This is a genomic window from Saccharopolyspora griseoalba (assembly GCF_042665275.1).
Classification (GTDB): domain Bacteria; phylum Actinomycetota; class Actinomycetes; order Mycobacteriales; family Pseudonocardiaceae; genus Saccharopolyspora; species Saccharopolyspora griseoalba.
The window spans coordinates 1-57,259 of the sequence record NZ_JBHTCJ010000011.1 but is presented as its reverse complement, the minus strand read 5'-3'; the positions used below and the strand labels follow the sequence as shown (position 1 = coordinate 57,259).

51 protein-coding genes (1 of these 51 cut by a window edge) are annotated in these 57,259 nt (G+C 72.4%); 30 read left to right on the top strand and 21 right to left on the bottom strand.

Annotated elements, in window-relative coordinates; translation table 11 throughout:
* Positions 1–560 carry the 5' portion of a putative RNA methyltransferase gene (locus tag ACFQRI_RS19920; protein WP_380670824.1) on the bottom strand. It extends 253 nt beyond the left edge of the window, so 560 of the gene's 813 nt are visible here — the first part of the coding sequence; it begins with the start codon at positions 558–560; its stop codon lies off the left edge, out of view.
* A 200-nt stretch (positions 561–760) separates the two neighbouring features.
* On the opposite strand from ACFQRI_RS19920, the gene ACFQRI_RS19915 reads away from it, so the two are divergent.
* Positions 761–2,173: a lipase maturation factor family protein gene (locus tag ACFQRI_RS19915; RefSeq protein ID WP_380670822.1), complete on the top strand. Its 1,413-nt coding sequence runs from the start codon at positions 761–763 to the stop codon at positions 2,171–2,173.
* Positions 2,174–2,296: 123 nt separating this feature from the next.
* On the opposite strand, the gene ACFQRI_RS19910 is transcribed toward ACFQRI_RS19915, so the two are convergent.
* Positions 2,297–3,517: a PucR family transcriptional regulator gene (locus ACFQRI_RS19910; RefSeq protein WP_380670820.1), complete on the bottom strand. Its 1,221-nt coding sequence runs from the start codon at positions 3,515–3,517 to the stop codon at positions 2,297–2,299.
* Positions 3,518–3,621: 104 nt separating this feature from the next.
* On the opposite strand from ACFQRI_RS19910, the gene ACFQRI_RS19905 reads away from it, so the two are divergent.
* From ACFQRI_RS19905 to ACFQRI_RS19895, 3 genes are read left to right on the top strand one after another with little or no spacing between them, the layout of a single operon-like run.
* Positions 3,622–5,127 carry a flavin-containing monooxygenase gene (locus tag ACFQRI_RS19905; RefSeq protein WP_380670818.1) on the top strand — a complete coding sequence of 502 codons (1,506 nt, stop codon included), beginning with the start codon at positions 3,622–3,624 and terminating at the stop codon, positions 5,125–5,127.
* On the top strand, positions 5,124–6,029 hold the full coding sequence (locus ACFQRI_RS19900) for an alpha/beta fold hydrolase (protein ID WP_380670816.1): 906 nt from the start codon (positions 5,124–5,126) through the stop codon (positions 6,027–6,029). The genes ACFQRI_RS19905 and ACFQRI_RS19900 overlap by 4 nt, the downstream gene beginning before the upstream one ends.
* The gene (locus ACFQRI_RS19895; RefSeq protein ID WP_380670814.1) at positions 6,026–6,871 is read left to right on the top strand and encodes an SDR family NAD(P)-dependent oxidoreductase; all 846 of its coding nucleotides are present in this window, start codon (positions 6,026–6,028) and stop codon (positions 6,869–6,871) included. Before ACFQRI_RS19900 ends, ACFQRI_RS19895 begins: the two co-directional genes overlap by 4 nt.
* Positions 6,872–6,875: 4 nt before the next feature.
* Here ACFQRI_RS19895 and ACFQRI_RS19890 read toward each other — a convergent pair whose 3' ends face one another.
* The 5 genes from ACFQRI_RS19890 to ACFQRI_RS19870 all read right to left on the bottom strand — a co-directional run bounded on the left by ACFQRI_RS19890 (position 6,876) and on the right by ACFQRI_RS19870 (position 11,784).
* Positions 6,876–7,358, bottom strand: coding sequence for a VOC family protein (locus ACFQRI_RS19890; protein ID WP_380670813.1), 483 nt, complete (start codon positions 7,356–7,358; stop codon positions 6,876–6,878).
* Positions 7,359–7,428: 70 nt separating this feature from the next.
* Complete coding sequence (locus ACFQRI_RS19885; RefSeq protein ID WP_380670811.1) at positions 7,429–8,664, bottom strand: class I SAM-dependent methyltransferase; 1,236 nt, start codon at positions 8,662–8,664, stop codon at positions 7,429–7,431.
* A gap of 129 nt (positions 8,665–8,793) precedes the next feature.
* On the bottom strand, positions 8,794–10,173 hold the full coding sequence (locus ACFQRI_RS19880) for an FAD-binding oxidoreductase (RefSeq protein WP_380670809.1): 1,380 nt from the start codon (positions 10,171–10,173) through the stop codon (positions 8,794–8,796).
* A gap of 215 nt (positions 10,174–10,388) precedes the next feature.
* Positions 10,389–11,348 carry an adenylate/guanylate cyclase domain-containing protein gene (locus ACFQRI_RS19875; RefSeq protein WP_380670807.1) on the bottom strand — a complete coding sequence of 320 codons (960 nt, stop codon included), beginning with the start codon at positions 11,346–11,348 and terminating at the stop codon, positions 10,389–10,391.
* Positions 11,329–11,784 (bottom strand): universal stress protein, encoded by a 456-nt coding sequence (locus tag ACFQRI_RS19870; protein WP_380670805.1) that lies wholly within the window; start codon positions 11,782–11,784, stop codon positions 11,329–11,331. The genes ACFQRI_RS19875 and ACFQRI_RS19870 overlap by 20 nt, the downstream gene beginning before the upstream one ends.
* A 417-nt stretch (positions 11,785–12,201) precedes the next feature.
* On the opposite strand from ACFQRI_RS19870, the gene coaA reads away from it, so the two are divergent.
* Complete coding sequence (gene coaA, locus ACFQRI_RS19865; protein ID WP_380670804.1) at positions 12,202–13,131, top strand: type I pantothenate kinase; 930 nt, start codon at positions 12,202–12,204, stop codon at positions 13,129–13,131.
* A 75-nt stretch (positions 13,132–13,206) separates the two neighbouring features.
* The gene (locus ACFQRI_RS19860) at positions 13,207–14,262 is read left to right on the top strand and encodes a MerR family transcriptional regulator (protein ID WP_380670802.1); all 1,056 of its coding nucleotides are present in this window, start codon (positions 13,207–13,209) and stop codon (positions 14,260–14,262) included.
* Positions 14,263–14,321: 59 nt separating this feature from the next.
* Here ACFQRI_RS19860 and ACFQRI_RS19855 read toward each other — a convergent pair whose 3' ends face one another.
* Positions 14,322–15,968, bottom strand: coding sequence for a PucR family transcriptional regulator (locus tag ACFQRI_RS19855; protein WP_380670800.1), 1,647 nt, complete (start codon positions 15,966–15,968; stop codon positions 14,322–14,324).
* Between the two features lie 115 nt (positions 15,969–16,083).
* On the opposite strand from ACFQRI_RS19855, the gene pruA reads away from it, so the two are divergent.
* Both pruA and ACFQRI_RS19845 read left to right on the top strand, forming a co-directional pair.
* Positions 16,084–17,712 carry an L-glutamate gamma-semialdehyde dehydrogenase gene (gene pruA, locus ACFQRI_RS19850; protein ID WP_380670798.1) on the top strand — a complete coding sequence of 543 codons (1,629 nt, stop codon included), beginning with the start codon at positions 16,084–16,086 and terminating at the stop codon, positions 17,710–17,712.
* Positions 17,713–17,781: 69 nt separating this feature from the next.
* A complete protein-coding gene (locus ACFQRI_RS19845; RefSeq protein WP_380670796.1) occupies positions 17,782–18,711 on the top strand; it encodes a proline dehydrogenase family protein in 930 nt (309 codons plus the stop codon).
* A gap of 280 nt (positions 18,712–18,991) precedes the next feature.
* On the opposite strand, the gene ACFQRI_RS19840 is transcribed toward ACFQRI_RS19845, so the two are convergent.
* Positions 18,992–20,101, bottom strand: a complete 1,110-nt coding sequence (locus ACFQRI_RS19840; protein ID WP_380670794.1) for an NAD(P)-dependent alcohol dehydrogenase — start codon at positions 20,099–20,101, stop codon at positions 18,992–18,994.
* A 210-nt stretch (positions 20,102–20,311) separates the two neighbouring features.
* Positions 20,312–21,202, bottom strand: coding sequence for a helix-turn-helix domain-containing protein (locus ACFQRI_RS19835; RefSeq protein ID WP_380670792.1), 891 nt, complete (start codon positions 21,200–21,202; stop codon positions 20,312–20,314).
* 84 nt (positions 21,203–21,286) lie between these two features.
* On the opposite strand from ACFQRI_RS19835, the gene ACFQRI_RS19830 reads away from it, so the two are divergent.
* From ACFQRI_RS19830 to ACFQRI_RS19820, 3 genes are read left to right on the top strand one after another with little or no spacing between them, the layout of a single operon-like run.
* Entirely contained in the window at positions 21,287–21,877 is a 591-nt protein-coding gene (locus ACFQRI_RS19830; protein ID WP_380670790.1) for a non-oxidative hydroxyarylic acid decarboxylases subunit B, read from the top strand.
* 17 nt (positions 21,878–21,894) lie between these two features.
* Complete coding sequence (locus ACFQRI_RS19825; RefSeq protein WP_380670788.1) at positions 21,895–23,319, top strand: non-oxidative hydroxyarylic acid decarboxylases subunit C; 1,425 nt, start codon at positions 21,895–21,897, stop codon at positions 23,317–23,319.
* A gap of 17 nt (positions 23,320–23,336) precedes the next feature.
* Complete coding sequence (locus ACFQRI_RS19820) at positions 23,337–23,567, top strand: non-oxidative hydroxyarylic acid decarboxylases subunit D (protein WP_380670786.1); 231 nt, start codon at positions 23,337–23,339, stop codon at positions 23,565–23,567.
* 56 nt (positions 23,568–23,623) lie between these two features.
* Here the strand turns inward: ACFQRI_RS19820 and ACFQRI_RS19815 are convergent, their stop codons facing one another.
* The 6 genes from ACFQRI_RS19815 to ACFQRI_RS19790 all read right to left on the bottom strand — a co-directional run bounded on the left by ACFQRI_RS19815 (position 23,624) and on the right by ACFQRI_RS19790 (position 28,978).
* The gene (locus ACFQRI_RS19815; RefSeq protein ID WP_380670784.1) at positions 23,624–23,953 is read right to left on the bottom strand and encodes an STAS domain-containing protein; all 330 of its coding nucleotides are present in this window, start codon (positions 23,951–23,953) and stop codon (positions 23,624–23,626) included.
* 255 nt (positions 23,954–24,208) lie between these two features.
* Positions 24,209–24,412: a cold-shock protein gene (locus tag ACFQRI_RS19810; RefSeq protein ID WP_380670782.1), complete on the bottom strand. Its 204-nt coding sequence runs from the start codon at positions 24,410–24,412 to the stop codon at positions 24,209–24,211.
* Between the two features lie 229 nt (positions 24,413–24,641).
* The gene (locus ACFQRI_RS19805; protein WP_380670780.1) at positions 24,642–24,848 is read right to left on the bottom strand and encodes a hypothetical protein; all 207 of its coding nucleotides are present in this window, start codon (positions 24,846–24,848) and stop codon (positions 24,642–24,644) included.
* A gap of 500 nt (positions 24,849–25,348) precedes the next feature.
* Positions 25,349–27,175 (bottom strand): glutamine--fructose-6-phosphate transaminase (isomerizing), encoded by a 1,827-nt coding sequence (glmS, locus tag ACFQRI_RS19800; RefSeq protein WP_380670778.1) that lies wholly within the window; start codon positions 27,173–27,175, stop codon positions 25,349–25,351.
* Positions 27,176–27,201: 26 nt separating this feature from the next.
* Entirely contained in the window at positions 27,202–27,471 is a 270-nt protein-coding gene (locus tag ACFQRI_RS19795; RefSeq protein ID WP_380670776.1) for a hypothetical protein, read from the bottom strand.
* Between the two features lie 73 nt (positions 27,472–27,544).
* The gene (locus ACFQRI_RS19790) at positions 27,545–28,978 is read right to left on the bottom strand and encodes an alpha/beta hydrolase (RefSeq protein WP_380670774.1); all 1,434 of its coding nucleotides are present in this window, start codon (positions 28,976–28,978) and stop codon (positions 27,545–27,547) included.
* A 120-nt stretch (positions 28,979–29,098) separates the two neighbouring features.
* Here ACFQRI_RS19790 and ACFQRI_RS19785 point away from each other — a divergent pair, with 120 nt between their 5' ends.
* The 12 genes from ACFQRI_RS19785 (at position 29,099) to ACFQRI_RS19730 (ending at position 41,852) form a co-directional block, all read left to right on the top strand.
* Entirely contained in the window at positions 29,099–30,340 is a 1,242-nt protein-coding gene (locus tag ACFQRI_RS19785; RefSeq protein ID WP_380670772.1) for an ATP-grasp domain-containing protein, read from the top strand.
* Entirely contained in the window at positions 30,337–31,143 is an 807-nt protein-coding gene (locus tag ACFQRI_RS19780) for a Rossmann-like domain-containing protein (RefSeq protein ID WP_380670770.1), read from the top strand. The genes ACFQRI_RS19785 and ACFQRI_RS19780 overlap by 4 nt, the downstream gene beginning before the upstream one ends.
* A complete protein-coding gene (locus tag ACFQRI_RS19775; protein ID WP_380670768.1) occupies positions 31,140–32,189 on the top strand; it encodes a PLP-dependent cysteine synthase family protein in 1,050 nt (349 codons plus the stop codon). The genes ACFQRI_RS19780 and ACFQRI_RS19775 overlap by 4 nt, the downstream gene beginning before the upstream one ends.
* Positions 32,186–33,196 (top strand): enolase C-terminal domain-like protein, encoded by a 1,011-nt coding sequence (locus ACFQRI_RS19770; RefSeq protein ID WP_380670766.1) that lies wholly within the window; start codon positions 32,186–32,188, stop codon positions 33,194–33,196. The genes ACFQRI_RS19775 and ACFQRI_RS19770 overlap by 4 nt, the downstream gene beginning before the upstream one ends.
* Positions 33,193–34,473: an MFS transporter gene (locus tag ACFQRI_RS19765; RefSeq protein WP_380670764.1), complete on the top strand. Its 1,281-nt coding sequence runs from the start codon at positions 33,193–33,195 to the stop codon at positions 34,471–34,473. The genes ACFQRI_RS19770 and ACFQRI_RS19765 overlap by 4 nt, the downstream gene beginning before the upstream one ends.
* On the top strand, positions 34,452–35,231 hold the full coding sequence (locus tag ACFQRI_RS19760; RefSeq protein ID WP_380670762.1) for a class I SAM-dependent methyltransferase: 780 nt from the start codon (positions 34,452–34,454) through the stop codon (positions 35,229–35,231). Before ACFQRI_RS19765 ends, ACFQRI_RS19760 begins: the two co-directional genes overlap by 22 nt.
* 36 nt (positions 35,232–35,267) lie before the next feature.
* Entirely contained in the window at positions 35,268–36,818 is a 1,551-nt protein-coding gene (locus tag ACFQRI_RS19755) for an ABC transporter substrate-binding protein (protein ID WP_380670760.1), read from the top strand.
* Complete coding sequence (locus tag ACFQRI_RS19750; RefSeq protein ID WP_380670758.1) at positions 36,815–37,753, top strand: ABC transporter permease; 939 nt, start codon at positions 36,815–36,817, stop codon at positions 37,751–37,753. Before ACFQRI_RS19755 ends, ACFQRI_RS19750 begins: the two co-directional genes overlap by 4 nt.
* Entirely contained in the window at positions 37,750–38,544 is a 795-nt protein-coding gene (locus ACFQRI_RS19745) for an ABC transporter permease (protein WP_380670756.1), read from the top strand. Before ACFQRI_RS19750 ends, ACFQRI_RS19745 begins: the two co-directional genes overlap by 4 nt.
* Positions 38,541–40,031, top strand: a complete 1,491-nt coding sequence (locus tag ACFQRI_RS19740; protein ID WP_380670754.1) for an ABC transporter ATP-binding protein — start codon at positions 38,541–38,543, stop codon at positions 40,029–40,031. The genes ACFQRI_RS19745 and ACFQRI_RS19740 overlap by 4 nt, the downstream gene beginning before the upstream one ends.
* A 55-nt stretch (positions 40,032–40,086) precedes the next feature.
* Positions 40,087–40,641 (top strand): GNAT family N-acetyltransferase, encoded by a 555-nt coding sequence (locus tag ACFQRI_RS19735; RefSeq protein WP_380670752.1) that lies wholly within the window; start codon positions 40,087–40,089, stop codon positions 40,639–40,641.
* A gap of 278 nt (positions 40,642–40,919) precedes the next feature.
* Positions 40,920–41,852, top strand: a complete 933-nt coding sequence (locus ACFQRI_RS19730) for an alpha/beta fold hydrolase (RefSeq protein WP_380670750.1) — start codon at positions 40,920–40,922, stop codon at positions 41,850–41,852.
* Between the two features lie 30 nt (positions 41,853–41,882).
* Here ACFQRI_RS19730 and ACFQRI_RS19725 read toward each other — a convergent pair whose 3' ends face one another.
* A complete protein-coding gene (locus ACFQRI_RS19725) occupies positions 41,883–42,755 on the bottom strand; it encodes a macrolide 2'-phosphotransferase (protein WP_380670748.1) in 873 nt (290 codons plus the stop codon).
* Between the two features lie 141 nt (positions 42,756–42,896).
* On the opposite strand from ACFQRI_RS19725, the gene ACFQRI_RS19720 reads away from it, so the two are divergent.
* The gene (locus ACFQRI_RS19720; protein WP_380670746.1) at positions 42,897–45,602 is read left to right on the top strand and encodes a helix-turn-helix transcriptional regulator; all 2,706 of its coding nucleotides are present in this window, start codon (positions 42,897–42,899) and stop codon (positions 45,600–45,602) included.
* 230 nt (positions 45,603–45,832) lie between these two features.
* Positions 45,833–46,390, top strand: a complete 558-nt coding sequence (locus ACFQRI_RS19715; RefSeq protein WP_380670744.1) for a sigma-70 family RNA polymerase sigma factor — start codon at positions 45,833–45,835, stop codon at positions 46,388–46,390.
* 141 nt (positions 46,391–46,531) lie between these two features.
* Here the strand turns inward: ACFQRI_RS19715 and ACFQRI_RS19710 are convergent, their stop codons facing one another.
* A complete protein-coding gene (locus ACFQRI_RS19710; RefSeq protein WP_380670742.1) occupies positions 46,532–47,566 on the bottom strand; it encodes a LacI family DNA-binding transcriptional regulator in 1,035 nt (344 codons plus the stop codon).
* Between the two features lie 120 nt (positions 47,567–47,686).
* Here ACFQRI_RS19710 and ACFQRI_RS19705 point away from each other — a divergent pair, with 120 nt between their 5' ends.
* Both ACFQRI_RS19705 and ACFQRI_RS19700 read left to right on the top strand, forming a co-directional pair.
* Positions 47,687–49,060 (top strand): sugar porter family MFS transporter, encoded by a 1,374-nt coding sequence (locus ACFQRI_RS19705; RefSeq protein ID WP_380670740.1) that lies wholly within the window; start codon positions 47,687–47,689, stop codon positions 49,058–49,060.
* Positions 49,057–49,689, top strand: a complete 633-nt coding sequence (locus ACFQRI_RS19700; protein WP_380670738.1) for a nucleoside/nucleotide kinase family protein — start codon at positions 49,057–49,059, stop codon at positions 49,687–49,689. The genes ACFQRI_RS19705 and ACFQRI_RS19700 overlap by 4 nt, the downstream gene beginning before the upstream one ends.
* Positions 49,690–49,723: 34 nt before the next feature.
* Here the strand turns inward: ACFQRI_RS19700 and ACFQRI_RS19695 are convergent, their stop codons facing one another.
* Entirely contained in the window at positions 49,724–50,671 is a 948-nt protein-coding gene (locus tag ACFQRI_RS19695) for a LysR family transcriptional regulator (protein ID WP_380670736.1), read from the bottom strand.
* Positions 50,672–50,814: 143 nt separating this feature from the next.
* On the opposite strand from ACFQRI_RS19695, the gene ACFQRI_RS19690 reads away from it, so the two are divergent.
* Positions 50,815–51,501: a type 1 glutamine amidotransferase domain-containing protein gene (locus ACFQRI_RS19690; protein ID WP_380670734.1), complete on the top strand. Its 687-nt coding sequence runs from the start codon at positions 50,815–50,817 to the stop codon at positions 51,499–51,501.
* 45 nt (positions 51,502–51,546) lie between these two features.
* On the opposite strand, the gene erm is transcribed toward ACFQRI_RS19690, so the two are convergent.
* Together erm and ACFQRI_RS19680 are read right to left on the bottom strand one after the other, a co-directional pair.
* A complete protein-coding gene (gene erm, locus ACFQRI_RS19685; protein ID WP_380670732.1) occupies positions 51,547–52,395 on the bottom strand; it encodes a 23S ribosomal RNA methyltransferase Erm in 849 nt (282 codons plus the stop codon).
* Positions 52,396–52,619: 224 nt separating this feature from the next.
* Positions 52,620–52,778, bottom strand: a complete 159-nt coding sequence (locus tag ACFQRI_RS19680) for a hypothetical protein (protein WP_380670730.1) — start codon at positions 52,776–52,778, stop codon at positions 52,620–52,622.
* A 244-nt stretch (positions 52,779–53,022) separates the two neighbouring features.
* On the opposite strand from ACFQRI_RS19680, the gene ACFQRI_RS19675 reads away from it, so the two are divergent.
* Together ACFQRI_RS19675 and ACFQRI_RS19670 are read left to right on the top strand one after the other, a co-directional pair.
* Positions 53,023–54,816: a rhamnogalacturonan lyase gene (locus ACFQRI_RS19675; RefSeq protein WP_380670728.1), complete on the top strand. Its 1,794-nt coding sequence runs from the start codon at positions 53,023–53,025 to the stop codon at positions 54,814–54,816.
* A 362-nt stretch (positions 54,817–55,178) separates the two neighbouring features.
* On the top strand, positions 55,179–57,002 hold the full coding sequence (locus ACFQRI_RS19670; RefSeq protein WP_380670725.1) for a hypothetical protein: 1,824 nt from the start codon (positions 55,179–55,181) through the stop codon (positions 57,000–57,002).
* Positions 57,003–57,259 lie beyond the last annotated feature (257 nt).

Sequence of the window (57,259 nt, the reverse complement as noted above, 5' to 3'; positions counted from 1 at the left end):
AGCTCGTCGACCAGGCCGCCGAGATGACCCGCGTTGGGCACCACCACGACGAGCTCGCCGCCGGGCCGCAGCACGCGGTGCATCTCGACGGCGTTGCGGGGGGCGAACACGTTGAGCACCGTCGACACCGCCCCGGTGCGCACCGGGATCCCGTGCCAGGCGTCGGCGACCGCCGCCCCGATCCGCGGGTGCGCCTTGGCCGCCCGCCTGCAGGCGTACTTCGACAGGTCCAGCGCCAGCCCGGTGCGCTGCCCCAGCGCCTCGGCGAGGTAGTAGCCGGTTCCGGCGCCCACGTCGAGCACCGGGCCGTCCCCGGTGGCCGCGGCCGCCACCGCCCCGGCGATCGGCGCGTAGTGCCCGGCCCGCTGGAAGGACACCCGCGCGGCGACCATCTCGGCGGTGTCCCCGACGGTCCTGGTCCGCCCGGTCAGCAGGCTGACGTAGCCCTGCCGGGCGATGTCGAACACGTGGTTCGAGGGGCAGCGCAGCGCGCCGTCGGCGCGCGCCAGGTTCGAACCGCAGTGCGGGCAGGCCAGCAACTCCACCACGTCGTCCAGCAAGCCAAGCCTCCACACCGGGTCGCGACCGGTGCGATTCTAGGAGCTGTTCGAGAATGCGGCGGAGCCGCTGCAGTGCGGGCCGCCGGCGGCTTCGCCGCAGGGACGCCCCGTGGCTGCAGCAGGAGGGCGACCCGCGGTCCGCGAAGCCGCTGAGGTTCCGCCATCCGCACCGCTGAGCAACGCACTTCCGGGGAGTCGGCATGTGGCAGTGGTTGAGCGCACCGGACTACTGGTCCGCCCGGTTCGTGGTCTCGCACCTGCTCGCGCTGATCTACCTGATCGGCTTCACCTGCTTCCTGCGGCAGTTCCGCGGCCTGCTCGGGTCGCGAGGGCTTACCCCGATCGCCGACCACGTCGCCCGCGTCCCGTTCCGCCGCTCGCCCAGCCTGTTCCACCTGCGCAGTTCCGATCGGTGGCTGTCCGCGGTGGGCTGGGCGGGAGTCGTGGCCAGCCTGCTGGCCCAGCTCGCCGACCTCGCGCCGCTGTGGGCGTGGGTGGCGCTGTGGTCGCTGCTGTGGGTGCTGTACCTGTCGATCGTCAACGTCGGCCAGATCTGGTACTCGTTCGGCTGGGAGTCGCTGCTGCTCGAAGCCGGTTTCCTGGCGATCTTCCTGGGCCCGCAGCACGTCGCGCCGCCCGCGCCGGCGCTGTGGCTGCTGTGCTGGCTGCTGTTCCGCGTGGAGTTCGGCGCCGGGCTGATCAAGATGCGCGGCGACGCCTGCTGGCGCGACCTGACCGCGCTGCACTACCACCACGAGACCCAGCCGATGCCCGGCCCGCTGAGCCGCTGGTTCCACTGGCTGCCGCGCCCGCTGCACGAGGTCGAGGTCCTGGCCAACCACGTCACCCAGCTCGTGGTGCCGTTCGCGCTGTTCGCCCCGCAACCGGTGGCGGGCGTCGCGGCGGTGCTCATCGTGGTCACCCAGCTGTGGCTGATGCTCAGCGGCAACTTCGCCTGGCTGAACCTGACCACCATCGCGCTGGCCTTCGCCGGCATGGGTTCCTGGCTGCTGGGCCCGGTCACGCCCGCTCCCCCGCCGCTGCAGGAGCTGCCCGGGTGGTTCGCGGTCCCGCTGCTGGCGGTCACCGCGCTGTTCGTCGTGCTCGCCTGGTGGCCGATCCGGAACATGCTGGGCAGCGCCCAGGTGATGAACCGCAGCTTCAACAAGCTGCACCTGAGCAACACCTACGGGGCGTTCGGCAGCATCACCCGGACCCGCTACGAGGTCATCGTCGAGGGCGCTCCGGACCGCGACGGACCGTGGCTGGAGTACGAGTTCGAGGGCAAGCCCGGTGACCCGCACCGCAGGCCCCCGCAGGTCGCCCCCTACCACCTGCGCCTGGACTGGCTCATGTGGTTCCTGGCGATCTCGCCCACCTACGGCCGCTCCTGGCTGCCGCGCTTCCTCGAAGCCCTGCTGCGCAACGAGCGCGACGTGCTGAACCTGCTGCGCGACAACCCCTTCCCGGACGAACCGCCCGCTCTGGTGCGGGCGGGCCTGTACCGCTACCGCTTCAACACCCGCCGCGAGCGCAAGGCCACCGGCCGCCACTGGACCAGGACCGAGGCCTCGGAGTTCATCCGCCCGCTGACCCTCGACGACCTCCGCTGACCCCTGCGCACCGCGGGACCTCGCACTTTCTCATCAGATGTCCTCCCCCTCGGGACGCCCTGCGGAGGAGGACGTTTGATGAAAAAGTGCCCGCGTCGGCGCTCCGGGTGCGGTGCGCGGTGGTCAGCCGGCGCGCCAGGAGCGGAGTTCGAGGGCGGCGGCGACGTGGACGGCGTTCTCGGCCAGCGGGCGCGGCAGGAGCTCGTCGATGCGCCGCAGCCTGCGGATCACCGTGTTGCGGTGGGTGTAGAGGCGTTCGGCGGTGCGGGTGACGTTGCCCAGCTCGCGCAGGTAGGTGAGGGCGACGCGGCGCAGCTCCGGGTCCGCCTCGGCGAGCTCGCCGAGCGTGCGCTCCAGGAACGCGTCGGCGTCCTTGCGGTCCCGCTCCAGCATGCCGACCAGCTGCACCTCGTCGTAGGAGGCGATCCCCGCGCGCATCCCGGCGCGGTCGATGACCTGCTGGGCGGTGAGCGCCTCCAGGTGGCTGGAGCGGAACCCGGCCAGGTCCCGACCGGGACGACCGACGGCGATGCGGACCTCGTCGGGCATCTCGATCGGCGGGAGGTCCTCCGGCGAGACCGCTGCGGGCAGCCAGACCCACAGCGTGGCCGCGTTGGCGACCAGGGTGAGCCTGCGCTCGGCCCCGGCGGCCTGCAGCAGGCCTTCGGCCGCGTCCTCCAGCCGCGCGCTGTCCACGTCCGGCGGGCCCCACACGATCGCCGCGGTGTGCGGGCCGGTGAGGCGGTGGCCGAGGCGCGCTTCGGCCTGGCGGACCGTGATCGGAGCCCCTTCCACCAGCAGCGTCACGGTCGCCAGCCGCTCGGCGTGGCTGCCGCGGGCGAGGTCGTCGCGCTCGGCGTTCATCTGCTCGCGGAGCGCCTCGACCGTGTCGTCGAGGTAGGTGCTGATCGACAGCGCCGTGATCTCCAGGACCCGGTGCAGCTCGGCCGGGTCGTCGGTGAGCCCGAAGCAGACGTCCATCCAGCGCTGCCACGCCGCCGACTGCCCCTTGCGGAAGGCGTCCAGCGCGTCGGCGTCCAGGCCGCGCCGCACGAGGTCGCGCGCGTTGGCGATCGAATCCGGCGACAACGACGGCGGCACCCGGGTACCGGGCTTGTCGATGTTGTGCGCGACCCAGGCCAGCAGGTTGGCCACGTTGGCCCGGCGCGTCGACTCGGCCAGCACCGGGTCGGCGGCGACCGCGCGCATGCCGGGCCCGCTCAGCGCGGCCTCGTGCAGCTCCTGCAGCCACTCCTCGCCCGGATCGGCGACCTCCTGCGCGCCGCGGCGGATCAGCTCGGCGATTCGCGGCGGCACCACCGGCCAGGGTTCGGACGAGCGCATGCGCACATTGTGCACCACCTACCGCCGAAACCGGGTGCGATCTGAAGCTCCCGTCCCGGACTCGGCTCGGCCAGGCTGGTGGCACCCGCGACCGGAGGAGATCGATGACCAGCGCGCCCCACGTCGAGCACGTCGACGTCCTGATCGTCGGTGCCGGCATTTCCGGCATCGGCGCTGCCCGCTACCTGGGCGTGGAGCACCCGCAGCGATCCGTGGCGGTCCTCGAGGGACGCGAGCGTCCCGGGGGCACCTGGGACCTGTTCCGGTACCCCGGGATCAGATCGGACTCCGATCTGCACACCTTCGGCTACGAGTTCAAGCCGTGGCGGGACCAGGAGTCGATCGCGGGCGCCGACCAGATCCTGCGGTACCTGCGCGAGACCATCGAGGAGAACGGGCTCGCGGACAAGATCCGCTACCAGCACCGGGTGGTGGCCGCGGACTGGTCCAGCGAACGGGCCCGCTGGATCGTCACCGTGCAGGGCCCGGAGGGCGATCGGTTCCGGATGAGCGCGGGCTGGATCTTCGGCGGCACCGGCTACTACCGCTACGACCAGGGCTACACCCCCGCCTTCCCGGGCCGGGAGCGGTTCACCGGCGAGATCGTGCACCCGCAGCACTGGCCCGAGGACCTGGACTACGCGGGCAAGCGAATCGTGGTCGTCGGCAGCGGCGCGACCGCGGTGACCCTCGTGCCCGCCATGGCCGAGCAGGCCGCGCACGTCACGATGCTGCAGCGCACGCCCACCTACATCCTGCCGGTGCCCAAGGTCGACCCGTTCGCCCGCGCGGCCCAGCGGATCTTCGGCGCCGAGCGCGGCTACGCGATCGCCCGCCGCAAGAACATCCTGCAGCAGAGCGCGATCTGGCGGTTCTGCCAGCGCTTCCCGAAGGCGGCGCGGGCCATCATCCGCTACGTCAACGAGAAGCAGCTGCCCGAGGGCTTCGACGTCGACCGGCACTTCAACCCGCCGTACGACCCGTGGGACCAGCGCCTGTGCGCGGTGCCCGACGGCGACCTGTTCAAGACCATCCGGCGGGGCGAGGCGGACGTGGTCACCGACCGGATCGAGACCTTCACCGAGACCGGGATCCGGTTGGCGAGCGGGCAGCACCTCGACGCCGACGTGATCGTCACCGCGACCGGGCTGAACCTGCAGCTGTTCGGCGGGATGGAGCTCTCCGTGGACGGCGAGCCGGTGGTGCCGCCGGAGACGGTGATCCACCGCGGCACGATGCTCTCCGGCGTGCCGAACTTCTCGCTGGCCGTCGGCTACACGAACTCCTCGTGGACGCTCAAGATCGGGATCCTCTGCCAGTACCTCTGCGACCTGCTCGCGCGGATGGACGAGCGCGGCCACGACACCGCCTGGGTGGTGGCCGACCCGAACCTGCCCACCCGGCCGCTGCTGGACTTCGACGCCGGTTACGTCCAGCGCTCGCTCGACGACCTGCCCCGGCAGGGCCCGCGCGCGCCGTGGCTGATGTCGATGAGCTACCTGGAGGACAAGCGGCTGCTCGACGGCCCGCTGGTCTCCGAAGGGCTCCGCTTCTCCGGCCCCACCGATCGCCCGGCCCGCCTGGCGGCCTCGGCCGAGGCCGCCTCGTGACCGCGGCCCTCGACGAGCGGTTCGCCGAGCTGCCCACCGGGATCACGATCTGCTACGCCGTCGACGGACCCGACGAGGGGACGCCGCTGCTGCTCGTGGCGGGTCTCGGGCAGCAGCTGCACGCCTGGCCCGCCGAGCTGGTGGACGACCTGGTGGCGCGCGGGTTCCGGGTGATCCGCCTGGACAACCGCGACGCCGGGCGCTCCAGCCGGATCGACGCGCCACCTCCGGCGACGTGGCGGAAGCTGCTGGCACGCGCGCGGCCGGACGCCTACTCCCTCGGCGACATGGCCGAGGACGTCGCCGGGCTGCTCGACCACCTCGGCGTGCGGCGGGCGCACGTGGTGGGCATGTCGATGGGCGGGATGATCGCCCAGACGCTCGCCGCCGAGCATCCGGAGCGCGTGCTCGGCCTCGTCTCGATCATCTCCACCACCGGCAGGGCGGGCGTCGGGCAACCCGCCTGGTCGACCAAGCTCCGGCTGGCGCGGCGCCCGGCGCGCACCCGCGGCGAGTCGATCGCCCGGCACCTGGGCATGACCGCGCACCTGGCGGGCACCGCGCACCCGCTGGACCCGGCCGCGGAGACCGCCTACGCCGAGCTCGCCTGGGAGCGCGTCGCGGACCCGCGCGCGACCGGCGCGGGCACGGCGCGGCAGATCCAGGCCATCCAGGCCTCCGGGGACCGCACCGCGCAGGTGCGCGGGATCAGCGCGCCGACCCTGGTCGTGCACGGCGACCGGGACCTGATCGTGCACCCCTCCGGCGGGCGGACCACCGCGCAGACCGTCCCGGGCGCTCGACTGGTGGTCATCCCCGGCATGGGGCACCACCTCGCCCCCGGCGTCCTCCCCCGGCTCGTCGACCTCATCTCCCAGCACGCACGAGGAGTCGCAGCATGAGCAGGCACCCGGTTCGCGGCAAGGTCGCGGCCATCACCGGCGCCGGTTCGGGCATCGGCCGCGCCCTGGCGAACGAGCTCGGCCGCCGCGGCGCCGCGCTGGCGCTCAGCGATGTCGACGAGGCCGGGCTGCGGGAGACCACCGCGCAGCTCAGCGGCCCGGCGCACACCGCCGTCGTCGACACCGGCGACCGCGAGGCGGTGCTGAGCTGGGCCGCGGAGGTCGCCGAGGAGTTCGGGACGGTCCACCAGATCTACAACAACGCCGGGATCGCGACGAACCGGCCGGTGCTCGACAGCGAGTGGCAGGACTACGAACGGGTCTTCGCGGTGAACCTGGCAGGCGTGATCCACGGGACGCAGGCGTTCCTGCCGCTGCTGATCGACTCCGGCGACGGGGCCGTGGTCAACGTCTCCAGCCTCAACGGCTACCTGGCCCAGCCGGGGATGTCGCAGTACTGCGCGGCCAAGTTCGGGGTTCGCGGGTTCACCGAGGCGCTGCGCGCGGAGATGCTGCACTCCCGGCACCCGGTGCGGGTGAGCGTGGTGCACCCGGGAGGCGTCCGGACCGCGATCGCCGACAACGCCACCCGCATCGCCGAGGAGGAGGGGGTCGAGCTCGCGCCCGCGCAGCGCGCCCGCCAGCGCGTCTACGGCGAGAAGCTGCTCACGCTGCCCGCGCCGGACGCCGCGCGCATCATCGCCGACGGCGTCGAGCGGGGCCGCCCGCGCATCCGCGTCGGGCGCGACGCGGTCGCCGTCGACCTGCTCACCCGGGCCGCCCCGGCCCTGGCGACCCGCCTGGCGGTCTCCCTGGAGCGCAAGCTGTTCCCGGAGCGGTGAGCGCTCAGCCGCGCGCGGCGGCCTCCAGCTCGGCGACGTCCAGCTTGACCATGTCGAGCATGGCCTTCATGACCTGGTTGGTGGTGGCCTCGTCACCGGTGGCCAGCAGCTCGTTGAGGCGCTGCGGCACGACCTGCCAGGACAGCCCGTAGCGGTCCTTGAGCCAGCCGCACTGGACGTAGGAGCCGCCTTCGCCGAGGCGCGTCCAGTAGTGGTCGACCTCCTGCTGGTCGGCGCACACGATCTCCAGCGAGATCGCCTCGTTGAAGGTGAACATCGGGCCGCCGTTGATGCCGACGAAGCTCTGACCGGCGAGTTCGAACTCGACGGTCACCACCGTGCCCGGCTCGCCCGGACCGACCTCGGTGTAGTGCTGCTTGGTCACCACCCGGGAGTCCGGGAAGATGCCGCAGTAGAACTCAGCGGCCTGCTCGGCCTCGGTGTCGAACCACAGGTTGGTCCTGATCTTCTGCTCGATCGCGCTCATGGCCGGTCCATCCCTTCGAGTTCGCGTGCTCTCTACGGGGTGGACCGGCCGGCGCGGTGAAACTCATCGGTCACCAGCTCGGGCGCAGCGGCATCTTCGCGTCGGTGCCGTCGAGCTTGGTGCCCAGGACCTGGTGCAGCTGGACGACGTTGCGCTCGAAGCCCAGCCGGCAAGCGGCCATGTACAGGCGCCAGACCCTCGCGCGGTCCAGGCCGCCCTCGGCGACCGCGACGTCCCAGTTGCGGTCCAGGTTGGCGCACCAGCCCGCCAGGGTCAGCGCGTAGTGCTCGCGCAGGTTCTCCTCGTGGCGCACCTCGAAACCGTTGTCGTTCATCGCCGAGACCAGCGTGCCCACCGGTTCGAGCTCGCCGTCCGGGAACACGTAGCGGCCGATGAACTTGCCCGGCCGCGAGCCGTGGGTGCCGTCCGGCCGGGTGATGCAGTGGTTGAGCAGCCTGCCGCCGGGCACCAGCTTGTCGGCCAGCGAGGAGAAGTACGAGGGCAGCTGCTTGAGCCCGATGTGCTCGGTCAGGCCGATCGAGCTGACCGCGTCGAACCCGGTCTCGGCCACGTCCCGGTAGTCCATGTGGCGGACCTCGGCCAGGTCGGCCAGGCCGCGCTCGGCGATGGCCTTCTGCGCCCACTGGGCCTGCTGCCGGGAGAGCGTCACGCCCAGCGCGCGCACCCCGTAGTGCTCCGCGGCGTGCATGACCATGCCGCCCCAGCCGCAGCCCACGTCGAGCAGGCGCTGGCCCTCGCGGAGGTCGAGCTTGCGGGCGACCAGGTCGTGCTTCTCGAACTGCGCCTGCTCCAGGGTGGCGTCCGCGCTCGGGAACACGGCGCAGGTGTAGGCCATCGAGTCGCCCAGGACGTACTCGTAGAACCGGTTGGACACGTCGTAGTGGTACGAGATCACCTCGCTGTCCCGGCTCTTGGAGTGCCTGCGCCAGACGCGCTTCGGCTTGTGCTCCACCGCCGGGGTCTTGACCGGCCACCACAGGCGGTAACCGGCGAGCTTGATCGCGAGCTCGCGCCGCAGCTCCGGCGGGATGTCGCCCAGCGCGACGGCCGGGAAGGAGGCCAGCGCGGTGTACATGTCGCCGTGCACCTCGATCGCGCCGCTGGCGTAGGCGCGGGCCAGGCCGAGCTCGCCCGGCGCGGCCGCCAGGTGCGACAGCGCGAGCGGTGAGCGGATCTCCAGGCGCACGTCCGCGTCGCGCGCGCCCGAGCGGCTGCCGTCGAAGGCGCGGATCTCCACCGACAGATCGCTGCCGAGGATCCGCGTGAACACATCTGCCCACCCCATCAGCGGATCTCCTTTCGATTCGTTCTCAAGTTGTTCCGGTGGCCGGTCAGCCGCGCGGTCGGCGGCCCCGGGCGGTCCGAGGTTCCGCCACCAGAACCGCCCAGCAGGACGAGCACCTCCCCCTGCACCTCACTTCTCCCGGACGCACTTCTCGTAGAGGCCCGGCAGCCGGCCCTTCGGGTCGTAGCGGGACTTGAGCTCCTCGTAGGCGGGCAGGTTGTACAGCCGCCAGAACTCGTCCTCGGTGTAGTAGGCGTTGGAGTACAGCGACTTGTGCCCGTCGAGCTCGGCGACCGCCCGCTCGATCGCGCGGTTGTGCCTGCCCGGCAGCTCGCCGAGCTCCAGCGGCACGGTCGCCCAGAAACCCAAGTTGACGTAGAGGGTTTCGGGATCCATCGGGTACAGCGGCCAGCCCTGCTCGTCGCGCAGCCGCACCGGGCACAGCCAGATCGGCGAGATGCCGATCTCGCGGTGGAAGAACTCCAGGAACTCCGGCAACCGGTCGACCGGGATCTCCACGTCCTGGATCACCGGCTCGTTGACCCCGCCGCCCCGCAGCACCGCCAACCGGTCGGTGAGCGAGTGCTTGCGGTCCCAGGCCACCACGCGGCGGTAGACGTCCGAGCGCTTGTACCGCCGCGGCCAGAACCGCCGGACCAGCGGGTGCTGCGCGCCGAGCGCGCGCGAGCACCAGAACCAGTCGGTGTCCCAGCGCCACAGGTAGTCGTGGATCGTCAGGTAGTCGCGGCCGATCTCCTGCATGGAGCGGTAGTAGACGCGCTGCCCGGTGTAGTCGCTGACGAACGGCGCCTCGTCCACGTAGGACCCGAGCGTGAGGTAGTGCTCGCCCGCCGAGAACACCGTGCCGTCGACGAAATCGACCCGTCGGCCGTCGAAAGCGCCCTCGGCGCACACCGCCGCGATGGCGTCGGCGCACTCGCGGGCGGTGCGGAGCGGGACGTGCCGCAGCTCGACGTAGGGCTTGACCCGTTCGAGCTCGATCTCCAGCCGCAGCGAGTAGCCCAGCGTTCCGTAGGAGTTGGGGAAGCCGCGGAACAGCTCCGCGTGCTCGTTGTCCGGTCGCGCGCGCACGACCTCACCCGATCCGGTGAGGATCTCCATCTCGCGCACCGACTCGTGCGGCAGGCCGTTGCGGTAGGAGGTCGACTCGATGCCGAGGCCGGCGACCGCGCCGCCGAGGGTGATGGTCTTGAGCTGCGGGACCACCTTCGGGATGTGCCCGGTGGGCAGCAGCGCGTCCACGATCCGCTCGTAGGTGGCCATGCCCTGCACCTGCGCCGTCCCGCCGGCGGAGTCGACCTCCAGGACCCGGTCGAACCGGCCCACGTCGAGGCCGGGGGCCCGGCTGTCCTCGCGGAACCGGAACAGGTTGGAAGTGGGCTTGGCCAGCCGCACCGGTGCGCCGTCCGGGATGCGCTCGTACTGCGCGACCAGCGCGGCCACGTCGTCGGAATGTTCGCCCCGCACCGATGATCCGGAATCCGCCATACCTCGACTGTATTGCCGGAGGCCACGGCAAGCACCCCTGATGGAGCAGAATGGTTGCGCCGAACAACCGGATCACCCGGACGAATCGCCGCGACGCACCGCGCTCGGCCGACCACGGGGGAACCCGAAATCCCAGCTCAGTCGATCACCGACGACCCCTAGCACAGGAACTTGCTTGCTGCATGCACGGGCACCGGGAGTTCGATCACATTTGGCTAAGCGCGCCGCAGCGCCCACGCGCGCAGCCCGCGGAAGCTCTGCACCTTGGTCGGCCCGACCGAGATCAGCCGGTAGCCCGGGCGCTCGCGCAGCGCCCCGGCGAACTCGCGGTCCACCAGCACCGAGGCCGGGCGGGCCACCGAGGTCAGGCGGCTGGCGATGTTGACCGTCGAGCCGTAGACGTCGCCGAAGCGGGCCAGCACCGGCCCCCTGGCCAGGCCGATCCGCAGCGGCGGCAGCAGGTCGGTCTTGGCGATCTCCTCGTTGAGCGCGAGCGCGATCTCGGCGGCCTCGGCGGCCCCCTCGGTCACGAACAGCACCTCGTCGCCGACCGTCTTGATCACCCGGCCGCGGTTCTCCGCGACCACCCCGCTGGCCAGCGACTCGAACCCGTCGATCAGCCTGGCCAGCTCCAGCTCGGTGAAGTCGCGGATCAGCCGGGTGTAGCCGACCAGGTCGGCGAAGCCGATGACCTGGACCCGCTCGTCGCCGGGATCGCGCTGGTCGAGCTCGCGGGAGACGGTGGCGGCCAGGTGGCGCCGCCACACGTAGTTCTGCAGCCGCTCCATCACCGGCAGGATCGCCGCGGCCACCTCCGACGTGGCTTCGAGATCGGTGAACTGCTCGCCGAGCAGCGACTTGAAGATGCCCGTCTGCCACTCGGCCAACCGGGACATCGTCTGCGCCAGCGAGCGCGCCACCGCGGATTCCAGGTCGGTCGGGATCACCTCGGCCGACACCAGGGAGACCAGCGCGCGCAACGCGGCGATGTCGGCCTCGGTGAAAACGGCGTCGTCCGGGCCGACGTGGGCGAAGCCCATGGCCTGCCAGAGCTCCTCGGCGCGCTCCAGGGGAACTCCGGCGGCATCGGTCACCTCGCCCTTGGTGTAGTGCGGCGGGCTGCCCAGGAGGGTCTCCTCCACCCGCCGCATCCGGTCATCGCGAGGTTCGGACAACGAGCACATCGCAATCAGCTCGGCGGGACACTTCGGAAGGCACCGACCCGAGGATGCGCCCCTTCAGGGTGTTCAGCCCGCGGCTGCCCACCACCAGCAGGTCCGCGTCGTGCTTCTCGGCGGCCGACAGCAGCGCGGCGGTCGGCTCGCCCACCGAGGCGAAGGTCTCGATCTCCCCGCTCGCACCTGCCCCGCGGGCGGTGTCGGAGGCGGTGCGCAGCGTGTCCTCCGCGGGCGCGGAGCCCATGACCTGGAAGGCCTCGTCGCCGAGCTCGTCCTGAGCGCGTTCGAGCTCCTTCGGGTCGGTCGGGTAGTAGGCGCAGACGATCACCAGTCGCGTGGTGGGGGCGGCGGCGACTTCGGCGGCGCGGGCGACCGCGCGCAGCGACGGGTCCGAGCCGTCGGTTCCGACGACGACGGTGCGGTAGTTGGACATCGCACTCTCACTTCCACGAGCAGGCCGACATTCGACACACCAGGCGAGAACACTAACGAGCGCGGGCGCGCGCGGAAACGTTCCGGCTCGTTCGGTCGTGCCCCCGTACCGCGGCCGCACCAGCGCGGGTCGCTCGGCGCAACACTCGATCTTGCACTCTACCGGCGTCGCCACGGCCGGCTCCCGGCCCCGCCGCCTGCGCGCTCCCGCCCTTGATCGATCGAGCCGCGAGCCCCGATCCGCGCAGGTGAGCGGCTGATCGTTCGCCGGATCGGATGTCTCGTGCGTCTCAGCGTGCAGTGAATCACAGCGCCGCACCGCCGGGGAGTCCTAGGGTTCTGCGCGTCCTAGGGTTCTGCGGGCGCCGCCGCTCGGCGGCGCGCGTTTGTTCCCGGCCTCGATGCTGAGGGGTGCTTTGTGACGCGCGTACGCGAACTGAGCCCGTACGTGGAGCTGAATCGCGCGCAGTGGCGCGAGCTGCGCGATTCCCTGCCCCTCCCGCTGAGCGAGGACGAGCTCGTCGCGCTCCGCGGCCTGGGCGAGCCGGTCGACCTGGACGAGGTCGCCGACGTCTACCTCCCGCTGTCCCGGCTGATCAACCTCCAGGTCGCCGCGCGCCAGCGCGCGCACGCCACCACCACCGGGTTCCTCGGCGAGGAAGCCGGGACCAAGGTGCCGTTCGTGATCGGCGTGGCGGGCAGCGTGGCGGTCGGCAAGTCCACCACCGCCCGAATCCTGCGCACCCTGCTGGCCCGCTGGCCCGACCACCCGCGCGTGGACCTGGTGACCACCGACGGCTTCCTCCACCCGAAGGCGGAGCTGGTGCGGCGCGGCCTGATGCACCGCAAGGGATTCCCGGAGAGCTACGACCGGCGCTCGCTGCTGCGCTTCGTCACCGAGGTCAAGTCCGGCGCCCCGGAGGTCTCCGCGCCGGTGTACTCGCACGTGGCCTACGACATCCTGCCCGACGAGCGCCACGTGGTGCGCCAGCCGGACATCCTGATCATCGAGGGGCTCAACGTGCTGCAACCGGGCCCGAGCCTGACGGTCTCGGACCTGTTCGACTTCTCCCTCTACGTCGACGCGCGCACCGAGCACATCGCCAGCTGGTACGTCGACCGGTTCCTCGCGCTGCGCAGCACCGCCTTCGCCGACCCGAACTCGCACTTCCACCACTTCGCGCAGCTCTCCGACGACGAGGCGCGCGCCGAGGCCCAGCACCTCTGGAGCACCATCAACGAGCCCAACCTGGTCGACAACATCCTGCCCACCCGGCCGCGGGCAACCCTGGTGCTGCGCAAGGACATCGACCACTCCATCAACCGCGTCCGCCTCCGCAAGCTCTGAGCGCTTGACCTTCCCGCCGGGGCAACCGGCAACGTCGCTCCCGCCGGGCGAGGTGCCCGGGGTGAGGAGGACGCGATGAGCAGGATCAGCATCGGCGAGTTCGCCCGGGAGAGCGGGCTGACTCCGAAAGCGCTGCGGCTCTACGACGAACTCGGCCTGCTGCCACCGGCCGAGGTGGACCCGCGCTCGGGCTACCGCTACTACGACCGCGGGCAGCTGGAGCGGGCGCGGTTGGTGGTGGCGCTGCGCGGGATCGGCATGCCGCTCGCGCGGATCCGCTCGGTCTGCGGCCTCGCCCCGGGCGCGGCCGCCGCCGAGATCGCCTCCTACTGGCGGCAGGTCGAGTCCGACACCGCCGCCCGCGGGGAACTCGCGGCCCTCCTCATCAGCCGACTGTCCAGGGAGGACGTTGACGTGATGAGCCGGTCCGAGACGTGGGAGCTGCGCGCCGCCTCGCGCAGCGAGACCGGCCTGGTGCGGCGGATCAACCAGGACGCCGTCAGCGGCGGAACGCGGTTGTTCGCCATCGCCGACGGGTTCGGCCCGTCCGAAACCCCGAGCCGGGCCGCGCTCGACGCGCTGGCCCCGCTGGACGCCGAGATCCCCACCGGCAAGCTGCTGGCCGCGCTCGGCGCCGCCGTGGGCGGCGTGCGCGAGGCCGTAGCGGGCTTCGGGACCCGGCCGGACCGCGGCACGACGCTGACCGCGATGCTGTGGTCGGGCAGCAGCTTCGCGCTCGCCCACATCGGCGACACCCGCTGCTACCGGCTGCGCGGCGGCGAGCTCTCCCAGCTCACCCAGGATCACACCTTCGTGCAGTCCTTGGTCGACGAGGGCAAGCTGACCGCCGAGGAGGCGGCCGTGCACCCGCAGCGCGCCACGCTCACCCGAGCGCTGCAGGGCGATGCCGACGCCGAGCCGGACCTGCTGCTGCGCGAAGCGCACCCCGGCGACCGGTACCTGCTGTGCACCGACGGGATCAGCAGCGTGCTCGACGAGCCGCGGATCCAGGACGTCCTGGCCGACGCCGACGGCCCGCGCGCCGCGGTCGACCGCCTCGCCGACCTCGTCGACCGGGCCGGCGCCCCGGACAACCACACCTCGCTGGTGCTCGACACTCCGGCGCCCTGAGCAGTTCGGCCGGGAGTTGCGCGCCACGTGGCGCGCAACTCCCGGCCGAACTGCGAGGACTACCGCCGGGATCGCCTGGTCAGCAGGAGCTGGAGGTGGGTGTTGAGGCGTTCGGCGGGGTCGTGGAGGTCCACGCCGGTGAGCTCGCCGGCTCGGCGGACGCGGTAGCGCAGCGTGTTGGGGTGCACGTGCAGGGCCGCGCTGGCCGAGCGGACCTCGCCGAAGTGCTCCAGGTAGGTCAGCAGGCTGCGGGCCAGCTCCGCGCCGTGCTCGGCGTCGTGCTCGTGCAGCACCTCCAGCCGCGCGTCGCGGTAGCGGTCGTTGCCCTGCAGCATCGTGAGGATCTCGCTGACCACCACCTGCGCCCGGACGTCCGAGATCGTGGCCACCTCGGTCTCGGCGTCGTGCAGCAGCGCGTCGAGCACCCGGTCTGCCTCGGCCCGCGACTCCACGACCTCGTCCAGGGCCGGCACCGCCGAGCCCACGCCCACCTGGACCCGGGAGCGGAGGTGCTGCTTGGCCGCGGCGACGATCTCCTTGGTCAGCTGCAGCGCCGAGGACGCCGCCGAGCGCTCGGGCAGCTCCGGCAGCAGCACGTAGACCCGCGACCCGATCGTGGTCACCAGCGCGCTCCGCCGGTAGGCCGAGGCGTGCACCGAGATCAGCCCGGTCATCTCGGAGCGCTGCAGCTCCAGCTCGGAGCGGTCCGCGCTGCCCACCGGGCGCAGCGTGAACACCGCGACCACCGCCGGGCGTTGCGCGTCAGCACCGATGTTGTCGGCCACCGAGCGGGCGTCCACCCGCCCCTCCAGCAGACCCGCCAGCAGGTTCTCCCGCAGCCTCGGCTCGCCGCCGACCTCGGAGCGCTGCCGGATGAGCTGCAGCGCCGCCAGCCGCGCCGCGCCCAGCAGGGCGCGCTCGGAGCGCTCCGACAGCGGACGCGCGCCCTCCTGCACCCAGATCGAACCCAGCGGTTGGCTGCCCGCGTGGATGCCGACCGCCATCCGCCGCCGGATGCCCAGGTCGGGCCGCTCCTCCAGGCGCACCACGTCCTCACCGGCGCGCAGCCGCTGGTAGACGCCCCACTCGCGCAGCATCGCCAGGTACGGCTCCGGCCCCTGGCGTCCCAGGATGGACAGCCTGCGCAGCTCGTCGACCTCGTCGTCGGAGCGCGAGTAGGCCAGCACCCTGCTGGCGGTGTCCTCGATGCTCACGATTCCGTCGGTCATCGCGGCCACGGTCTGGGCCAGCGAGAACAGGTCGCCCAACGCCTCGCCGAGATCGGCGTCGGTGGTCAGCCGCGCGTTGTCGATCGCGGTGTGGGCGTAGGACTCGAGGCGCTCCCAGCGCACCTCCGGACGCACGCCCAGCAGCGCCACTCCCCCGTCGATGGCGGTGTCGCGCAGGGCTCGGGCGTCGGCGTCGGCGCCCACCTTGACCGCCACCGCCGCGGCACCGCTGCGCGCGGCGTCGCGCACCAGCCGCATCGCCGCCCGGCCGCGGGCACCGATGACCAGCACGAAGTCACCGCTGCGAGAGCTGCCGGACTCCTCCTCGGGGTCGACAATGACCACATCGCGCACTTCGACGTCCAGCCCGGCGGGTGCGGCGAGGACGTCCACCAGGGGCTCGCCGATGGCGGTCAGCAGCTGCCGCAGCGGCACGCCCACCTCGGTCACGCCGACCGAATCAACCTCGCTCGTCATTTGTCCAACCCCACAAGTCGACCACCCCAAAGATAGCCGATCCGACAAGCTCGGCCGCCCGGCAAGTCCTTAATCTCCAAGCAACGAACACTTCGACGACTCAAGGAGGCGGGTCATGGACGCGATCACCTCGGTGCCGGTGCCCTACAACGAGCCGGTCAAGGGCTATGCGCCCGGATCCCCGGAGCGCGAGTCGTTGCAGAAGCGGATCGCCGAGCTCGAATCCGAGCGCATCGAGCTGACCCAGACCATCGGCGGCGTGCAGCGGATGGCCGGCGGCGAGCGCTTCGACGTCGTGCAGCCGCACGACCACCAGCACGTGCTGGGCACCGCAGCGCAGGCCACCGCCACCGACGTCGCCGACGCGGTCCAGGCCGCCAAGGACGCCGCCGAGAGCTGGGCGGCCACCCCGTTCGACGAGCGGGCCGCGGTGCTGCTGCGCGCCGCCGACCTGCTGGCCGGCCCGTGGCGGGACACCATCAACGCCGCCACCATCCTGGGCCAGTCCAAGTCGGTGCAGCAGGCCGAGATCGACGCGGCCTGCGAGTTCATCGACTTCCTGCGCTTCAACGTGCACTACGCGCGGCAGATCATGGCCGAGCAGCCCCGCTCGGTGCCCGGCGAGTGGAACCGGATGGACTACCGGCCGCTGGACGGGTTCGTCACCGCCATCACCCCGTTCAACTTCACCGCCATCGCCGGCAACCTGCCCACCGCCCCGGCGCTGATGGGCAACACGGTGGTGTGGAAGCCGACCCCCTCGCAGCAGTTCGCCGCGCACTTCACCATGCGCATGTTCGAGGCCGCGGGCCTGCCGCCCGGCGTGATCAACATGGTCACCGGCGACGGCGCGGCCGTCAGCGACGTCGCGCTGACCGACCCGGGCTTCGCCGGGCTGCACTTCACCGGCTCGACGGCCACCTTCAAGAAGCTGTGGCGCACCATCGGCGAGAACCTGGACAACTACGGCAGCTACCCGCGGATCGTGGGCGAGACCGGTGGCAAGGACTTCATCGTCGTGCACCCGTCGGCCGACCCGGCCCCGCTGGCCACCTCGTTCGCCAGGGGCGCCTTCGAGTTCCAGGGCCAGAAGTGCTCGGCGGCCTCGCGGGCCTACGTGCCGCGCTCGATCTGGGAGGGCGGCCTGCGCGAGGAGCTGGCCGACCTGACCCGCTCGATCACCTTCGGCGACGTCACCGACTTCTCGAACTTCGGCGGCGCGGTCATCGACTCCCGCGCGTTCGCCAAGCACAAGCGCGCCCTGGACCGGGCCAAGGAGACGCCCTCCATCGAGGTGCTGGCCGGTGGCGGCTACGACGACTCGGTCGGCTACTTCGTCGAGCCCACCGTGCTGGTCGGCAGCGACCCGCACGACGAGGTGTTCACCACCGAGTACTTCGGACCGATCATCGCGGTGCACGTCTACGACGACGCCGAGTACTCCTCGATCCTGGAGACCGTGGACGCCTCCAGCCCGTACGCGCTGACCGGCGCGGTGTTCGCCACCGACCGCAGCGCCATCGAGGAGGCGCACCGCAAGCTGCGCGGCGCCGCGGGCAACTTCTACGTCAACGACAAGCCGACCGGCTCGATCGTGTCCCGCCAGCCCTTCGGCGGCAGCCGGTCCTCGGGCACCAACGACAAGGCGGGCTCGCTGATGAACGTGCAGCGCTGGACCAGCCCGCGCGCCATCAAGGAGACCTGGAACGCGGCCACCAGCCACGAATACCCCCACATGGGGTGATCCCGGGCGGGGCGCTCTCGGAGAGCGCCCCGCTCCCGCTTCGGTCCTGGTTCTCAGTGGGAGGTTTCGGTGTTGCGTTCTGCGTTGTTGGCCGCCGGGCGGTCGGAAGGTGTGCGTCGGCTGGTGGAGGCCAATCCGCTGACCCGGCCGGTGGTGGAGCGATTCGTGGCCGGTGCCACGGCGCGGGAGGCCGTCGCGGTCACGCGGCGGCTCGGTGAGCGGGGACTGCACGTCACGCTCGACCGGCTCGGCGAGGACACCCTCGAAGCCGCGCAGGCGACCGAGACGGTGCGCGGCTACCAGGAGGTGCTGCGGCTGCTGTCCGACGCGGGGCTCGCCGATCGCGCCGAGGTCTCGGTGAAGCTCTCGGCGGTGGGGCAGTTCCTGCCCGCCGACGGGGAGAAGATCGCGCTGGAGAACGCGCAGCTGATCTGCGAGGCGGCGCAGGACGCCGGGACCACGGTCACCCTGGACATGGAGGACCACACCACCACCGATTCCACCCTGGGGATCCTGCGCGACCTGCGCGTGGACTTCCCGTGGGTGGGCGCGGTGCTGCAGGCCTACCTGCGGCGCACCGAGCAGGACTGCCGCGACCTGGCGGGCGCGGGATCGCGGGTGCGGCTGTGCAAGGGCGCCTACGCCGAGCCGGAGTCGGTGGCCTTCCAGGACAAGTCCGAAGTGGACCGCTCCTACGTGCGGTGCCTGAAGGTCCTCATGCAGGGCGAGGGCTACCCGATGGTGGCCAGCCACGACCCCCGGCTCATCTCGATCGCCGGGGAGCTCGCCGCGCAGGCCGGGCGCCGGCCGGACGAGTTCGAGTACCAGATGCTCTACGGCATCCGCCCGGACGAGCAGCGGCGGATCGCCGCCGAGGGCGGCAAGCTCCGCGTCTACGTCGCCTACGGCGACGAGTGGTACGGCTACTTCATGCGCCGCCTGGCGGAACGCCCGGCGAACCTCGCTTTCTTCCTGCGCTCCCTCGCCACCCGAGGCTGACCACCCGATTCCCCTCCCATTCCGCACACGGATTCCCCTCCCAATCCGCACCCCGAATCGGCTCCCAATCCGGGTGCGGAATGGGAGGCAATTCGGGGTCCCGCTTTCGAGGATTTTGTGGGGTCCACTCGAAGGGGGACGTGGGAGGGGTCGCGGGAGGGGCGAGGTGGTGTCTTGCCCCTCCCCTCCACTCCCGGCTTCCCTTCCACTCCCGGTTCCCCTGCGCGAGCGGTTCGCGCGCGGGGCAGCGGCCGAGCGCGAGATGTCGGGAACCCGCCCGCTAGTGCGGCATGTGCAGCACGGGCTTGACGGTCTCCCCTCGACGGCTGTCGGCGATCGCGCTGTCCAGGTCGGACAGGGCGTAGTGCCTGATCAGACGATCGAACGGGAACCGCCCCTGGGCGTGCAGTTCGACCAGGCCACCGATGAGCACCTCGCTGCGCCCGCTGCCGCCGAGGGTGCCCACGATGCGCTTGCCCCACAGGGTCGAGAGGTGGTCGAGGCTGAACTCGGCCCCAGCGGGCGCGCCGCCGATGAGCACGCAGGTCCCGCGCAGGCCGACCGTGTCGGCGGCCTGCCGGACCACGTCGATCACCCCGGTGCACTCCAGCGCGTGGTCCGCGGTGCCGCCGCAGATCCGGTGCACCTCGGCGACCGCGTCGCGCTCGGTCGCGTCGACGGTGTGCGTGGCGCCCAGCTCCTCGGCCAGCCGCAACCGGTCGGGGTACCGGTCCACGGCGATGATCGTGGTGGCCGGGGTCAACCTGGCGGCCATCACCGCTGACAGCCCGACCGCGCCGACGCCGAAGATGACCAGCTTGTCGCCGATCCCGGGCCGCGCGGTGTGCAGCACCGCCCCCGCTCCGGTGGAGATCCCGCAGGCCAGCGGGCCGAGCAGTTCCAGCGGAGCGGCCTCGGGAACCACCACCAGCCAGTCCGCCCAGGTCAGCGCGTGGGTGGCCAGGGAGGACTGGCCGAAGAAGTGGCTGTGCACCGCCGAACCGTCGGGGCGGCGCAGCGCGGGCTGCCCGGCGCGCGGGCCGAGCAGCCGGGCGCCCCCGGCCACGGCTTCGCCGATGCGCGCGCAGTAGCGGGGTTCCCCGTCCCGGCAGTTGCGGCAACCGCCGCAGGACGGCCAGCCGAGCACCACGCGGTCGCCCGGCACGACGGCGTCGACCCCGTCGCCGACCGCCACGACTTCCCCGGCGCCCTCGTGCCCGAGCACGCCGGGGAACGGCATCGGCAGGTCGCCGTCGCGGGTGATCACGTCGGTGTGGCACAGCCCGGTCGCGATGACCTTCACCAGGGCCTCGCCCGGGCCCGGATCGTCGATCTCCAGCTCCTCGATCCCGAACGGTCCGCTGAGCTCGGGCACTACCGCGGCGCGCACTCGCATCCCCGCACCTTGCCGCACCGGAGAGGTGCGGGGGAAGCCCGCTTCCGCGGGGTGGATCGCGGTCGCCGCGCAGCTGCGCCGAGAACCACTCGGACGGGTAACGGGCCCGAGCTGTCCAGGAACTGTTCGACGACGCGGCGGAGCCGCTGCTCCGGTGCGGGGCTCGTCCCGGACCACCGCGCAGGGGCAGTTCCTGCACGGGGTCTAGGCCCGGCTGCGCGGGTCTTGGAACCGGCCGCGGGCCTCGGCGCGGAAGGCCAGCGGGGTGCGGCCGTCGCGCTTGCGGAAGAACTTGGTGAACTCGCCCGGGCCGGGAAATCCCAGGTGCCGGGCGATCTCGGCGGCCGGGGCGTCGGTGTGCACCAGCAACCGCTTGGCCTCCAGGACGACGCGCGAATCCAGGTAGGCCTTGGCGGTGAGCCCGGTGGCCGCCAGCGCCGCCCGGGTCAGGGTGCGGGTGCTGTAGCCGAGCGCCGCGGCGTAGTCGGCGACGCGGTGGCTGGTGGTGAAGTCGCGCTCCACCGCGGCGCGGAACCGGTCGAAGGGTCCGTCCGGGGGGACCTCCGGGGAGTCCTGCGCCCCGGCGTTGGCCAGCCGCACCAGCAGCACCGAGAGCAGCATCCGCAGCGTGGCGTTGTGCGCTTCCAGGCTCAACGTGCCCAGGTGGCGGTACTCGGCGAGCAGGTGGCGCAGCGCCAGGTCCACCAGCTCGCGATCGGGACCCGTCGGGCGCAGCGGGAGCTCGTCGGGCATGTCGGCGGTGACGAACCCCGGTCGCCAGATCACGATCGTGCCGCGGGTGCGCTCGAGGACCTCGTCGGCGGCGAACTGGTGGACCCGTCCCGGCCGCACCCACAGCCAGCCGCCCGGCGGGATGACGTGGGTGGTGAAGTCCACGGTGTGCCGCAGCGGGCCGCCGCCCGCGTCGAGGTGGATCAGGTGGTGGAAGTCCGGGCGCTGCGGGTCGGCGAGGTCGATCTCCCGGCGGCGGCCGCGCTCGCGCAGCTCGGCGAAGTCGACCACGTCCATGCCGATCGGCGCGCTCAGCCACGGCCGGTAGGCGACCTCGGTGATCTGCTGACCGATTTTCCCCATAGCTTGTCGCAATCGTACCCGCTCACCAGCGCTGCGCGGACCTAGCGTGGATGTGTCGGAACGAAATGACCGAAAAGGACAAGCGTGCGACTCATCGTGGGGATGACCGGCGCCACCGGAGCGCCGATCGCGGTACGGCTACTGGAACAGCTGCGCGAGCTGCCCGAGGTGGAGACCCACCTGGTCCTGAGCCGCTGGGCGCGGGCGACGCTCGAACTGGAGACGGGGCGCTCGGTCGAGCAGGTCGGCGCGCTGGCCGACGTCACCCACAACCCCGAGGACCAGGGCGCGAGCATCTCGTCCGGTTCGTTCCGCACCGACGGCATGGTGATCGTGCCCTGCTCGATGAAGACCCTCGCGGGCATCCGCACCGGCTACGCCGAGGGCCTGGTGGCCCGCGCTGCGGACGTGACGATCAAGGAGCGCCGGCCGCTGGTGCTGGTGCCCCGCGAGACGCCGCTGAGCGAGATCCACCTGGAGAACATGCTCGCGCTGTCGCGGATGGGAGCGCGCATCGTGCCGCCGATGCCCGCCTTCTACAACCACCCGCTGACCATCGACGACTTCGTCGACCACATCACCGCCCGAGTCCTGGACCAGCTGGACCTCCCCGCCCCGGCGGCCCGCCGGTGGGAGGGCATGCGCGAGGCGCGGTTGCGGGGCCGGGCTTCCTGAACGACGAGGAGAGGCACATGGCACACGACGACCTGAGGTCGTTCCTGAGCGCCCTGGAGGAGCAGGGCCAGCTGCTGCGGGTGAGCGAGGAGGTCTCGCCCGAGCCGGACCTGGCGGCCGCGGCGAACGCCGCCGGCCGCATCGGCGAGGGCGCGCCCGCGCTGTGGTTCGACAACGTCACCGGCTTCACCGACGCGCGCATCGCGATGAACGTGCACGGTTCCTGGCGCAACCACGCGCTGGCGCTGGGGCTGCCCAAGGAGACCGCCACCCGCGAGCAGGTCGAGGAGTTCGCCCGGCGCTGGGACGACTTCCCGGTGACCCCGGAGCGCCGGGAGGACGCCCCGTGGCGGGAGAACACCGCCGAGGGCGAGGACGTCGACCTGTTCGACGTGCTGCCGCTGTTCCGGCTCAACGACGGCGACGGCGGGTTCTACTTGGACAAGGCCGCCGTGGTCTCGCGCGACCCGGACGAGCCGGAGAACTTCGACGAGCAGAACCTGGGCATCTACCGCATCCAGGTGATCGGCAAGGACCGCCTCGCGCTGCAACCGGTCCCGATGCACGACATCGCCCAGCACCTGCGCAAGGCCGAGGAGCTCGACGAGGACCTGCCGATCGCGGTCACCTTGGGCAACGACCCGGTGGTGCCGATCGTGGCGGGCATGCCGATGGGCTACGACCAGTCCGAGTACGAGATGGCGGGCGCGCTGCGGCAGGCCCCGATGCCCATCGCGACCGCTCCGCTGACCGGCTTCGACGTCCCGTGGGGCTCGGAGGTCGTGATCGAGGGCTACATCGAGTCGCGCAAGCGCCAGATCGAGGGCCCGTTCGGCGAGTTCACCGGGCACTACTCGGGTGGGCGCCGGATGCCGGTGGTGCGCATCGAGAAGATCTCCTACCGCACCGAGCCGATCTTCGAGTCGCTGTACCTGGGCATGCCCTGGACCGAGTGCGACTACCTGGTCGGGCCGAACACCTGCGTCCCGCTGCTCAAGCAGCTCCGCGCGGAGTTCCCCGAGGTCAAGGCCGTCAACGCGATGTACACCCACGGCCTGCTGGTGATCATCTCGACCGCCAAGCGCTACGGCGGCTTCGCCAAGGCGGTGGGCATGCGCGCGATGACCACGCCGCACGGGCTGGGCTACGTCGGGCAGGTGATCCTGGTCGACGAGGACGTGGACCCCTTCGACCTGCCGCAAGTGATGTGGGCGCAGTCGTCGAAGGTCAACCCGTCCGAGGACGTCGTGGTCATCCCGAACCTGTCGGTGCTGGAGCTGGCTCCTGCCGCCCAACCGGCGGGCGTGACCAGCAAGATGATCGTCGACGCGACCACCCCGGTGAAGCCCGACGTGCGCGGCAACTTCGGCACGCCGACCAAGGACCTGCCCGAAACCGCCGAGTGGACCGAACGCCTGCGCTCGATGCTGGCGAACCGCTGATCCCCCTAGGAGCACCCGTGAGCGAAACCCTCTGCCCGCGCTGCGCGGACCCCGGCGTCCAGCGCATCACCACTTCCCCGGTCCCGGGCGCGTGGGAGGTGCTGCAGTGCCAGCAGTGCCTCTACATGTGGCGCACCACCGAACCCGCCCGCCGCACCACCCGGGAGCACTACCCCGAGCAGTACCGGATGACCCGGGAGGACATCGACGACGCCTCCGAAGTCCCGACGATCCCGCCGCTGCGGTGACCTGCGCGGAGCGCGGTCGGCATCCGGCCGGCGCGTGGCGTGCGGGAGCGCGCAGCTCAGGCCGGCACCGCGGAGGTGAGCTTCCGGAGCTCCGGCCGCACCCCCGCGGCCAGCAGCGTCCGCTGCACGCCCGGTGCGGCGTTGACGACGCGCAACGCGGATCCGCGGTGCGCGGCGTAGGCGTGCGCGGCGGCCAGCAGGTCGGCGCCGGTGGCATCGAGCGCACCGGCGGCGGCGAGGTCCACCACCGTTTCCGGCGGTGCGGCCAGCAGTTGCGGCCAGAGCCGCTGCGCCAGCTCCTCGACGGCGCGTCCGGTGAGGTCACCGTCGACTGCGAGCGCGGACGACGGGGCGATCAGATCGGGGAAGATGGCGTTCCAATGCATGTGGGGTCTTTCGGCCGGGCGCGGCCGTGAGACGCGGCTGCGCCGGTGCGGGGAGGCGTTCCGGGAGCCTTCGGTCGTCGGGACCGGTTGGCTCGACCGGGCGGAGGTTGAGCGGAGCGGGCGCCGTTCGGCGGCCTCGGTGACGGTCCACCTCCGCGCCTCTCGACCGCCCGGTGGGGGGGGGGGAGCTGCGCCGAAGGCGGGCGGAAGTGCCTCCGGGGTCCAGCGGACCTCGGAGGCACCGATCGCGCGGCATCAGGCAGCGCGGACGACCTCGGCCTGCGGGCCCTTGGGGCCCTGGGTGACGTCGTAGGAGACCTGCTGGTTCTCCTCCAGGGTGCGGAAACCCGAGGCGTCGATGGCCGAGTAGTGCACGAACACGTCCGGTCCACCGCCGTCCGGGGCGATGAAGCCGAAGCCCTTTTCCGCGTTGAACCACTTCACGGTTCCGTGAGTCATGAGCGTCTCCATTCGGGAGCTGGGAGGTATTGCGGGACGACCGCACCGCGCGGGCCCCGGGCCGGGGGATCTCAGACGGCGGCTCTACTCCAGCTGCACCAAAGAAACGAGCTCGCCCGCATCTACATCCTGCGAGCATGCGCGAAACACGAACCCAGAAACAACGACCACCCTGAACGCTACACGTCGAGCGCGACCTCGGCCACCCGCCTCCGGGCGCCGCAGCCGCCTACTCGGCGGCGGGCACCTCGGGCACCCGCAGTTCGAGGTGCGACTGCCCGTCGCGGAAGCGCACGGCGCTGCCCAGCACCGGCAGGACGACCTGGTCGCCGAGGTTGACCGAGATCGGCGTGTCACCGGATCCGGCCTCCTGCAGCTGCTGCACCACGGCCGCCAAGACGTCCGCGGTCATCTGGTTCTGGACCGGTTCGGCCATGCCGCACCGCCTTTCCCATCGGGTTGCGCGACGGCGCGCTACCGTCGCTGCACTCGAAACTAACTCCGCTGCGGCCTTTTCGCGGTTCCGCGGAGCACAGGTCCACAATGGTGGATCGGACGCCGCCCGCGCGCCCGCGCAGCCGCGCGAAGCGGTCTCGCGGGCGGTGTTCTAACGTCTAGAGGCGCTCGGTGAGTGTCGGCAACCCCTCGTCCGTCGAGTTCACCGAGCGCCCCTCGCGTCCGGCCGGGGCGAGGAGCAGCGGTGCTCCTCGCCCCGCCGGGGACTTCGCCCGAGCCGTTCGCAGCGGTCGCCGCTCCTGCTGGGCGAGATCGACGCGCTCCCGCTTCGCCGGGCCCGACGATTCATCCCGGTTCGGGCACCTGCTGCCCGGATGTCCGGATCACCCCAGGGTGGCCGCACCCCGAACCGGTTGTCAACGCGTCCCACCGCCGGGGAGCCGAAGATGCCGCCCCGCACGGCCTTCCACCGTTCGGGCCTCACTCCACGGTGACGCTCTTGGCGAGGTTCCGGGGCTTGTCCACGTCGCGGCCGAGCTCGGCGGCGAGGTGGTAGGCGAACAGCTGCAGCGGGACGCTGAGCAGGATCGGGTCGAGCTCGGGCGAGTTGCGCGGCGCTCGGATGGTGATGTCGGCCAGCCCCTGCGGGAGTTCGGCGTTGGTGACCGCCACGACGGGTCCGCCGCGGGCCTTGATCTGCTCCATCGCCGAGATGTTCTTGGCCAGCAGCTCGTCGTCGGGGACCACCACCACGCTGGGCATGCTCTCGTCGATCAGGGCCAGCGGACCGTGCTTGAGCTCGGAGGCCGGGTAGGCCTCGGCGTGCACGTAGGAGATCTCCTTGAGCTTCTGCGCCCCCTCGCGGGCCGTCGGCCAGCACCGGGTGCGGCCGATGAAGAACATGTGGTCGGCGTGCGCGCAGCGCTTGGCGGCCTCGGCGATCTCGGACTCGGAGTCGACGACCTGCTGGATCTGCTCCGGCAGCGCGCGCAGCCCGGCCACGATCCGCTGACCGTCCGCCGTGGACAGATCGCGCACCCGCCCCATCAGCAGCGCCAGCATCCCGAAGGAGACCGCCATGTTGGTGACCGCCTTGGTGGAGGCGACCGCGATCTCGGGACCGGCGTGCAGCAGCACGCCGCGCCCGCACGCGCGCCCGATGGCGCTGCCGACCACGTTGACCGCGCCCACGACCTGGCCGCCCTTGCGGTTGAGCTCCTCGACCGCGGCCAGCGTGTCGGCGGTCTCCCCGGACTGGCTCACGGCGACGTAGAGCGTGTCGGACTCGACCACCGGGTTGCGGTAGCGGAACTCCGAGGCGGGTTCGGAGTCCGCGGGGATGCGGGCCAGCTCCTCGACCAGGTTGGCGCCGAACTCGCCCGCGTAGTAGGCGGATCCGCAGCCGAGGAACTTCACCCGGCGGATCGAGCGCAGCTCGCGCGCGTCCAGCCCGAGGCCGTCGAGCCGGACGGTGGCGAAGCGCTCGTCGAGCCTGCCGCGCAGCGCGCGCGTGACCGAATCGGGCTGCTCGGCGATCTCCTTGCGCATGTAGTCCGGGAAGTCGCCGAGCTGGAAGTCGGAGTCGTCCTGCCCGACGGTGATCGGCTGCTTGCTGGTCGGCTCGGCCTCCAGCGTGGAGGTCTGGTAGTCGTCGGCGCGCACCGTGGCCAGCTCGCCGTCGTCGAGGAACACCGCCCGCTGGGTGTGCCGGACCAGCGCCGCCACGTCGGAGGCGACGAACATCTCCCCGTCGCCGACGCCCAGCACGATCGGGCTCCCCTTGCGGGCGACCACCAGCTCGTCGGGCTTGCGCCCGTCGAGCACCACGATGCCGTAGGCGCCCTCCACCGGGGCCAGCGCGGCGCGCACGGCGTCCTCCAGCGAGTCGGCGCCCGCGGCCACGGCCGAACCGATCAGGTGGGCCAGCACCTCGGTGTCGGTCTCGGAGGCGAACTCGACGCCCTCGCCGACCAGCCGGGCGCGCAGCCGCTCGGCGTTCTCGATGATCCCGTTGTGCACCACCGAGACCCGGCCGGCGGCGTCGAGGTGCGGGTGGGCGTTGGCGTCGGTGGGCTCGCCGTGGGTGGCCCAGCGGGTGTGCGCGATGCCGGTACCGCCCTTGGTGCCGGCGCCGACCGCCTCGCGCAGGTCGGCGACCCGGCCGGCCACCTTGACCACCTTCGGCCTGCCCCGGTGCGCCACCGCGAGCCCCGCCGAGTCGTAGCCGCGGTACTCCAGCCGCCGCAGGCCTTCGATCAGGATCGGGTTGGCCTCGCGGCGGCCGATGTATCCGACGATTCCGCACATGTCGCGCGCTCCTTAGTCGCTCCGGGTCAGCCGTAGACGATCCGCCGCAGCTGCCGCTCGCTGAGCTCCGCGGCGGCCACCGGCCGTTCGCGGAGCTCTCCGGCGATGGTCGGCCAGATGTCGTCGTTGCGCCGCTCGCGCCGCTTGAGCTCCTGGTGCCTGCGGCGCACGTAGTCCTCGACGGTCTCGGCGAAGTAGGCCATCACGTCGGTGACGACGCGCTCCGCGATCGGCTCCGGCAGTCCCGTGGTGGCGGCGACGTGCCGGACCAGCTCGGGGGGCGTCTGGCGGCTCACGACCGACCAGCTTGCGTGCGCTTCGCCCGTTCGGCAACTTTCCTGCCCGATATCGGGCAGGATCCGGTGCGGATCACTCCGGAAGACCCGGGCCCTGGCAGCGCACGTCCCGCTCGGGCAGCCCGCCTTCGACGAGGTAGTCGGCGGCCGCGTCGTCGACGCAGCGGACTCGCTGGCTGGCGAACAGACCGTGCGAGTAGGACTCGCGGGCGGAGACCATCCGCGAGCCGGGCAGCTCGGCCTGCATCCGCTTCGCCCCGGTCAGCGGCGTGGTGGGGTCCTGCTCGGCCTGGGTGAGCAGCACCGGCGGCATCGCCGGGTGACCGAAGCGGGCCGGTTCGGCGGGGGCGGGCCAGAACGCGCAGGTCGTGGCCTCCAGGCCGGTCAGGATCGGGTGCGCATCGGCGCGGCGCAGCGCCCGGACGTCGTCGATCACCTCGGCGCGGCTCGGTCGGGTGCTGTCCGCGCACTTCACGGTCCGCAGGGCGGCCTCGTAGTTGCGCGACTCGGGGTCGGGCTCGGGCAGCTCAGGCGTCAGGCCGGAGGCGTCCCCGGTGCGCACGTAGGCGCTCAGGGCCTCGGCGAAGGGCCGCCACCGCTCGGTGCGCGAGAGCGTCTTGTAGACCAGGCCGTCGAACTCGGCCGCGCCGAACGCGCCGCGGGCGGGCGTCTCGGCGAGGCGCGCGCGGGCGCGGGCGTAGGCCCGCCGGACCTGCCCGGCCGTGCTGCCCAGGCCCAGCTCGGGCCGCGCGGCGATCCAGTCGAGCAGGACCTCGCGCTGCCGCAGCACCGCGCGGGCCTGCTGCACGTCGAAGTCGTGCCAGCGGTCCGGGCTCACCACGCTGTCCAGCACCATCCGACCGACGCGCTGCGGGAACTCGTGGGCGTAGGCGGCGCCGAGGTAGCTGCCGTAGGACACGCCGAGGAAGTTCAGCCTCGGCTGGCCGAGGGCGGCGCGGATCCGGTCGACGTCGCGGGCGGTGTTCGCGGTGTTGAACGCCGCGGCGTTCGGGTTGCGCCGCAGGCAGTCCTGGGCCATCCCGGCCAATCGGTCCAGGTGCGCGCGCTCCTGCCGCGCACCGGCGGGGACCGGCTCGGGCGCCGGGTGGTCGAACAGGCCGCCGAGCTCGCCGCAGTCCAGCGGCGCGCTGCGGCCGACACCGCGCGGGTCGAAGCCGATGACGTCGTAGGCGCGGCGCACCCGCTCCGGCAGCTTCTCGCCCTTGCGCACCGCGTACTCCAGCCCGGAACCACCAGGGCCACCCGGGTTCACCAGCAGGGCACCCCGGTACTCCTCCGGAGTGCCGGACGCACGAACGCGCGACACCGCGATCCCGAGCTCCGCATCGCCCGGGCCCGCCGGGGCGAGCGGGACCGAAACCTCGGCGCACTCGGCGCCCTCGAACGGGCACGGGCCGAACACCAGCGGATCCGCAGCCGCCGGAGCCGCGCTCAGCAGCGGCGCGACGAGCACCGGGACGAGCACCGCGGGCAGTTCCTTGATCACGTCGAGTCACATCCATTTTCACCAGATGGAAGGTTGATCACCCAGTTGAAAACGATTATCATCACCGACCGTTGCACCGCAATCGTCGTGATGGGAGTCGGAGTGGGGCACCTTCTGTTGGTGGAGAGCTGGGTCGGCGCGATGAGCACCCTGCTGCCCAGAGGAATCCGCGAGGGCGGCCACCGGTTCAGCTTCGTCACCCGCGATCTGCAGCACTACCTGCGCTCAGCTCCGGTGCCGGGCCCGCACCCGCTGCTCGGCGCGGACAACGTGCTCACCGCCGAGACCAACGACCCCGACGAGCTGCTGCCGCACCTGGAGCGGCTGCACCGGGTGCTCGACTTCGACGGGGTCGCGACCTCCTGCGACTACTACCTCGCGACCGCGGCGCGGCTGGCCGAGCGGCTGGGGCTGCCCGGCCCGCCGCCGGAGGCGGTCGAGGCCGCCTGCGCCAAGGACCGCACCCGCCACGCGCTGCGCGAGGCCGGCGTGCCCGGCCCCGCGTTCGCGCTCGCCGAGACGCAGCGCGGGCTGGAGGAAGGGGCCGCGGCGCTCGGCTACCCGCTGGTGGTCAAGCCGGTGGACCTGTGCGCGGGCATGTTCGTTCGCCGGGTCGCCGATGTCGACGAGCTCCGCGAGGCGCACGCGGAGCTCCGGGGATTTCCGGTCAACGCTCGCGGACAGCAGCGCAGTCCCGTGGTGCTGCTGGAGGAGCTGTTGACCGGCGCCGAGGTGAGCGTGGAGACGGTCACCTTCGGCGGGCGGACCGCGGTCGTCGGCGTCACCGACAAGAGCGTCGCCGGCGCACCGCGGTTCGTCGAGACCGGCCACATGTTCCCGGCCGCTCTCGACGTCGGCACCGAGCGCGCGGTCACCGACACCGCGGTCGCCGCCGTCGAAGCGCTGGGACTGGACGACACCGTCTGCCACACCGAGATCAAGCTGACCGAGGACGGTCCGAAGCTCGTCGAGGTCAACCCGCGCCCGGCGGGCAACCAGATCACCGAGCTGATCCGGCGGGTCACCGGCATCGACCTGGCCGCGGCGCACGCGCAGGTCGCGCTGGGCGAGAAGCCCGAGCTGGACCCGGTCGACACCGGGGCGGCCAGCGCGGCGATCTCGTTCCTGCTGCCTGCCCGGCCCGGCCGGATCTCCGAGATCCGCGGCACCGGGGCGCTGCAGGACCCCGCGGTGGTCGACCACCGGCTCAAACCCGCAGGGCACCAGGCGGGCGCTGCGACCAGCAACAACAACTACCTGGGCCACGTGATGGTCACCAGCGACCGACCGGGGGCGGCGCGCGCCCGCGCCGAGTCGCTGATCGCCGAGCTCGACGTGCGCTACGCGGAGGACGCCGGGTGAGCGCTCCGCGATCGATCGAGGAACTGATCGAACAGGTCCGCGGCGGACAGCACGGCGCGAGCATCGCCGAGGCCTCGGCGAGCGTGGGTTTCCTGACCCAGCAAGGGGTTCGGCACGCCTCGCGACGCAGCTCCTACCGCAACCACGTGCTGAGCCTGCGCGTCGAGGAAGCGGTGGGCTCCTGCGCGGTGGAGCCCGGCGAGCTCGACGAGGACGCCGTGCTCGACTGCGTCGGCACGCCCGTGCGCGAGCTGCTGGGGCACCCGCTGCGCGCGGTCCGGGTGGCCGCGCTGGACGCCTACCTGCAGTCGGTGCGCCCGCACCACCGCGACGCCGAGGAGGTGACCGTCGGGCGCGGCACGTCGCTGCAGAAGTCCTTGCACCGCGCGAAGCTCGTGGTCGACCTGCTGCCCGCGGCGCGCCGGGTGCTGGTGATCGGCGTGGTCAACTCGCTGCTGCACCACCTGCGCGAGCGCGGCACCGGCTACCTCGCCTGCGACTACAAGGGCGGCGAGACCGAGTGGGGCGAGCCGGTGCGCACCGATGCGCTCGCCGCGCTCGACGACTGCGACGCCGTGCTGGCCTCCGGGATGGTGCTGGGGAACGGCACCTTCCAGCCGCTGCTGGAGCACGCGCGCTCGACCGGCAAGCCGCTGGTGCTGTTCGCGCAGACCGGCAGCGGGATCCTGCCGCGCTTCCTGGGAGCCGGGGTCAGCGCGGTGTCCGCCGAGCCCTACCCGTTCTTCTGGCTCGACGGCGGCCCGAGCCCGCTCTACCGCTACCCCGGGGAGGTGCCCGAGTGAACCCGGACCTGCTGGACCTGGTGCGCGACACCCCGCTGACCAAGGTCTCGGCACCGCTCCCCCAGCCGCATCCCGGGTTCTGGGCCAAGCTGGAGTGCCTCAGCGCCGGCGGGATGAAGGCGCGCGCGGCGCTGTCGATGCTGCGCGGCGCGCGCTTCCGCGGCGAGCTGCGCCCGGGCGCTCCGGTGGTGGAGTCGACCAGCGGAACCCTCGGCGTGGGGCTGGCCTTCGCCGGAAGCGCGCTGGGGCATCCGATCGTGCTCGTCGTCGACGACGAGCTGGAGCCGGGGATGCGCGCGCTGCTGCGCGCGCACGGCGCGCGGCTGGAGGTCGTCGACCGCCCGCACCCGGAGGGCGGCTGGCAGCAGGCGCGGCTGAACCGGGTGCACGAGGTCTGCCGGTCGTTGCCCGGGGCCTACTGGCCCGACCAGTACAACAACCCGGACAACCCGGCCGGTTACGCGGAGATGGGCGCGGAGATCTGCCGCCAGCTCGACCGGGTGGACGTGCTGGTGTGCAGCGTGGGTTCCGGCGGGCACAGCGCCGGGGCGATCCGCGCCGTCCGGAAGAGGTGGCCGCACGCGCGGCTCATCGGCGTGGACACCGTCGGGTCGACGATCTTCGGCCAGCCCGCGCGCCCGCGCGTGATGCGCGGGCTGGGCAGCAGCATCCACCCGCGCAACGTGGCCTACCCGCAGTTCGACGAGGTGCACTGGGTCGGCCCCGGCGAGGCCGTGTCGGCGTGCCGAACGCTGGCGCGCGACTCGTTCGTCACCGGCGGCTGGAGCACCGGAGCGGTCGCTCTGGTGGCCGCGTGGGCCGCGCGGATCGAACCGGGGGCCAACGTGGTGACCGTCTTCCCCGACGGCCCGCACCGCTACCTGGGCACCGTCTTCGACGACGACTACTGCCGCGAGCGCGGCCTGCTGGACGCCCCGGTCGCGACGCGGCCGGTCGAGGTCGCCCACCCGGAGGTGGAGGCGACCGGCTGGACCCGCTGCAGCGCCGTGGTCGACCCGCTGGTGGACGTGGAGGTTCCGGCGTGAAGCTGAGTTGGGAGGCGAGCGGCCTCGCGCTGCGCGAGCCGCTGCGGATCTCGCGGTCGGTGATGGCCGAGCGCGAGGCGGTGACCATCACCGCCGAGCACGCCGGCGTCGCCGGACGCGGCGAGGTCGTCACCAGCGCGTACTACGAGCTGGACGTGCCGCGCATCGAAGCGGAGCTGGAAGCCGCGCGACGGGATCTCGACGGCGTGGCACCGAGCCGCGCGCTGGTGGCCGCGCTCCCGGCGGAATCGCCCGGGGTGCGCGCCGGACTGGACGCGGCGTTGCACGACCTGGTCGCCGAGCTGCGCGGGGTGCCGGTGCACGAGCTGGTCGGCGTCGCGCCGCGCGAACCGGTGCCCACGGCTCGCACGATCGGGATCACCCCGGCCGCGGACGCTGCGGCCGCGGCCGCCGACCTCGCCGGCCGCGGATTCCGGGTGCTGAAGATCAAGCTCGGCCGCGCCGCCGACGAGCTCGCGCGGGTCGCCGCGATCCGCGCCGCGGTCCCGGACGCGCGGCTGCTGCTGGACCCCAACGGCGCGTGGATTCCCGAGGAGGCGAGCCGAATGCTGCGCGCGGCAGCGGAGTTCGACGTCGAGGCGGTGGAACAACCCATCGCGCCGGGAACTCCGGACCTGCTGGCCGAGGTCGCCGAGGCCTCGCCGATCCCGGTGATCGCCGACGAGGACGCCCGCAGCGCGGCCGACGTGCGCCTGCTGGGGCCGCGCGTGCACGGGGTCAACGTGAAGCTGCCCGAGTGCGGCGGTATCCGCGCGGCGCGCGAGATCATCGACACCGCTCGGGGTTTCGGCGTCGAGGTGATGTTGGGCTGCCAGGTGGCCAGCTCGCTGGGCATCGCTCCGGCCGTGCACCTCAGCGGCCTGGCCCGCTGGGTCGACCTCGACGGGCACCTGCTGCTGGCGCGCGACCCGTGGACCGGGCTGGGCGGCGAGGACGGCTTGCTGCGCATCGCCGGGAGCACCGGCTTAGGGGTGCGCCCGTCGTGAGCACCTGGCGGCTCATCCGCAGCTATCCGCCCGCCGTGCAGGTGCTGCTGGTCAACCAGCTCGGCGTCAACACCGGGTTCTACCTGCTGATCCCCTACCTGGCCGGTTACCTCGGCAACGACCTGGGCATGTCGGCGGCGGTGATCGGGGTGCTGCTGGGCGCGCGCAACCTCAGCCAGCAGGGCCTGTTCCTGCTCGGCGGGTCGGCCTCGGACCGGCTCGGCGCGCGGGGCGTGATCATCGCGGGCTGCGCGCTGCGCTCGGTGGGCTTCGGGCTGTTCGCCCTCGGCACCGCGCTGCCGGTGCTGCTGGCGGCCTCGGTGCTCTCCGGCCTGGCCGGGGCGCTGTTCAACCCGGCGGTGCGCTCCTACCTCTCGCTGGAAGCCGGGGACCGGCGAGCCGAGATGTTCTCGCTGTTCAACGTCTTCGCCAACACCGGCATGCTGCTCGGCCCGCTGCTGGGCAGCGCGCTGCTGCTGGTCGACTTCCGGATGGCGGCGGTGACCGCGGCGGTGATCTTCGCGCTGCTGACCGCCGCGCAAGTGGTGGTGCTGCCCGCGCGACGCGTGCCGCGACCGGAGAGCTCGGTGCTCGCGGACTGGCGCGGGGTGCTCGCCGACCGCCGGTTCCTGGCCTTCACCGGCGCGCTGACCGGGTTGTTCGCGCTGCAGAACCAGCTCTACCTGGTGCTGCCGATGCACGCCGAGCACTTCACCGGCACCGCGGTCTCGGTTTCGGTGATCTTCCTGGTCAGCACCGCTTCCAGCCTGCTGCTGCAGGTCCGCATCACCCGCTGGTGCAGCACCCGCTGGAGCCGCGGGCGTTCGATCACGACCGGGTTGGCGGTGATGGGCGGCGGGTTCGCCGTCACCGCCGTCGCCGCCGCGCTGATGCCGGGCTCCCCGGCGACCGACCCCGTGGAGATCGCCCTGCGGCTGGCCCCGGTGCTGGTGACCGCGCTCGCGCTGTCCGTGGGGGTGATGCTGGCCCAGCCGTTCGTCTACGAGCTCATCCCGTCCTTCGGCCCCGAGCAGCTGTCCGGGACCTACTTCGGGGTGTTCTACCTGGTTTCCGGGCTCACCGCCGCCGGGGGCAACGCGCTGATCGGCCTGGCCACCGATCTCGCCCCGCCCGGCAGACCCTGGCTGCCCTCGGCGCTGTGCGTGGCCATCGGCCTGACCTCCGCGCTGGCGGTGCTCGCGGTGCACCGGCGCACCGGCATCGACCCGCGCCCGCACGACGACGAGGAGATCGCGTGGCACACGCCAACTTCCTGACCGACAACCCGGACATCTACGAGGCCTGGTTCCCCGACCCCGAGCACCTGGCCGCCCGCTTCGTCGACGACCTGCTGCACCGCTTCGGCGGTGGGGGCGACCTGCTCGACATCGGCTGCGGCACCGGTCGCGACGCGCGGTTCTGGACCGCGCGCGGCTACCGGGTCACCGGGCTGGACAGCTCGCCGGAGATGGTCGCGCACGCCGCGCGGCACTGCCCGGCGGCGGAGTTCGCCGTGGCCGACATGCGGGATTTCGCGCTGGGCAACGCCTTCGACGCGATCACCTGCCTGGACAGCGCGCTGCTGTACTGCCACCGCAACGCCGAGCTGGACGCGTTCCTGTCCCGCTGCCGCGACCACCTGCGGCCCGGCGGGCTGCTCGTCGCCGAGGCCCGCAACGGTGCGTTCTTCCTGGGCAACACCGAGCTGCTCGACGAGGTCCGGGACCGCACGCTGCACCACGGCGGGGTGGACTACCGCTCGATCACCCGGCTGTGGATCGACCACGCCGAGCAGCTGCTGCGCCGGGAGCGCCGCTGGAGCTGGCCCGGTGCCGAGGAGCTGGTGCAGCGCTCGGCCTGGCGGCTGCTGTTCCCGCAGGAGCTGCGCTACTTCGCCGAACGGCACGGGTTCGAGGTCCTGGCGCTGTTCGACGAACCCGGCCCGCGCACCGACGCCCCCTGGCACGCCGATGCCGCCCTCTCCGAGCGGATGTCCGGCGACCGCCTGCACCTGGTCGCTCGTCGCACCGGCTGAACGAAGCGAAAGCCCCGACCCGACAGGAGAACTGCCATGCAGAACCTCGACCGACGCGGTTTCCTCGGCCTCGCCGCGAGCACCGCGGCCGCGTTATCGGGCAGCTCCGCGCTGGCGGGCTGCGCACCTGGCGGCGCCCCCGCCGTAGGCCGGCCCAAGCGCGGCGGCCGGTTGCGCGCCGCCTTCTCCGGTGGTGGCGCGTCCGAGGTGCTCGACCCGCACGAGACCAGCCTCTACATCGAGATCGCGCGTTCCAAGGCGCTCTACGACAAGCTGGCCGACTACGGCAACGACATGTCCCCGCAGCCGCGCCTGGCCGAGCGGTGGGAGCCCTCCGCCGATCTGCGCACCTGGCGGATCACGCTGCGGCAGGCCACCTTCCACGACGGACGTCCGGTGCGGTCCGCCGACGTGCTGGCCAGCTACGCGCGCATCACCGCCCCAGGCGGCAGCCGGCGGGCCAAGGCGAGCCTGTCGGTGATCGACCTGCCGAACAGCCGCGCCGTCGACGACCGCACCGTGGAGTTCCGGCTCGAACGGCCCTACGCGGAGTTCCCGAACGCGCTGGCCACCCTCGGCGCCTACATCGTCCCGGAGGGAACCACCGACTTCTCCCGGCCGGTCGGCTCGGGGCCGTTCAAGTTCGTCTCCTTCGAGCCGGGCAAGTCGTTCCTGGCCGCGCGCAACCCGGACTACTTCGACGGACCGCCGCTGCTCGACGAGCTGCAGATCGTGGTCACCAACGACGAGTCGGCGCGGGTGAACGCGCTGCTGGGCGGGCAGATCGACTACGCCAACGACCTCACGCTCACCAGCGCCCGCACCTACGAGTCCAACGGTCAGATCCGGGTGCTCCGGCTCCCGCGGAGCAACTTCCACGGGCTGGCGATGAAGGTGGACCGCCCGCCGTTCGACCGGATCGAGCTGCGCCAGGCCATGTTCCACCTGATCGATCGGGAAGAGCTGGTGCGCTCGGTGCTGCAGGGCTCCGGGCAGATCGGCAACGACCTCTACGGCCGGGGATACCGCTACTACGCCGCCCACCTGCCGCAGCGCGGGCAGGACCTGGACCGGGCGCGCTCGCTGGTGCGCGAGGCCGGCGCCGAGGGCATGACCATCGACTTCGACACCTCGGAGGCCTCCACCGGGCTCAAGGAGGCCGCGCTGGCCATCCGCGATCAGGCCGAGCAGGTCGGGCTCGACCTCAACGTGCGGCTGGGCAACAAGGACACCTACTGGTCGGACATCTCCGAGGGCAGCGTGCTGGCCAGCTACCGCTCGGGCGGCATGCCGCTGGACTCGCACATCTCGCAGCGCCTGCTGACCACCTCCACCACCAACAACACCGCGTGGCGGCGACCGGAGTTCGACGAGCTCTACGACGCCGCCCAGTCCACCACCGACGAGGGCGAGCGCGCCGAGCTCTACGCCCGGATGCAGGAGCAGCAGTTCCACGACGGCGGCTTCGTCTGGTGGGGGTCCTCGGACTGGATCGTCGGCGCGGCCGGCAACGTCGGCGGCATCGACGAGCAGGCCCCGGCCAACACCCTGGAGTGGGCGCGCTTCGACGGGGTGTGGCTGGCGTGATCGGTTACCTGGTGCGCCGACTGCTGCTCGGCGCGGTGCAGGTGCTGCTGGTCGCGGTAGGGGTGTTCCTGCTGACCGAGGCGCTGCCGGGCGACGCGGCGGTGACCATCGCGGGCGATAACCCCGACCCCGCGGTCATCGCCGGCCTGCGCGCCGAGCTGGGGCTGGAGCGGCCGATGTGGCAGCGCTTCGCCGAGTGGCTGGGCAACGCGCTGCGGGGCGACCTCGGCACCTCGCTGGTCGGCCCGCGGCCGGTCGCCGAGATGATCGGCGCGGCCGCGGGCCCGACGCTGCTGCTGGCCGGGTTGGCGCTGGCCCTGCTGGTGCCGCTGTCCACCGGGCTCGGCGTGCTGGCCGCCCGCCGCGAGGGCAGCTGGCCGGACCGGCTGATCACCAGCACCACCCTCGGCCTCTACGCGGCACCGGAGTTCGCCATGGCGATCCTGCTGGTCGCCGTCTTCGCCGTGCAGCTCGGCTGGTTCCCGCCCACCGCCATCGACGGGTCGCTGACCGGCGATCCGGCGCTGCTGGTGCTGCCGATGGCGGTGCTGCTCATGCGCCCGATCTGCTCGCTGAGCAGGCTGGTGCGCGCCGGGATGATCGACGCGCAGCGCTCCCCCCACGTCCAGCACGCGCGGCGACTCGGGATCTCGCCCGCGCGGATCCGCTTCGCCCACGCGCTGCCCAACGCAGCGGCCCCGGCGGTGCAGCAGCTCGCGCGCACCGCCGACTGGCTGATCGGCGGCGTGATCGTGGTGGAGGCCATCTTCGCGATCCCCGGGCTGGGAACTGCTCTGCTGGAAGCGGTTTCGGCTCGCGACCTGCCGGTGGTGCAGGGCCTGGCGCTGGTCTTCGCCACCACCACGGTGCTGGTCAACCTCGGTGCGGATCTGGCGGCCCGCGCCCTGTCGCCCACCTCGGAGGTAGGCCGATGAGGTACGCGATCCCCGGACTGCTGGTGGCGGTGCCGGTGCTGCTGGCACTGCTCGGACCGTCGTTCGCCACCGAGGACACCACCAAGGACGTGGCGTTCCTGCTCGGCGGCGGGCACCTGCTGGGCACCGACTTCCTCGGCCGCGACGTGGCCGACGAGGTCCTGCTCGGGGGCCGGTCGCTGGTGCTGACCGCGCTGACCGCCACCGCCTGCACCTACCTGGTGGCGGTGCCGATGGGCCTGGTGGCCGGCATGACCCGCAGCCGCGCGCTGGACGAGGTGCTGATGCGCCCGCTGGACCTGCTGCTGGCGCTGCCCTCGATGCTGGTGTTGCTGCTGCTGGCGGCGCTGGCGCCGGGAACCGCGTGGGTGCTGGTGGCCGTGGTGGCGCTGATCAACCTGCCCGACGTGGTGCGCATCAGCCGCGCCGCAGCGCTGTCGCTGTCCACCCGGCCCGCGGTGGAGGCGATGCGGCTGCAGGGCGAGAGCCGGACGCGCATCGCGCTGGGCCACGTCGCCCGCGCGATGCGCCGCACGCTCGCAGCCGACATGGGCACCCGGTTCACCGGAGCGATCTACCTGGTGGCCTCGGCGAGCTTCCTCGGCGTCGGGGTGGCACCCGGGGCGAGCGACTGGGCGGCGATGGTCGACCGCAACCGCTCGGGCCTGTTCCTGCAGCCGTGGGCGGTGGTGGTGCCCGCGGTGCTCGTCGTCGTGCTGTCGGTGGGCGTGAACCTGCTCTTCGACCGCTGGTTGCGGCGCGCCGACTCGACCTTCCTGGAGGACCGGTGACCGTCGTCGCCGCACATGACCTGACCGTGACCGCGGGCGGGCGCACGCTGCTCGCGGCGGCGTCGTTCAGCCTGAACGGCGGCGAGATCACCGCGCTGGTCGGCGAGTCCGGCAGCGGCAAGACCACCCTGGCGAGCGTGCTGCTCGGCGAGTCCCCGCCCGGGACGGCGGTTTCCGGGGAGGTCGAGATCGCCGGGTCCGCCGTGGATCCCGAGAACCCGCCTCGGCTCGGCACGGTCGGGTACGTCCCGCAGCAGCCCGCGGCCGCGCTGAACCCGGTGCGCCGGGTGGGTTCGGTGCTGACCGAGGTGGCCCGCCTGCACGTGCCGCGGGACCAGGTGCGGTCGAGGGTGCTGGAAGCGCTGCGCCAGGCGCGGATGCCCGACGGGGAGCGGTTCCTGCGGCGCTACCCGCACCAGCTCTCCGGCGGGCAGCAGCAGCGGGTGGTTCTCGCCCAAGCGCTGATCGGGCGACCGCGGGTGCTCATCGCCGACGAACCCACCACCGGCCAGGACCCGGTGATCCGCGCGCAGCTGGCAGCCGAGCTGCGCGCCGCGGCCGAGCAGGGCATCGCGATCCTGCTGCTCACCCACGACCTGGACCTGGTGCGCGACCTGGCCGACCGGGTGCTGGTCCTCGCCGGCGGAACCCTGGCCGCGTCCGACGCGAACGCCCTCGCGCGCCGGGACCCGGTGACGCCGCCGGAACCCGGCGACGCCGAACCGGTGCTGGAGGTGCGCGGGCTGCGGGCCGGGCACCGCGACGACGACGCCCTGCGCGAGGTCTCGCTGCAGGTCGCTCCGGGCGAGCGGCTGGCGGTGCTGGGTCGTTCCGGCAGCGGCAAGACGACCCTGGCGCGCTGCATCGCCGGGCTGCACCGCTTCCGCGGCGGGGAGGTCCTGCTCGACGACCGGCCGCTGCCGCCGGTGCTGCGGCGCCGGACGAGCGAGCAACTGGCGCGGGTGCAGTACGTCTTCCAGGACGCCAGGGCCTCGTTCAGCGAGTTCACCCCGGTGCTGCACCAGGTGGCGCGCACGGCCGAGCGGCTGCGCGGGGTTCCGCGCGCCGAGGCGCGCGCCCGCGCAGCGGCCGCGCTCGACCGCCTGGGAGTGCCGGAGCACAGCGCGGCGCGCCCGCCCGGCGGGCTCTCCGGCGGCGAGCTGCAGCGAGCCGCGCTGGTGCGCGCCACGACGGCCGAACCGGACGTGCTGATCTGCGACGAGATCACCTCGGGCCTCGACGCCGAGCGCCAGGCCGAGCTGCTGGAGGTGCTGGCCGCGCTGCAACGCCACACCGGCTGCGCGCTGCTGCTGATCACCCACGACCTGCCCGCGGTGGCGCGGCTGTCGCACCGGGTGCTGGTGCTCGACGAGGGCGAGGTGGTCGAGCGCGGCCCCACCGCCGAGGTCCTCTCCGCGCCGCAGCACCCCACCACCCGCGCGCTGCTCGCCGCCGCCTCCCGGGAAACCGCAGGTCGAAACACATAGCGAAACGCTGATTGAATACCATTTTCAACTACTGCATCCGATGAGGGAGGTAACCGTGGCGGAGCTCGAAGAACGCCGAGTCGGACGCTACGCGGTCCGCGAAGCCGGACCCGCGGACGCCGAAGGCGCCCGGTCGGTCATGCTCGACACCTTCTACAACGTCTTCGGCCACGGCTACCGGCCCCGCTGGCACGGCGACGTGATCGACATGCGCACCGCCTACTTCGACGACCCCAGGCAGGCGCTGTTCGTGGCGGTGCTGGACGACGAGGTCGTGGGCACCACCGCGGTGCGCGCGGACGGACCGAAGAGCCCGCCGCACGCCCCGTGGCTCGCCGAGCGCTACCCCTCGGGAACCACGGCGCAGGTCTTCCGCGTCTACATCCGCCCCGAGCACCGCAGGAACGGGCTGGCACGCGCGCTGGTCGACCTGGCGTGCGAGTTCGTCGCCCGAACCCCGGGCTACGAGACCATCTACCTGCACACCAACGCCGACATCGAAGGCGCGGAACCCTTCTGGCGCAGCGTCGCCAAGGAGATCCACGACGGCCGCACCGACCCGGCCCACAGCCCAGCGGTCCACTTCGAAATCCCCATCCCGATCCCCTGACCCCCGCCAAATTCCCCTCGAATTCGACGGGCGAAATTCGAGGGTTTTTGCAACCCCACTCGATCGGGTGGGAGGTGGTGGTGTGTCGGAATCGTGCGGGTGCCTCGGTCGCGGTGCTCGGGAGCAGGCGCCTCGGTGGATCTCGCCGATCGGGTGAGTTTCCGGTCGCTGTCGCCGGACCGCGCGGCAGCGGCCGAGACACTCGATCGGTTGAAGACCCCCGCAGTGGTGACGTCGGTGCAACGCGCCGGGAACCCGGCGATGGCTCAATGGGAGGCATGGCCGCAGAGCTCGAGATGCAGCACCGGACGATCCACGGGTATCGGCGGTCGTTCCGCATCGGCGGCGACGGCCCCGCGCTGCTGCTCATCCACGGCATCGGGGACAGCTCGCGCACCTGGCGGGAAGTCCTGGAACCGCTGGCCGAGCACCACACCGTGATCGCACCCGATCTGCTGGGACACGGCGGTTCCGACAAGCCCAGGGCCGACTACTCGGTGGGCGCCTACGCCTGCGGGATCCGCGACCTGCTCGCGGTGCTGGGCATCTCCAGCGCCACGGTGATCGGGCACTCGCTGGGCGGCGGCGTCGCGATGCAGTTCGCCTACCAGTTCCCGCACCGCTGCGAACGGCTCGTGCTGACCTGCCCCGGCGGCGCCGGCCCGGAGGTGCACCCGTTCCTGCGCGCGCTGGCAGCACCGGGAGCCGAAGCAGCGCTCCCGCTGATCACCGGCACCCCGCTGAGCAAGCTGTCCGCGCTGCTCGGACCGGTCCCCCGCTGGACCGGCGAGCTCGGCATGGGCGACGACTACGAGTTCGTGCTGGACTGCTACACGGCGATGCGCACCGCCACCGCTCGCGCGTCGTTCCTGCGCACCCTGCGCTCCGTCGTCGACGCGGGCGGCCAGGTCGCCTCGATGCTGGACCGCTGCTACCTCACCGAGGGCATGCCCACCCTGCTGGTGTGGGGCGAGCGCGACCAGGTCATCCCCGCCTCGCACGCCGCGATCCTGCACGAGGCGATGCCGTGGAGCCGCTTGGAGGTCTTCGAGGGCTCCGGCCACTTCCCGCACCGGTCCGAGCCCGACCGCTACGTCGACCTGCTCAAGGGGTTCGTCGCGGAAACCGAACCGGCCCATCACGATCCGGACCGCTGGGTCTCGCTGCTGCGCCAGGGAGGCCCGAACCCGTTCCCCTCCAGCGGGACGTAGGCGCCCCGATCCGCGGCCGCGCACCGGGTTTCAGAACAATGCGCAGATCCGACGCCGACCGATGTCGACGAATCCCGGGTTGCCCACGTCGATGCCGTGGATGGCCAGCGACACGCTGAACCGGAAACCGCTGAACAGCGCGACGTGCTCGCGCAGGCGCGGGCGCGGCGCACCGCCCGCGTCCCGGTAGGCGGCCAGCAGGCGGTCCAGCCCGGCGAGCCCGAAAGCGTTGTGCACCGCCAGGAAGTCCACCGCCGGATCGTCGATCGCCGCGTCCGTCCAATCCAGAACGCCCAGCAGCCGACCTGCCGGGTCGACCAGGGTGTGCCCGGGGTGCAGATCGGCGTGCGCGAAGCGCACCTCGGAGGTCCAGTAGCGGTCGTCCTCCAGCCACGCCCACCACCGCCCGGCGGGCTGCCGCGGCACGTCCAGTTCGCGCTCCGCGCACCGCAGCTCACCGGCCAGCTCGCCGCGCAGGTCGCCGACCCGGTTGACCGGAGCGCCCAGCGCGGCGAGCTCGGCGGGGTCGAGCCGGTGCAGCTCGGCGATCACCTCCCCGAGCCGGGCGAAGTACTCGGCGGGAGCGTCGACCCACCACTGGTACTCCAGGGTTTCCGGGTGCTCGGGCCCCAGCGGTTCTCCCGGGAGCCGCCGGTAGGCGATCAGCTCGGAGGTGAACACCTCCCACTCGGGCAGCTGCACGCGCAGCTTCGGCCGCAGGTGCTCCAGCAGCCGCCGCTCGACCTCGGCGCGCGCGATCACCTCGGCTCGACGCGGCACGCGCAGCACCCAGCGCGCGCCCCGCTCGTCGACCGCGTGGCCGACCCGGAAGTCCCAGCCGGTTTCGTCGACGTCGACCACCCGCACCCGCAGGCCGTGCCGTCCGGCCAGCTCTCGCAGCACGGCACCGACGGTAGCGCAGCGGTACCGCGGGACGCGCGATTGGCGGTAGTCTGCGCGCCACGCACGAGCCGATCTTCGGGTCGGTGGCGTTTCCGCCGCGGCCGGGCGCGTCGCGGCGCCGATTCGGGAGCGGGCGCGGTGATGACGGCGAGCGGTGCGCAACCTGCGGTCCTGGGCCGCGGCGCGGAGATCGATCGGATCCGGCAGCTGCTCGCCGCGGCCGGTGACGGGTCCGGCTCCGTGCTCTGGATCGACGGCGAGGCCGGGATCGGCAAGACCGCCCTGCTCGACCAGGTCCTCGCCGAGGCCGCGTCGCGCGGCTGCGCGGTGCGCAGCACAGCCGCCGACGCCGCGGCGAAGGCCTTCCCGCTGCGCGTCCTGCTGGACTGCCTCGGTCTGGGAGCCGCGGGCCCCGACGAGGTCCTCGCCGAGGTCCGACGGCTCTGCGGCGAGGCACCGCTGGTGCTGGCGATCGACGACCTGCACCTGGCCGACGAGACGAGCCTGCTGGTCTGGCGACGGCTCGCCTCGCGGACCGGTCGACTGCCGCTGCTGCTGGCCGCCACCGCGCATCCCGCGCGCCGCGACCTCGCCGCGGGGCTCGCCGCATCGCGGATCGCCCTGCCCCCGCTGGGAGGAGAGGTCACCGCGCAACTGGCCGCGCGGCTGGCCGGGACCGCCGAGATCGGCCCGAGGTTGCGCGCGCAGCTGGCCGGGGCCCGCGGGAATCCCGGCTACGTCCGGCGACTGGTGCTGTCCCAGCCCCTGGAGGTCGCGGCGGGCATCGCCGAGGTCGTCTCGGCCGAACCGCCGCGCGAAGTGGCCGAGGCGGTGGCCGCCGGCCTGCGCACCCTCACCTCGGACGCCCGCGACGTGCTGCGCCTGGCGGCGCTGCTGGGCTCGCCGTTCCCGGCGACCGATCTGCACGCGGTCTCGGAACGTCCGATGATCGAACTCGCGCGGCACGTCGAGGAGGCCATGACCGCCGGGCTGCTGGAGGAGACCGGCCCCAGGTTGACCTTCCGGCACGGGCTGGTCCGACAGGCGCTGCGCGAGACCACGCCCGGCGCGCTGCGGGCGGCGCTGCACCACCGGGCCGCCCGCGCGCTGCACGCCTGCGGCACCCCGGTCGAGCGGATCGGCGAGCAACTGCTGGCCTCGGCCCACCTCGCCGAGTCCGAGTTCGACGACTGGGCCCTGGACTGGTTGGCCGAGGACGGGCGGTCCCTCGCCCGGCGCGGACCGGAGTGCGCCGAACAGCTGCTGGCCACCGCCATCCCGCAGCTGCGCCGCGACGACCCGCGACGAGCGGAGCTGCGCGCCACCAGGGTGCTCGCGCTGGTGCAGCTCAACCGCGCCGAGCAGGTCCGCGATCTGGCGGAGAGGGCTCTGGCCGACAGCTCCGACCAGCCCCGAGCCGCCGAGCTCACCTGGCACCTGACCTGGTCGCTGGCCGCCCTCGGGTTGGCCGAGGAGGCCACCGCCGTGGCCGAGGAGGCGCTCGACCAACCGGGTTTCGATCGATCGTGGCTGGCCAGGATGAACGCGATGCTGGGCCGGGTGCTGCTGACCGAGGACCAGTTCGAAGCCGCCGACGGCGCCGTCGAGCGGGCGGTGACCGAGGCCGGCGCGGCCCGCGACGACTACGCCCGCGGGCTCGCGCTGCACGTGCGCGGCAGCGGGCTGGCCAGGCGCTGCGATCTGTCCGAGGCGGTGATCTGCTTCGAGGAGGCCGCCGCCGCGCTGGGCGATGCCCCGGAGCACACCGACCTGCGGCTGCAGGTGCTCGGCGACCGGATGATGCTGCTGTTCGCGCTCGGCCGCAGCGACGAGGCCGACGCGGCGCTGCACGAGCTGCTCGAGATCGCCGAGCGCAGCGCCACCGAGAGCAGGCTGGCCGCGATCCGGCTGTCGGCGGCCTACCACTGCTTCACCGTCGGCCGCTGGGACGACGCCACCGCCGAGCTCGAAGCCGCCGCCGAGCTCACCGCGCACATGACCGAGCCGGAGCGCAGCAGGTTGCACGGGCTGTCGGCGATGATCGCCGGGCAGCGCGAGGAGCACGAGGCCTTCCGCCACCACCTCGCCGAGCTCGGCCCGGCCGAGCGGGGGTTCCCGCTGGTGGCCGAGGTGCTGCGCGCCGAGATCGACGGCGAGACCGATCGGGCGGTGCAGCTGCTGTCCGGGTTCCTCGAACGCGGCGATCGGTTCGCCACCCGCTACGTGTTCCTCCCGCAGCTGGTGCGGCTGGCGATGGAGATCGGCGACGCCGCCACGGCGACGGCGGCGAACGACGCGTGCGCCGAGGACGCCTCGGTGGGCGCCGTACCCAACATCCTGGCCGCCTCGCAGCACTGCCGCGGACTGCTGGACCGGGACCCGCCCGCCCTGCGCGCGGCGATCGAGCTCTACCGCAAGACCAACCAGTCGCCCAAGTGCGCTCGCGCGCTGGAGGACCTCGCGCTGCTGCACGCCGAGCGCGCCGAGCCGGCGGCGGCGAGGAAGGCCTACGCCGAGGCGGCGGAGCTCTTCCAGGCGCTCGGCGCGACCTGGGACCTCCGGCGCGTCGACGCGCGGATGCGCGCGCACGGCCTGCAGCGAACCCGCAGGCGCGCGCAGCGGGCCACCACCGGGTGGGCGTCGCTGACCAAGACCGAGCGGCGGGTCGCGCTGCTGGTCGGCGAGGGTCTCGGCAATCCGGACATCGCCGCGGAGCTGTGCTCCTCGCGGCGCACCGTGGAGGTGCACGTCTCGCACGTGCTGAGCAAGCTGGGCGTGCGCTCCCGGGTGGATATCGCCGTGGAGGCCACTCGGCACCGCCGCGACGAGGTCCACAGTGGATCCTGATTTCGCTCTTCGCGCAGCGGAATTGCGCCGCCTAGCCGAAGGGCACTACACCTCGGCCGCTCATCTGAGCGGTTCCGGGAGGGCTCCGGGCAAATCTACGTGAGCTCCTGGATTACCCGCGAACGAGAGGAACGGCAAGCTGAGGACGTCCTCGCCAACCCCGAACCCGGACCGACCCTCCACAGTGGAGACCAGTTGCCCGGGGCCGACATCCGAATGCGGACGTGCTCATGACCCTCGCCGGACACCCGCGACCCGCGGTCGCCGCCCGACGCGCCGGAGCCGCCCACGACGGCGAACGCGCGCTGAGAGCGCTCTACCAGGAGTACTACCTCCGGCTGCTGGCCTACACCAACCGCATCCTGTCCGATCCGCACCACGCGGAGGACATCGTGCAGGAGACGATGCTGCGGGCCTGGCAGCACGCCGACGCGCTCACGCCCGACCGGGGCTCGGTCTGGGGTTGGCTGACCCGGGTCGCGCACAACATCGCCATCGACCGCATCCGCGCCAGGAGAGCGCGGCCGGTCGAGGTCGACGAGTCCGCGGGTACCGCGGTGGCCGTCGAGCACGCCGACCACGCCGAGGCCGTGCTCAACCGCGTCGCGATCCGCGCGATGGTCGACCGCCTCAACCCCGCGCACCGCTCGGTCGTCCACGAGGTCTACTACAACGACCGCACCGCCAAGCGCGCCGCGACCGCCCTCGGCATCCCGCCCGGCACGGTCAAGTCCCGCCTCCACCACGCCCTGCGCAACCTCAGAGCGACCGCAGAGCACCACCCCTGACCCGCCGAGCCCGCGAACGCAACCCCAACACACCACCACCCCCGCCCCCTTCCGGGCACTCCTCGAAAAACCCTCGGATTCCACCCGCGGAATCGCCTGGTTTTCCGCCCGCCGAATCGCCTGGTTTTTCGAGGGGGTCGATCAGGGGCAGCCGCAGGAGTTGCGGTGGACCAGGTGGCTGGGGAAGCGGTGGGTCTCCGCTGGCGCTTCGGGGTCCGCGAAGCGGCGGAAGAGGAGTTGGGCGGCCTTGGCCCCGATCTCCTCGCAGGGCTGGGCCACCACCGTCAGCCGCGGTGCGAAGCAGTCGGCCCAGGGGAAGTCGTCGAAGCCGACCAGCGCCACGTCCTCCGGCACGGACAGCCCCGCTCGGCGCAGCGCCTGCATCGCGCCGATGGTCATGCTGTTGTTGGCCGCGATGAGAGCCGTCGGCCGGTCCGGAGCGACCAGCAGCCGGGCGACGGCGGCCGCCGCGCCCTCGCTGTCCGAGCGCCCCGAGTCGACCAGCGCCGCGTCCTGCCCGATGCCGTTGCGCGCCAAGCCGTCGCGATAGCCGCGCAACCGCTCCTCGGTGGTGGACAGGCCCGCCAACCCGCCGATCATCGCGATCCGGCGGTGCCCGTGCTCGGCGAGGTGATCGACCAGCTGCGCGGTGGACTCGACGTTCTCCGGCCCCACCTGGTCGTAGCGCTCGTCGACGATGCGGTCGGCCAGCACGACCGGCACGCCCCGCGCGGCCAGGTAGTCCAGCGCCGGCCGCGGTTCGGCGGAGGCGGCGAGGACGATTCCGTCGACCCTCCGCTCGTGCATGTCGCGCACCACGGTCAGCTCGTAGTCGGGATCGTCGTGCGGGTCGGTGAGCAGCAGCGTGTAGCCCCGCTGCAGGACCTCGGCCTCGATGCCCTGCAGCAGCTGCCCGAAGTAGGGGTTGGAGATGGCCGACATGACCACCGCCACCGAGCGGGTGCCACCGGTGGCCAGCGAGCGGGCCAGGGTGTTCGGGCTGTATCCGGTGACCTCGACGGCGGCCTCGACGGCGCGCCTGGTCTCCTGGCGGACGGTCCGCGTGCCGTTGATGACGTGCGAGACCGTCGCGGTGGACACCCCCGCGACGCGCGCAACATCGGCCATCGTCGCCATGTCGGCCAGCACTCCCTCGGGCTCGTCGGTGGCACACACCATAGCAGTTAAGCGCTTGCGCAAGCGCTTAACTGAGGTTTACATTCCCGTTCGCTCAAGGAGGAGATCGCGCCTCGGCGCACGTCGACCCCGCACGGCCGCGGGTCTGGGAGGCAGTACATGACCACCGCAACGCCACCGCAGGTGGCAGCCCGGGGACGCCGGGGCGCCGTGCTCGGCGCGTCCACCATCGCCGCGCTCGGCGGCCTGCTCTTCGGCTACGACACCGGGGTGATCTCCGCGGCGCTGCTCTACATCGCACCCGAGTTCGCGCTCTCCGACGCCGCGCAGCAGTTCGTCGTCGCCTCGCTGCTGCTGGGCGCGATCGCCGGCGCCGTGGGCGCGGGCCCGCTGGTGGACCGCATCGGCCGCAAGACCACCCTGATCGTCCTGTCGGCGGTGTTCACCCTCGGAGCGCTGCTGTCCGCGCTGGCGCCGAGCACCGACGTCCTCGTCGTCGCCCGGATCCTGCTGGGGCTGGCCATCGGCGGCAGCTCGCTGGTGGTGCCCACCTACATCGCCGAGATCGCCCCGCCGACGCTGCGCGGGCGCCTGGTCTCGATGAACCAGCTGATGATCACCATCGGCATCTTCACGTCCTACCTGGTCGGCTACGCCTTCGCCGAGAGCGGCGGGTGGCGCTGGATGCTCGGTCTGGCCGTGGTCCCGTCGGTGATCATGCTGATCGGTCTGTTCACCCTGGCCGAGAGCCCGCGCTGGTTGCTGACCAAGGGCCGCGCCGAGGAGGCGCGCAACGCGCTGCTGCGCACCCACTCCCCCGCCGACGCCGACGCCTCGCTGGACGAGATGCGCGAGACGATGCGCGAGGAGAGCAGGTTCAGCTACCGCGACCTGCTCAAGCCCAAGCTGCGCCCGGCCGTGCTGCTGGGCTTCGCGGTGGCGGCCACCAACCAGCTCGTCGGCGTCAACGCGGTGATCTACTACGCGCCGACCATCCTCAAGCAGGCCGGGATGGGCGACTCCGCGGCGATCCTGTCCTCGGTGGGCATCGGCGCGGCGAACATGATCTTCACGATGCTGGCGCTGCTGCTCATCGACAAGGTGGGACGCCGTCCGCTGCTGCTCGGCGGCACCGCGGTGGTGGTGGCGGTGCTGTTCGGCCTCGGTGCGCTGTACCTGCTGCCGAGCGTGCACGGGCTGGGGCTGCTGCTCACAGCGGGCCTGATGCTCTACGAGGCGGCGTTCGCGGCCAGCCTGGGCCTGGCGATCTGGCTGATCAACAGCGAGGTGTTCCCGACCGCCGTGCGCGGCAAGGCCGCCGGCGTCGGCACGGTGACGCACTGGGGTCTGGACTTCCTGATCTCGATCTCGGTGCTGACCCTGATCAACGCGCTGACCGCCACCGGCCTGTTCTGGATCTACGGCCTGTTCGGCCTCGTCGGCCTGGTCTACCTGTACCGGAACCTGCCGGAGACCAAGAACCGCACGCTGGAGGACATCGAGAGCTCCCTGCGCGGCCGGAGCGAGGCATGACGGCCCACCGCGGAGGCCTGCCCGCCCTGCTCGACCGCGCCCGACAGCTGGCCTCGACGGGGCGGCGGCAGATCCTGGGGATCGCCGGCCCGCCCGGCTCGGGCAAGGGAACGCTGGCCGCGGAGCTGCTGGAGGACCTGGGATCGAAGGCCGTCGTGGTGCCGATGGACGGCTTCCACCTGGCCGAGGCGGAGCTGCGCCGCCTCGGCAGGCGGGACCGCAAGGGCGCGCCGGACACCTTCGACTCGGCGGGCTTCGCCGCCCTGCTGCGGCGGCTGCGCGAGCCCGGCGAGCACGCGGTGTACGCCCCGGAGTTCCACCGCGAGGTCGAGGAGTCCTACGCGGGTTCCATCGCGGTGGGCCCCGAGGTGCCGCTGGTGATCACCGAGGGCAACTACCTGCTGCTCGACGAGGGCCCGTGGGCCGAGGTGCGCGGCCTGCTCGACGAGACGTGGTTCCTCGACCCGCCGCGCGAGGTCCTGGTCTCGCGGCTGGTCGACCGGCACACCCACCACGGCAAGGACCCGGCCGCGGCGCGGGCGTGGGTGGAGGGAACGGACCTGCCCAACGCCGACCGGATCGCACCCACCCGCGACCGGGCCGACCTGATCATCGACGAGTCCTGGTGACGCACCCGCGCGGGGAGCTGGTGAGCCGTGCGGCTCACCAGCTCCCCGCGACGTCGAGGAGGTGGTCCCGGGTGCGGGTGACCGCGGGGCGCTCGGGGGCTCCGGGGCGCTCGGCGAGGTAGATGGTGTTGAACGGCGGGTCCTCGGGCTCCAGCAGCGGGACGAGGGCTCCCGAGTCCAGCTCGTCGGCGCACAGGTAGCGGGGCAGCACGGTGATCCCCGCGCCGGCGGCGGTGGCGGCGAGCAGGCCGCGCAGGTCCGGGACGACCACCGCGGCCTGGCCGGTCAGCCGCCGCCCGAACACGTGGCGCCAGTACCGCCGCACGATCGGCAGGTCCTCGGCGTAGGCGAGCAGCGGCACGCCGGCCAGCGCTGCCGGGTCCACCCGCTCGAGGCGCCCCGCCCGCTCCGGGGAGGCCACCAGCACGAACTCCTCGTCGACCAGCGGCGTCGCGATCACGCTGCGACCGCGGGGCCGGATCGAGGACAGCACCAGGTCGTAGCGGGCCGCGCGCAGCCCGTCGAGCAGCTCGTCGGCCAGCCCGGTGGTCACCCGCAGCCGCAGCCCGTCGAGCAGCTCGTCGGCCAGCCCGGTGGTCACCCGCAGCCGCAGCCCGTCGGAGACCAGCGGCGCGAGCGCGGGCAGCGCCCGCGCGCACAGCAGTTCGGCGGGCCCGGCCAGCTGCACCGGCTCGGACAGCGCGCCCAGCCTGCGCTCGGTCACCGCCGCTAGCTCGTCCAGCGGGGCCGCGACCTGCGCGGCCAGCTCGTCGGCCGCCGCCGTCGCCGCCGCACCTCGCGGCATGCGCTCGAACAGCTGTCGCCCGAGGCGGTTCTCCAGGGCCCGGACCTGCCCGGTCACGGTCGGCTGGGACACCCCGAGATCACCGGCCGCCGCGGTGAACGACCCCGTCCGGTGGACGGCCAGGAACGTGCGCAGCTGCCCGAGGTCGACCGGGCCATCGGAATCACTGGACACCACGCCCACGATGCTAGCCGCGCCGACCCCGCTGACCCATCAGGATCCTGATAGATCGCATCGCATCGGTGATTGGCACCCTGATGGCAGCGCGCCTACCGTCGAAGGGGCAAGCACCGACACCCGCAACCGGAGCGCGAATTCGAATGGCGAAGATCCTGTTCGTGATGACCGGCGCCGATCACTGGACGCTGGCCGACGGCACCAAGCACCCCACCGGGTTCTGGGCCGAGGAGTTCGTGGCGCCCTACGAGGCGTTCACCAAGGCGGGGCACGAGGTCGTGGTCGCCACGCCCGGCGCGGTCGAGCCGCCGGTCGACCGGGGGAGCCTGGGCGCCGAGGCCAACGGCGGCCAGGAGCGCGCCGACCACATCGCGGCCGTCCTCGACGAAGCGGCGAGCGTGCTGCGCAACCCGATCGACCTCGCGCAGGCGAAGCCGGCCGACCACGACGCGGTGTTCTACCCCGGCGGGCACGGCCCGATGGAGGACCTCGCGGTCAGCGCCGAGTCCGGCGCGCTGCTGACCGAGGCGCTGAACTCCGGCAAGCCGCTCGGCGTGGTCTGCCACGCGCCCGCCGCGCTGCTGGCCACCGGCCCGAACTCGCCGTTCCGCGGCTACCGGGTCACCGGGTTCACCAACGCCGAGGAGCGCCAGGCGGGGCTGGCCGACAAGGCCGCGTGGCTGCTGCAGGACCGCCTGGTCGAGCTGGGCGTGGACTTCGCCGAGGGCGAGCCCTGGGCGGCCAACGTCGTCGTCGACCGCAACCTGCACACCGGGCAGAACCCGGCGTCCTCGGCGCCGCTGGCCCAGGAGCTGCTCAAGGTCCTCTGAGCGAGATCGCCGAGCGATGGCCCGGTCGGCTTCGCCACCGGGCCCTCACCTACGCCGCCGACGGCCGTGCTGCTGATCGTGCGCTCGACCAGGACGACCTCGGTCGCGCGCCCGATCGCCGGGAGGCGCCGACCGCACCGCGCGGTGCCACAGCGACGCCCACTGCTCGGCGGTGAGGTCCTTGGGCAGCGCCTGCGGCGACAGGCGTTGCGCGCGCAGCCACTCGCGCAGCTCGCCGCGGTCGAAGCGGCCGCTCCGGACCGCGATCTCGCCCAGCCCGCGGCCGCGCCCGGTGAAGACCTCGCGGACGAACCGCTGGTAGGCGGTGCGCTCGGCGACGAGCGGGCGGTCCCGGCGCGCGATGCTCAGCAGCCCGCCGTCCACGGCCGGGACCGGGCGGAACGAGCGGGCGGCGACCCTGGCGTGCAGGGTGAACTGGTACCAGGGCCACCAGCTCGCGGTCAGCATGCTCGCCCCGCCCACGCCGGCGCGCCGCCGGGCGACTTCCCACTGCACCAGCAGGATCGCGGTCTGCCAGCGCTGCTCGGCGAGGATGCGCTTCAGCGCTGCGGTGGTGAGGTGGAAGGGCAGGTTGCCCACCAGCACGTGCGGATGCCGCGGGAACCGGTACCGCAGCACGTCGGCGTTGACCACGGCGACGTGCTCGGGCACGCGCCGCTGCAGCCGGCGAGCGCGCTTCGGGTCGATCTCGACCGCGGTCAGCGGACGCCCGGACCGGCTCAGCGGCACCGTCAGCGCGCCGTCACCGGGACCGACCTCCACGATCGGTCCGCTCGTCCGGGCGACCAGATCCTCGATCATGCGGATCGTGGTCCGGTCGACGAGGAAGTTCTGGCCGAGCTCGTGCGGTCCACCAGGGGTGGGAGAAGGCATGAGTGCGCTCCGAGTGGAGAGAATCGGAGCCGGGCAGCACGAAGGCGCCGCACCGGCGATGACCCGATGTGCGGCGGAGCTGAGAAGAGGTGAGGTCAGCTCGCCGCTAGGAGCGGCGGATCCTCACGTAGCACGCGGCACTCACGCAGATACCCATCACGTGCAGATTAGCAGCGAGGCCGACCGCGCCGGGACCCGAGCCGTCGACGGCCTCGCCGCGCCCCCTAGCCGCGGTCCTCGGTGCGCTGCGGGCTGCGCCCCGGAACCGTGGTGATGCGCCAGGCCCTGGGGCCGCCGTGGTGGTGGACGTAGTGCTCCGCGGTTGCGCGATCGCCGAAGCGCAGTTCCTGCCGCAGCTCGGTGTGCACGATCTTGACCGCCACCGGACGCTCCCCCCGTCTGCTCGAAAACCGATCCGGGCTCCCGATGTTCGCATTCGGCGCTGGAGCTCGCCACCAGCCGGTCGCCCCGGCGTGTCCCGTGCGGTCCGCCGATCCTTGCGCCGGAGGTGCCACCTCCGTATGCTTCGGAAAGCGCTTACCCAACATGCTCGTCGACGAGTGTTTCCGAACGCACCATCCGCCGGGGTGCGACGCGGCACCCCCGAGCAGAATGGGACCGTCCACAATGGATTCATCACGGGAGAAGCGAACCCGGGCCCGCATCGGCCTGCTGTCCGCGCTGACCATAGGCTTGTTCCCGATCGCCGCAACCGCCACCGCCGAGCCGCCGGAGGCCAACCGGGCCGTGGTGGCCCTCCGCTCCGGCGACGGCAACTTCGTGTCCTGGCGGTCGCTGCCCGCCGACCCCGCCCAGCTTGCCTTCGACGTCTACCGCGACGGCACCAAGGTCAACCGGGAACCGCTGCGGCGCGCCACCAGCTTCCTCGACCGGGGCGCGCCGCCCGGTGCCGAGTACGCCGTGGTGCCCGCCGGCACCGCGCCCGCCGCGGCGGCCGACCGCACCCGCGCGGCCGAGGCCGACCACTTCGACATCCCGCTGCAGGTGCCCGAGGGCGGAACCACTCCCGACGGCGTGGACTACACCTACAGCGCCAACGACGTCAGCGTCGGCGACCTCGACGGGGACGGCGACTACGAGCACGTGGTCAAGTGGGACCCGTCGAACTCCAAGGACAACTCGCAGACCGGCTACACCGGCAACCAGATCCTGGACGCCTACGACACGGACGGCACCCGGCTGTGGCGCATCGACCTGGGGCGCAACATCCGCGCCGGGGCGCACTACACGCAGTTCCAGGTCTACGACTACGACGGCGACGGGAGCGCCGAGGTGGCGGTCAAGACCGCCGACGGGACCGTGGACGGCACCGGCAGCACGATCGGCGACCCGAACGCCGACCACCGCACCGAGGAGGGCTTCGTGCTCGGCGGCCCGGAGTTCCTCACGATGTTCGACGGCCGCACCGGCGCGGCCGCGCACACCACCGACTACATCCCGCAGCGCGGCGATCCCAACGGCTGGGGCGACCCGATCGGCAACCGCTCGGACCGCTTCCTGGCCGCGACCGCGCAGATCGGCGGCGAGCCCGCGCTGATCGAGGCGCGCGGCTACTACACCCGGTCGGTGATCACCGCCTGGCGCTTCAGCGGCGGGGAGCTGACCCCGCTGTGGACCTTCGACAGCGACGTGGCCGGGGAGCAGTACGCCGGTCAGGGCAACCACAACCTCTCGGTGGCCGACGTGGACGGCGACGGCAGCGACGAGATCGTCTACGGCGCGATGGCCCTCGACGACGACGGAACCCCGCTGTGGAACACCGGTTTCGGACACGGCGACGCGATGCACGTCAGCGACCTCGACCCGCAGCGCCCGGGCCAGGAGGTCTTCAAGGTCGACGAGGAGTCCGACCAGCCCAGCTCCTTCCTGGCCGACGCGGCCACCGGCGAGGTGCTCTGGCAGACCCCGCCGGCCGGCGACAACGGCCGCGGCGTCGCAGGCGACATCTGGGCGGACAACCCGGGAGCGGAGTACTGGTCGATGAACGACGACCAGCTGCGCAACTCCGCGGGCGACCCCGTCGGCAGGCCACCGGAGTCGATGAACTTCCTGGTCTGGTGGGACGGCGACACCACCCGCGAGCTGCTCGACGACACCCACGTCGACGAGTACGCGCCCGAGGGCGAGCGGCGGCTGCAGGACTTCCCCGGAGTGGCCTCGAACAACGGCACCAAGGCAACCCCGGCGCTGTCGGCAGACCTGCTCGGCGACTGGCGCGAGGAGGTCGTCTACCGCACCACCGACAGCTCGGCGCTGCGGGTGTTCAGCACCACCGAACCCACCGACGTGCGGCTGCCGAGCCTGATGGAGGACCGCCAGTACCGGCTGGCGGTCGCCTGGCAGAACACCGCCTACAACCAACCGCCGCACCCGAGCTACGCGCTCGACGACCAGCGCTGACCCGACCCGGACTTCTGATGGGAAAAGTCCCCGGGCCTCGCCGTTGGACTTCCTTCATCAGAAGTCGCACGCCCCGCACGCGCGATTCGACCAGGGTGCGCGCGTGCGGGGCGGCTTCGCACGTCCGGATCGCGAAACCTCTTGCGAATAATGGGAACGTTCCAACCAGCGGACGGGAAGCTGGGCCACGGCGGACGGATCGATCCGCGCAGCGCTGGGATGACGTGCAATACGGGGAAAACGGGAACTCGCGCGCGACGGAGCTTCACCGCACCGGAGGTCTTCCTTCCGGTTCTTGATCGGTCTAGGGTGCCGCGCTGAGAGCGCTCTCTGCGCTGTTCTCCCCAGGAGGTGCGTATCCCATGACCCCCGTTCCACAACGGCGCGGGCGCCGATTCCCGTTCTTCGCCGGGATGGCCGCGCTCGCCGTCGTGACCGCGACGGCGCCGGCCGCATCGGCCGCCCCGCTCGCGAAGGCACCGCAGCCCGGCGACGTCCGCCCGGCGGCCTGCGGCGGCACGAACACGCCGGACTTCGGCGAGAACGTGCACGTCTTCGACCCGAGCATGCCCCCCGACCAGATCCAGCGGCAGCTCGACGCCGACTTCGAGAACCTCAAGGACACCCAGGCCGACCAGATGTCCGAGGACCGGGTCGCCCACCTGTTCATGCCCGGCGACTACGACAACCACATCAACGTCGGCTACTACACCTCGGTCGCCGGGCTGGGCAAGAACCCCGGCGACGTGAACCTCAACGGCAACCTCACCGTCGACGCGTTCAACGAGAGCGACGAGGGCAACGCCACGCAGAACTTCTGGCGTTCCGCCGAGAACATGACGGTCACCCCAGAGGGGACCAACCGCTGGGCGGTCTCGCAGGCCGCTCCGTTCCGCAGGATGCACGTCAAGGGCGACCTGGACCTGTACCCGAAGAGCTACGGCTGGGCCAGCGGCGGCTACATCTCCGACTCCGTGGTCGACGGCACCACCGAGTCCTCCTCGCAGCAGCAGTGGTACTCCAAGGACTCCCAGTACGGCAGCTGGTACGGCAGCGTGTGGAACATGGTGTTCTCCGGCGTCGAGGGCGCCCCGAGCACCGCGTTCCCGGACCCGCCGCACACCGCCCTGCCGACCACCCCGGTCTCCCGCGACGTGCCCTACCTCTACGCCGACGAGCAGGGCTCGTTCCACGTGAACAAGCCGGAGCTGCGCCCCGAGGCCTCGGGCCCGAGCTGGGCGGGCGGGGACACCCCGGGCACCTCGGTGCCGATGAGCGAGTTCTACGTCGCCAAGCCCACCGACACCGCGCAGACCATCGACGACGCGCTCTCGCGGGGCTGCAACCTGCTCTTCACCCCGGGCGTCTACCACCTCGACGACACGATCGACGTGACCAACCCGGACACGGTCGTGCTGGGCATCGGCTACCCGACGCTGCAGCCCACCACCGGCAAGCCCGCCATGCAGGTCGCCGACGCCGACGGCATCCGGCTCAAGGGCCTGCTCTTCGACGCCGGCGAGACCAACTCGCCGAGCCTGCTGACCGTGGGCGCGGAAGGCGCTTCGGCCGACCACGCGCAGAACCCGATCAGCGTGCAGGACGTGTTCTTCCGCCTCGGCGGATCGATCGCGGGCAAGGCGACCCGGAGCCTGGTGGTCAACAGCAACAACACGCTGCTCGACCACATCTGGGCCTGGCGCGCCGACCACGGTAACGAGGGCACCTTCGGCTGGGACGTCAACACCGGCGAGACCGGCGTGACGGTCAACGGCGACGACGTGACGGCCACCGGGCTGTTCGTCGAGCACTACCAGAAGTACCAGACGATCTGGAACGGCAACGGCGGCACGACGGTCTTCTACCAGAACGAGCAGCCCTACGACGTTCCCGACCAGGCGTCGTACATGAACGAGGACGGGCTCGAGGGCTGGGCTGCCTACAAGGTCGCCGACGACGTCACCTCGCACGAGGCGTGGGGCCTGGGCAGCTACAACTACTTCAACACCAACCCGGAGGTGCGCAACTACCACGCCTTCGAGGTCCCGGAGAACCCGAACGTGAAGTTCCACAGCCTGGTGACGGTGTCGCTGAACGACAAGGGCGCCACCGAGCACGTCATCAACGACACCGGCGAGATCACCCCGCCGGACACCCAACCGTCCAACGTCGTCAGCTACCCGTGACCTGACGCCGAGCGCCTTGCTCCGCGGTCCTGGCGACGAGCATGCGCCTTTTTCACCGAAGGTCCCCGAGCGCGCGCTCGGGGACCTTCGGTGAAAGAGGGCCACCGCCCCACGACTTCCTCGACAGCCCCTAGGGGGTGTCCTCAAAGTGGGTGTGGGTGGCCTGGTTTGATCTTGGTTGATGGTGAAAAGGCATGAGTTGACTGATGAGCAGTGGCAGGTCATCGAGCCGTTGTTACCGGCCTCGGGCGTGGCGG

Bases quoted from the DNA above. Each gene is read 5' to 3' on its own strand.
- ACFQRI_RS19915 (WP_380670822.1), top strand. From the start codon at position 761: ATGTGGCAGTGGTTGAGCGCACCGGACTACTGGTCCGCCCGGTTCGTG.
- ACFQRI_RS19910 (WP_380670820.1), bottom strand. From the start codon at position 3,517: ATGCGCTCGTCCGAACCCTGGCCGGTGGTGCCGCCGCGAATCGCCGAG.
- ACFQRI_RS19905 (WP_380670818.1), top strand. From the start codon at position 3,622: ATGACCAGCGCGCCCCACGTCGAGCACGTCGACGTCCTGATCGTCGGT.
- ACFQRI_RS19895 (WP_380670814.1), top strand. From the start codon at position 6,026: ATGAGCAGGCACCCGGTTCGCGGCAAGGTCGCGGCCATCACCGGCGCC.
- ACFQRI_RS19890 (WP_380670813.1), bottom strand. From the start codon at position 7,358: ATGAGCGCGATCGAGCAGAAGATCAGGACCAACCTGTGGTTCGACACC.
- ACFQRI_RS19885 (WP_380670811.1), bottom strand. From the start codon at position 8,664: ATGGGGTGGGCAGATGTGTTCACGCGGATCCTCGGCAGCGATCTGTCG.
- ACFQRI_RS19880 (WP_380670809.1), bottom strand. From the start codon at position 10,173: ATGGCGGATTCCGGATCATCGGTGCGGGGCGAACATTCCGACGACGTG.
- ACFQRI_RS19870 (WP_380670805.1), bottom strand. From the start codon at position 11,784: ATGTCCAACTACCGCACCGTCGTCGTCGGAACCGACGGCTCGGACCCG.
- ACFQRI_RS19860 (WP_380670802.1), top strand. From the start codon at position 13,207: ATGAGCAGGATCAGCATCGGCGAGTTCGCCCGGGAGAGCGGGCTGACT.
- ACFQRI_RS19855 (WP_380670800.1), bottom strand. From the start codon at position 15,968: ATGACGAGCGAGGTTGATTCGGTCGGCGTGACCGAGGTGGGCGTGCCG.
- pruA (WP_380670798.1), top strand. From the start codon at position 16,084: ATGGACGCGATCACCTCGGTGCCGGTGCCCTACAACGAGCCGGTCAAG.
- ACFQRI_RS19835 (WP_380670792.1), bottom strand. From the start codon at position 21,202: ATGGGGAAAATCGGTCAGCAGATCACCGAGGTCGCCTACCGGCCGTGG.
- ACFQRI_RS19825 (WP_380670788.1), top strand. From the start codon at position 21,895: ATGGCACACGACGACCTGAGGTCGTTCCTGAGCGCCCTGGAGGAGCAG.
- ACFQRI_RS19815 (WP_380670784.1), bottom strand. From the start codon at position 23,953: ATGCATTGGAACGCCATCTTCCCCGATCTGATCGCCCCGTCGTCCGCG.
- ACFQRI_RS19810 (WP_380670782.1), bottom strand. From the start codon at position 24,412: ATGACTCACGGAACCGTGAAGTGGTTCAACGCGGAAAAGGGCTTCGGC.
- ACFQRI_RS19805 (WP_380670780.1), bottom strand. From the start codon at position 24,848: ATGGCCGAACCGGTCCAGAACCAGATGACCGCGGACGTCTTGGCGGCC.
- glmS (WP_380670778.1), bottom strand. From the start codon at position 27,175: ATGTGCGGAATCGTCGGATACATCGGCCGCCGCGAGGCCAACCCGATC.
- ACFQRI_RS19755 (WP_380670760.1), top strand. From the start codon at position 35,268: ATGCAGAACCTCGACCGACGCGGTTTCCTCGGCCTCGCCGCGAGCACC.
- ACFQRI_RS19745 (WP_380670756.1), top strand. From the start codon at position 37,750: ATGAGGTACGCGATCCCCGGACTGCTGGTGGCGGTGCCGGTGCTGCTG.
- ACFQRI_RS19730 (WP_380670750.1), top strand. From the start codon at position 40,920: ATGGCCGCAGAGCTCGAGATGCAGCACCGGACGATCCACGGGTATCGG.
- ACFQRI_RS19720 (WP_380670746.1), top strand. From the start codon at position 42,897: ATGACGGCGAGCGGTGCGCAACCTGCGGTCCTGGGCCGCGGCGCGGAG.
- ACFQRI_RS19715 (WP_380670744.1), top strand. From the start codon at position 45,833: ATGACCCTCGCCGGACACCCGCGACCCGCGGTCGCCGCCCGACGCGCC.
- ACFQRI_RS19705 (WP_380670740.1), top strand. From the start codon at position 47,687: ATGACCACCGCAACGCCACCGCAGGTGGCAGCCCGGGGACGCCGGGGC.
- ACFQRI_RS19700 (WP_380670738.1), top strand. From the start codon at position 49,057: ATGACGGCCCACCGCGGAGGCCTGCCCGCCCTGCTCGACCGCGCCCGA.
- ACFQRI_RS19690 (WP_380670734.1), top strand. From the start codon at position 50,815: ATGGCGAAGATCCTGTTCGTGATGACCGGCGCCGATCACTGGACGCTG.
- erm (WP_380670732.1), bottom strand. From the start codon at position 52,395: ATGCCTTCTCCCACCCCTGGTGGACCGCACGAGCTCGGCCAGAACTTC.
- ACFQRI_RS19675 (WP_380670728.1), top strand. From the start codon at position 53,023: ATGGATTCATCACGGGAGAAGCGAACCCGGGCCCGCATCGGCCTGCTG.
- ACFQRI_RS19670 (WP_380670725.1), top strand. From the start codon at position 55,179: ATGACCCCCGTTCCACAACGGCGCGGGCGCCGATTCCCGTTCTTCGCC.